At 55.4% G+C, this 52,051-nt stretch carries 61 protein-coding genes and 2 pseudogenes; 53 read left to right on the forward strand and 10 right to left on the reverse strand.

The features are described from left to right. From RTU96_RS12625 to ribF, 7 genes and pseudogenes are all read left to right on the forward strand, one after another. Positions 1 to 247, forward strand: a pseudogene (locus RTU96_RS12625) (hypothetical protein); the annotation flags it as partial. A 178-nt stretch (positions 248 to 425) separates the two neighbouring features. Continuing rightward, positions 426 to 2,876 (forward strand): translation initiation factor IF-2, encoded by a 2,451-nt coding sequence (infB, locus tag RTU96_RS12630; protein WP_312636975.1) that lies wholly within the window; start codon positions 426 to 428, stop codon positions 2,874 to 2,876. A 94-nt stretch (positions 2,877 to 2,970) separates the two neighbouring features. Further along, positions 2,971 to 3,351: a 30S ribosome-binding factor RbfA gene (rbfA, locus tag RTU96_RS12635; RefSeq protein ID WP_293009448.1), complete on the forward strand. Its 381-nt coding sequence runs from the start codon at positions 2,971 to 2,973 to the stop codon at positions 3,349 to 3,351. Continuing rightward, the gene (locus tag RTU96_RS12640) at positions 3,348 to 4,310 is read left to right on the forward strand and encodes a DHH family phosphoesterase (RefSeq protein ID WP_312636976.1); all 963 of its coding nucleotides are present in this window, start codon (positions 3,348 to 3,350) and stop codon (positions 4,308 to 4,310) included. Before rbfA ends, RTU96_RS12640 begins: the two co-directional genes overlap by 4 nt. 16 nt (positions 4,311 to 4,326) lie before the next feature. After that, on the forward strand, positions 4,327 to 4,692 hold the full coding sequence (locus RTU96_RS12645; protein WP_312636977.1) for a DUF4180 domain-containing protein: 366 nt from the start codon (positions 4,327 to 4,329) through the stop codon (positions 4,690 to 4,692). 33 nt (positions 4,693 to 4,725) lie between these two features. After that, the gene (gene truB / locus RTU96_RS12650; RefSeq protein WP_312636978.1) at positions 4,726 to 5,592 is read left to right on the forward strand and encodes a tRNA pseudouridine(55) synthase TruB; all 867 of its coding nucleotides are present in this window, start codon (positions 4,726 to 4,728) and stop codon (positions 5,590 to 5,592) included. A 3-nt stretch (positions 5,593 to 5,595) separates the two neighbouring features. Continuing rightward, positions 5,596 to 6,489 carry a riboflavin biosynthesis protein RibF gene (gene ribF / locus RTU96_RS12655; RefSeq protein ID WP_312636979.1) on the forward strand — a complete coding sequence of 298 codons (894 nt, stop codon included), beginning with the start codon at positions 5,596 to 5,598 and terminating at the stop codon, positions 6,487 to 6,489. A 140-nt stretch (positions 6,490 to 6,629) separates the two neighbouring features. Here ribF and RTU96_RS12660 read toward each other — a convergent pair whose 3' ends face one another. From RTU96_RS12660 to RTU96_RS12670, 3 genes are all read right to left on the reverse strand, one after another. Beyond that, positions 6,630 to 7,736: an amidohydrolase gene (locus tag RTU96_RS12660; protein WP_312636980.1), complete on the reverse strand. Its 1,107-nt coding sequence runs from the start codon at positions 7,734 to 7,736 to the stop codon at positions 6,630 to 6,632. A gap of 192 nt (positions 7,737 to 7,928) precedes the next feature. After that, positions 7,929 to 9,614 (reverse strand): peptide ABC transporter substrate-binding protein, encoded by a 1,686-nt coding sequence (locus RTU96_RS12665; RefSeq protein ID WP_312636982.1) that lies wholly within the window; start codon positions 9,612 to 9,614, stop codon positions 7,929 to 7,931. A 301-nt stretch (positions 9,615 to 9,915) separates the two neighbouring features. Continuing rightward, positions 9,916 to 10,572 carry an HAD hydrolase-like protein gene (locus RTU96_RS12670; RefSeq protein ID WP_312636984.1) on the reverse strand — a complete coding sequence of 219 codons (657 nt, stop codon included), beginning with the start codon at positions 10,570 to 10,572 and terminating at the stop codon, positions 9,916 to 9,918. Positions 10,573 to 10,764: 192 nt separating this feature from the next. Here RTU96_RS12670 and RTU96_RS12675 point away from each other — a divergent pair, with 192 nt between their 5' ends. From RTU96_RS12675 to rbr, 3 genes are read left to right on the forward strand one after another with little or no spacing between them, the layout of a single operon-like run. Further along, a complete protein-coding gene (locus tag RTU96_RS12675) occupies positions 10,765 to 11,232 on the forward strand; it encodes a metallophosphoesterase (protein ID WP_312636986.1) in 468 nt (155 codons plus the stop codon). Beyond that, the gene (gene gluQRS / locus RTU96_RS12680; protein WP_312636987.1) at positions 11,229 to 12,182 is read left to right on the forward strand and encodes a tRNA glutamyl-Q(34) synthetase GluQRS; all 954 of its coding nucleotides are present in this window, start codon (positions 11,229 to 11,231) and stop codon (positions 12,180 to 12,182) included. The genes RTU96_RS12675 and gluQRS overlap by 4 nt, the downstream gene beginning before the upstream one ends. Positions 12,183 to 12,239: 57 nt before the next feature. Next, positions 12,240 to 12,833: a rubrerythrin gene (gene rbr, locus RTU96_RS12685; RefSeq protein ID WP_312636988.1), complete on the forward strand. Its 594-nt coding sequence runs from the start codon at positions 12,240 to 12,242 to the stop codon at positions 12,831 to 12,833. 82 nt (positions 12,834 to 12,915) lie between these two features. On the opposite strand, the gene RTU96_RS12690 is transcribed toward rbr, so the two are convergent. The 5 genes from RTU96_RS12690 to RTU96_RS12710 form a co-directional block, all read right to left on the reverse strand. Further along, positions 12,916 to 14,169, reverse strand: coding sequence for a radical SAM protein (locus tag RTU96_RS12690; protein WP_312636990.1), 1,254 nt, complete (start codon positions 14,167 to 14,169; stop codon positions 12,916 to 12,918). Between the two features lie 67 nt (positions 14,170 to 14,236). Continuing rightward, entirely contained in the window at positions 14,237 to 15,022 is a 786-nt protein-coding gene (locus RTU96_RS12695) for a LexA family transcriptional regulator (RefSeq protein WP_312636991.1), read from the reverse strand. Between the two features lie 452 nt (positions 15,023 to 15,474). Next, positions 15,475 to 16,614: a tyrosine-type recombinase/integrase gene (locus RTU96_RS12700; RefSeq protein WP_312636992.1), complete on the reverse strand. Its 1,140-nt coding sequence runs from the start codon at positions 16,612 to 16,614 to the stop codon at positions 15,475 to 15,477. 108 nt (positions 16,615 to 16,722) lie between these two features. Beyond that, positions 16,723 to 17,154 carry a PH domain-containing protein gene (locus RTU96_RS12705; RefSeq protein WP_312636993.1) on the reverse strand — a complete coding sequence of 144 codons (432 nt, stop codon included), beginning with the start codon at positions 17,152 to 17,154 and terminating at the stop codon, positions 16,723 to 16,725. A 521-nt stretch (positions 17,155 to 17,675) separates the two neighbouring features. Further along, a complete protein-coding gene (locus RTU96_RS12710; protein ID WP_312636995.1) occupies positions 17,676 to 18,047 on the reverse strand; it encodes a helix-turn-helix transcriptional regulator in 372 nt (123 codons plus the stop codon). Positions 18,048 to 18,239: 192 nt separating this feature from the next. On the opposite strand from RTU96_RS12710, the gene RTU96_RS12715 reads away from it, so the two are divergent. Next, a complete protein-coding gene (locus RTU96_RS12715; protein ID WP_312636996.1) occupies positions 18,240 to 18,452 on the forward strand; it encodes an XRE family transcriptional regulator in 213 nt (70 codons plus the stop codon). 9 nt (positions 18,453 to 18,461) lie between these two features. On the opposite strand, the gene RTU96_RS12720 is transcribed toward RTU96_RS12715, so the two are convergent. Continuing rightward, positions 18,462 to 18,908, reverse strand: coding sequence for a hypothetical protein (locus tag RTU96_RS12720; protein ID WP_312636997.1), 447 nt, complete (start codon positions 18,906 to 18,908; stop codon positions 18,462 to 18,464). 70 nt (positions 18,909 to 18,978) lie between these two features. Here RTU96_RS12720 and RTU96_RS12725 point away from each other — a divergent pair, with 70 nt between their 5' ends. From RTU96_RS12725 to RTU96_RS12775, 11 genes are all read left to right on the forward strand, one after another. Continuing rightward, on the forward strand, positions 18,979 to 19,167 hold the full coding sequence (locus RTU96_RS12725) for a helix-turn-helix domain-containing protein (RefSeq protein WP_312281769.1): 189 nt from the start codon (positions 18,979 to 18,981) through the stop codon (positions 19,165 to 19,167). Between the two features lie 96 nt (positions 19,168 to 19,263). Next, complete coding sequence (locus tag RTU96_RS12730; protein ID WP_312636999.1) at positions 19,264 to 19,539, forward strand: AbrB/MazE/SpoVT family DNA-binding domain-containing protein; 276 nt, start codon at positions 19,264 to 19,266, stop codon at positions 19,537 to 19,539. Between the two features lie 81 nt (positions 19,540 to 19,620). Next, the gene (locus RTU96_RS12735; protein ID WP_312637000.1) at positions 19,621 to 20,292 is read left to right on the forward strand and encodes a 3D domain-containing protein; all 672 of its coding nucleotides are present in this window, start codon (positions 19,621 to 19,623) and stop codon (positions 20,290 to 20,292) included. Beyond that, the gene (locus RTU96_RS12740; RefSeq protein WP_312637001.1) at positions 20,289 to 20,990 is read left to right on the forward strand and encodes a DNA methyltransferase; all 702 of its coding nucleotides are present in this window, start codon (positions 20,289 to 20,291) and stop codon (positions 20,988 to 20,990) included. The genes RTU96_RS12735 and RTU96_RS12740 overlap by 4 nt, the downstream gene beginning before the upstream one ends. After that, positions 20,987 to 21,142, forward strand: a complete 156-nt coding sequence (locus RTU96_RS12745) for a hypothetical protein (RefSeq protein ID WP_312637002.1) — start codon at positions 20,987 to 20,989, stop codon at positions 21,140 to 21,142. Before RTU96_RS12740 ends, RTU96_RS12745 begins: the two co-directional genes overlap by 4 nt. Positions 21,143 to 21,175: 33 nt before the next feature. After that, complete coding sequence (locus RTU96_RS12750) at positions 21,176 to 21,544, forward strand: DNA-binding protein (RefSeq protein WP_312637003.1); 369 nt, start codon at positions 21,176 to 21,178, stop codon at positions 21,542 to 21,544. After that, the gene (locus tag RTU96_RS12755; protein ID WP_312637004.1) at positions 21,537 to 22,097 is read left to right on the forward strand and encodes a hypothetical protein; all 561 of its coding nucleotides are present in this window, start codon (positions 21,537 to 21,539) and stop codon (positions 22,095 to 22,097) included. The genes RTU96_RS12750 and RTU96_RS12755 overlap by 8 nt, the downstream gene beginning before the upstream one ends. After that, positions 22,097 to 23,281, forward strand: coding sequence for a DUF2800 domain-containing protein (locus RTU96_RS12760; protein ID WP_312637005.1), 1,185 nt, complete (start codon positions 22,097 to 22,099; stop codon positions 23,279 to 23,281). The genes RTU96_RS12755 and RTU96_RS12760 overlap by 1 nt, the downstream gene beginning before the upstream one ends. Before the next feature lie 14 nt (positions 23,282 to 23,295). Next, complete coding sequence (locus RTU96_RS12765) at positions 23,296 to 24,078, forward strand: DUF2815 family protein (protein WP_312637006.1); 783 nt, start codon at positions 23,296 to 23,298, stop codon at positions 24,076 to 24,078. A 35-nt stretch (positions 24,079 to 24,113) separates the two neighbouring features. Beyond that, positions 24,114 to 24,326: a hypothetical protein gene (locus RTU96_RS12770; protein WP_312637007.1), complete on the forward strand. Its 213-nt coding sequence runs from the start codon at positions 24,114 to 24,116 to the stop codon at positions 24,324 to 24,326. A 238-nt stretch (positions 24,327 to 24,564) separates the two neighbouring features. Further along, positions 24,565 to 26,583: a DNA polymerase gene (locus RTU96_RS12775; protein ID WP_312637009.1), complete on the forward strand. Its 2,019-nt coding sequence runs from the start codon at positions 24,565 to 24,567 to the stop codon at positions 26,581 to 26,583. A 15-nt stretch (positions 26,584 to 26,598) separates the two neighbouring features. Here RTU96_RS12775 and RTU96_RS12780 read toward each other — a convergent pair whose 3' ends face one another. After that, entirely contained in the window at positions 26,599 to 27,429 is an 831-nt protein-coding gene (locus RTU96_RS12780) for a DUF4393 domain-containing protein (protein WP_312637010.1), read from the reverse strand. 207 nt (positions 27,430 to 27,636) lie between these two features. Between RTU96_RS12780 and RTU96_RS12785 the strand changes: the two genes are divergently transcribed. The 31 genes and pseudogenes from RTU96_RS12785 to RTU96_RS12935 all read left to right on the forward strand — a co-directional run. Continuing rightward, complete coding sequence (locus tag RTU96_RS12785; protein ID WP_312637011.1) at positions 27,637 to 29,982, forward strand: VapE domain-containing protein; 2,346 nt, start codon at positions 27,637 to 27,639, stop codon at positions 29,980 to 29,982. A 259-nt stretch (positions 29,983 to 30,241) separates the two neighbouring features. Continuing rightward, positions 30,242 to 30,523: a VRR-NUC domain-containing protein gene (locus RTU96_RS12790; protein WP_312282043.1), complete on the forward strand. Its 282-nt coding sequence runs from the start codon at positions 30,242 to 30,244 to the stop codon at positions 30,521 to 30,523. Further along, a complete protein-coding gene (locus RTU96_RS12795) occupies positions 30,520 to 31,899 on the forward strand; it encodes a DEAD/DEAH box helicase (protein ID WP_312637012.1) in 1,380 nt (459 codons plus the stop codon). The genes RTU96_RS12790 and RTU96_RS12795 overlap by 4 nt, the downstream gene beginning before the upstream one ends. Continuing rightward, positions 31,896 to 32,300, forward strand: a complete 405-nt coding sequence (locus RTU96_RS12800) for a hypothetical protein (protein WP_312637013.1) — start codon at positions 31,896 to 31,898, stop codon at positions 32,298 to 32,300. The genes RTU96_RS12795 and RTU96_RS12800 overlap by 4 nt, the downstream gene beginning before the upstream one ends. A gap of 115 nt (positions 32,301 to 32,415) precedes the next feature. Further along, positions 32,416 to 32,670 (forward strand): GlsB/YeaQ/YmgE family stress response membrane protein, encoded by a 255-nt coding sequence (locus RTU96_RS12805; protein WP_312637015.1) that lies wholly within the window; start codon positions 32,416 to 32,418, stop codon positions 32,668 to 32,670. 104 nt (positions 32,671 to 32,774) lie between these two features. After that, the gene (locus tag RTU96_RS12810) at positions 32,775 to 33,176 is read left to right on the forward strand and encodes a hypothetical protein (protein ID WP_312637016.1); all 402 of its coding nucleotides are present in this window, start codon (positions 32,775 to 32,777) and stop codon (positions 33,174 to 33,176) included. Next, on the forward strand, positions 33,145 to 34,380 hold the full coding sequence (locus RTU96_RS12815) for a PBSX family phage terminase large subunit (protein ID WP_312637017.1): 1,236 nt from the start codon (positions 33,145 to 33,147) through the stop codon (positions 34,378 to 34,380). The genes RTU96_RS12810 and RTU96_RS12815 overlap by 32 nt, the downstream gene beginning before the upstream one ends. A 117-nt stretch (positions 34,381 to 34,497) precedes the next feature. Then, positions 34,498 to 36,231: a DUF1073 domain-containing protein gene (locus RTU96_RS12820; RefSeq protein WP_312637018.1), complete on the forward strand. Its 1,734-nt coding sequence runs from the start codon at positions 34,498 to 34,500 to the stop codon at positions 36,229 to 36,231. A 3-nt stretch (positions 36,232 to 36,234) separates the two neighbouring features. Continuing rightward, positions 36,235 to 36,432 (forward strand): CPCC family cysteine-rich protein, encoded by a 198-nt coding sequence (locus tag RTU96_RS12825; RefSeq protein ID WP_312637019.1) that lies wholly within the window; start codon positions 36,235 to 36,237, stop codon positions 36,430 to 36,432. Between the two features lie 70 nt (positions 36,433 to 36,502). Continuing rightward, positions 36,503 to 37,627: a phage minor capsid protein gene (locus RTU96_RS12830; RefSeq protein WP_312637020.1), complete on the forward strand. Its 1,125-nt coding sequence runs from the start codon at positions 36,503 to 36,505 to the stop codon at positions 37,625 to 37,627. Between the two features lie 40 nt (positions 37,628 to 37,667). Then, positions 37,668 to 38,885 carry a DUF2213 domain-containing protein gene (locus RTU96_RS12835; protein WP_312637021.1) on the forward strand — a complete coding sequence of 406 codons (1,218 nt, stop codon included), beginning with the start codon at positions 37,668 to 37,670 and terminating at the stop codon, positions 38,883 to 38,885. 1 nt (position 38,886) lies between these two features. After that, positions 38,887 to 39,393 (forward strand): hypothetical protein, encoded by a 507-nt coding sequence (locus RTU96_RS12840; protein WP_312637022.1) that lies wholly within the window; start codon positions 38,887 to 38,889, stop codon positions 39,391 to 39,393. A 15-nt stretch (positions 39,394 to 39,408) separates the two neighbouring features. Then, complete coding sequence (locus RTU96_RS12845; RefSeq protein WP_312637023.1) at positions 39,409 to 40,398, forward strand: DUF2184 domain-containing protein; 990 nt, start codon at positions 39,409 to 39,411, stop codon at positions 40,396 to 40,398. Between the two features lie 11 nt (positions 40,399 to 40,409). Beyond that, entirely contained in the window at positions 40,410 to 40,667 is a 258-nt protein-coding gene (locus RTU96_RS12850; RefSeq protein WP_312637025.1) for a hypothetical protein, read from the forward strand. A 15-nt stretch (positions 40,668 to 40,682) separates the two neighbouring features. Beyond that, a complete protein-coding gene (locus RTU96_RS12855; RefSeq protein WP_312637026.1) occupies positions 40,683 to 41,162 on the forward strand; it encodes a DUF4054 domain-containing protein in 480 nt (159 codons plus the stop codon). Continuing rightward, positions 41,159 to 41,524, forward strand: a complete 366-nt coding sequence (locus RTU96_RS12860; RefSeq protein WP_312637027.1) for a hypothetical protein — start codon at positions 41,159 to 41,161, stop codon at positions 41,522 to 41,524. The genes RTU96_RS12855 and RTU96_RS12860 overlap by 4 nt, the downstream gene beginning before the upstream one ends. After that, positions 41,521 to 42,039, forward strand: coding sequence for an HK97 gp10 family phage protein (locus tag RTU96_RS12865; RefSeq protein WP_312637028.1), 519 nt, complete (start codon positions 41,521 to 41,523; stop codon positions 42,037 to 42,039). Before RTU96_RS12860 ends, RTU96_RS12865 begins: the two co-directional genes overlap by 4 nt. Next, on the forward strand, positions 42,036 to 42,473 hold the full coding sequence (locus RTU96_RS12870) for a DUF6838 family protein (RefSeq protein WP_312637029.1): 438 nt from the start codon (positions 42,036 to 42,038) through the stop codon (positions 42,471 to 42,473). The genes RTU96_RS12865 and RTU96_RS12870 overlap by 4 nt, the downstream gene beginning before the upstream one ends. After that, on the forward strand, positions 42,470 to 42,631 hold the full coding sequence (locus tag RTU96_RS12875; protein WP_312637030.1) for a hypothetical protein: 162 nt from the start codon (positions 42,470 to 42,472) through the stop codon (positions 42,629 to 42,631). The genes RTU96_RS12870 and RTU96_RS12875 overlap by 4 nt, the downstream gene beginning before the upstream one ends. Further along, positions 42,631 to 43,989 carry a phage tail sheath family protein gene (locus tag RTU96_RS12880; protein ID WP_312637031.1) on the forward strand — a complete coding sequence of 453 codons (1,359 nt, stop codon included), beginning with the start codon at positions 42,631 to 42,633 and terminating at the stop codon, positions 43,987 to 43,989. Before RTU96_RS12875 ends, RTU96_RS12880 begins: the two co-directional genes overlap by 1 nt. A 14-nt stretch (positions 43,990 to 44,003) precedes the next feature. Then, entirely contained in the window at positions 44,004 to 44,474 is a 471-nt protein-coding gene (locus RTU96_RS12885; RefSeq protein WP_312637032.1) for a phage tail tube protein, read from the forward strand. Positions 44,475 to 44,488: 14 nt separating this feature from the next. Further along, positions 44,489 to 44,896 carry a phage tail assembly chaperone gene (locus RTU96_RS12890; RefSeq protein WP_312637033.1) on the forward strand — a complete coding sequence of 136 codons (408 nt, stop codon included), beginning with the start codon at positions 44,489 to 44,491 and terminating at the stop codon, positions 44,894 to 44,896. An 11-nt stretch (positions 44,897 to 44,907) separates the two neighbouring features. After that, on the forward strand, positions 44,908 to 45,051 hold the full coding sequence (locus RTU96_RS12895; protein WP_312281679.1) for a hypothetical protein: 144 nt from the start codon (positions 44,908 to 44,910) through the stop codon (positions 45,049 to 45,051). A 4-nt stretch (positions 45,052 to 45,055) separates the two neighbouring features. Further along, entirely contained in the window at positions 45,056 to 46,936 is a 1,881-nt protein-coding gene (locus RTU96_RS12900) for a hypothetical protein (protein ID WP_312637034.1), read from the forward strand. Positions 46,937 to 46,948: 12 nt separating this feature from the next. Next, positions 46,949 to 47,674 carry a hypothetical protein gene (locus RTU96_RS12905; protein WP_312637035.1) on the forward strand — a complete coding sequence of 242 codons (726 nt, stop codon included), beginning with the start codon at positions 46,949 to 46,951 and terminating at the stop codon, positions 47,672 to 47,674. Beyond that, positions 47,671 to 48,651: a hypothetical protein gene (locus RTU96_RS12910; RefSeq protein ID WP_312637037.1), complete on the forward strand. Its 981-nt coding sequence runs from the start codon at positions 47,671 to 47,673 to the stop codon at positions 48,649 to 48,651. The genes RTU96_RS12905 and RTU96_RS12910 overlap by 4 nt, the downstream gene beginning before the upstream one ends. A 4-nt stretch (positions 48,652 to 48,655) precedes the next feature. Beyond that, the gene (locus RTU96_RS12915; RefSeq protein ID WP_312637038.1) at positions 48,656 to 49,078 is read left to right on the forward strand and encodes a DUF2577 family protein; all 423 of its coding nucleotides are present in this window, start codon (positions 48,656 to 48,658) and stop codon (positions 49,076 to 49,078) included. A gap of 2 nt (positions 49,079 to 49,080) precedes the next feature. Further along, the gene (locus tag RTU96_RS12920; RefSeq protein ID WP_312637039.1) at positions 49,081 to 49,479 is read left to right on the forward strand and encodes a DUF2634 domain-containing protein; all 399 of its coding nucleotides are present in this window, start codon (positions 49,081 to 49,083) and stop codon (positions 49,477 to 49,479) included. Continuing rightward, entirely contained in the window at positions 49,476 to 50,576 is a 1,101-nt protein-coding gene (locus tag RTU96_RS12925) for a baseplate J/gp47 family protein (RefSeq protein WP_312637040.1), read from the forward strand. The genes RTU96_RS12920 and RTU96_RS12925 overlap by 4 nt, the downstream gene beginning before the upstream one ends. Beyond that, positions 50,576 to 51,460, forward strand: a complete 885-nt coding sequence (locus tag RTU96_RS12930) for a putative phage tail protein (RefSeq protein ID WP_312637042.1) — start codon at positions 50,576 to 50,578, stop codon at positions 51,458 to 51,460. Before RTU96_RS12925 ends, RTU96_RS12930 begins: the two co-directional genes overlap by 1 nt. After that, positions 51,460 to 52,051 (forward strand): annotated as a pseudogene (locus RTU96_RS12935) (hypothetical protein); the annotation flags it as partial. The gene RTU96_RS12930 and the pseudogene RTU96_RS12935, both read left to right, overlap by 1 nt.

Below are 52,051 nucleotides of genomic sequence, written 5' to 3' on the forward strand. Positions count from 1 at the left end.
ACCGGGCGCACCCAGCGGAGACCGGAAGCCCTACGGCAAACCGGGCGCACCCAGCGGGGACCGGAAGCCCTACGGCAAGCCGGGCGCACCCAGCGGAGACCGGAAGCCCTATGGCAAACCGGGCGCACCCAGCGGGGACCGGAAGCCCTACGGCAAGCCCGCATTCAGCGGGAAGGGACCCAAGCCCTTTGCCCACAGCTATCCCGTAAAGCGCGGGAAGGGCACCTTCCCTAAAAAGGACAACTGAGAATACTCCCCCTTCCGGGGGGTGGCAGAGGGCGGCGCTCCCTTTGCTTCGCCGCGCGGCGGCGATAGATATATTGCGTTTCCGGCGGCGATTCTCCGGAGGCGCGCCCTGACCCACCCGCCAAGGAAGGCGGCGCGGGCCGCAGAGAGGAGACGGCGTCCCCCCTCGCAAGCGAACGATGGAGGTGGCTTTATTGAGTACGAGTGCAGCGAATAAATACAGAGTCCGGGAGCTGGCCAAGGATTTAGGCCTGAGTAACAAGGACATTATGGAGATTTTGGGGAAGTATGGCGAGGCCCCTAAGAGCAATATGCAGGCATTGACCGACAAGGAGCTGTCGCTGGTGTTTGAGGCGTTGACCCAGGCCCATCCGGCGTCCGGCATTCAGGAGATTTTTGCCGATACCTACCGGGAGTCGGCAAAGCAGGAGCAAAGCGTCCCCGCGCCTGCACCCGCTCAGCCCGCCGTGGAAAAGCCTGCCCAGCAGCCCGCCGCTCCGGCGGCACCGACGGCCCCCATGGCTCAGGTGCAGAAGGCGACGGCGGCTCCCGCGCCTCATGCCGCGCCCCGGCCTGTTAATCCCCAGCCTGCCGCTGGGCAGGCGAAGCCTGTGCTTTCCCAGCCCGCGACCCGGGTCCCCCAGAAAAAGGTGGTGGATACCCGCAAGGGCGGCGACGTGAATCTGGCGAAGTATGACGAGCGGCTGGAGCAGATGGCGCCTGATAAGGCTCGGCGGATGCAGCCCGCCGCCCCGGGAAAGCAGAAGTTTCGCCCCAATAACAACCGCCGTCCCGGTCCCGGCATGACCTTTTCCAACAAGCGGCGGCAGGATGAGCAGGAGAAAATGCGCCGCCTTCAGTTGGAGATTGCCAAGAAGGCGCCCCTGAAGGTTTCCATCCCCGATGAGATCAGCGTGGGCGAGTTGGCCTCCCGCATGAAGAAGACCGGTGCGGAAGTGGTCAAGGTGCTGATGAAAAGCGGCATCATGGCCTCCTTGTCCCAGATGATTGATTATGACACCGCCACTTTGGTGGCGCTGGAGTTTAACTGCAAGGTGGAGCACGAAGTCACCGTCACCATCGAGGAGCAGTTGATCGACACCCACGAGGACAAGGAAGAGGAGCTGATTTCCCGTGCTCCCGTGGTGGTGGTCATGGGCCACGTTGACCACGGCAAGACCTCTTTGCTTGACGCCATCCGCGATACCTCTGTCGCCGAGGGCGAGGCGGGCGGCATCACCCAGCACATCGGCGCTTATCAGGTGCAGTTGGAGGGAAAGCCCATCACCTTCCTGGATACGCCGGGCCACGAGGCGTTTACCTCTATGCGTGCCCGCGGTGCGATGATTACGGACATTGCCATTCTGGTGGTGGCGGCGGACGACGGCATTATGCCCCAGACCGTAGAGTCCATCAACCATGCAAAGGCCGCTGGAATCCCCATTGTGGTGGCTATCAACAAAATCGACAAGCCTGCTGCCAACCCCGAAAAAATTAAGCAGCAGTTGACGGAATACGGCCTTGTCACCGAGGACTGGGGCGGCGAAACCATCTGCTGTCCCATCTCCGCCAAAAAGCGTACCGGCATCGACAAGCTGCTGGAAATGGTGCTGCTCACCGCCGAAATGGCGGAGCTGAAGGCCAACCCCAACCGCGCCGCCTCCGGCACGGTGATTGAGGCCCGGCTGGACAAGGGCCGCGGCCCTGTGGCGACGCTTTTGGTCCAAAATGGAACCCTGCGTCAGGGCGATACCATTATCGCCGGAACCGGCGTGGGCCGCGTGCGGACCATGACCAACTCCAAGGGCAAGCGCATCGAAGAGGCTGGCCCCTCCGTTCCTGTGGAGATTGCGGGCCTGTCCGAGGCTCCTGCCGCCGGCTGCACCTTTAACGTGGTGGCCGATGAGCGCATGGCACGAGAGTTGGTTGAGCAGCGCAAGGAAGAGGAAAAGTTCAAGTTCGCCGCGCCGGTGCAGAAGGTGTCTCTGGAGAATTTGTTCGACCAGATTCAGGCGGGTGAGCGCAAGGAGCTGGCCCTCATCGTCAAGGCCGACGTGCAGGGCAGTGTGGAAGCCGTCCGCGTGTCTCTTGAAAAGCTCAGCAATGCCGAGGTGGCTGTTCGGGTCATTCACGGCGGCGTGGGCGCAATCAACGAGTCCGACGTGATGCTGGCTGCCTCCACAGGCGCCATCATCGTGGGCTTCAACGTCCGTCCGGACGCCGCTGCCAGAGACGGCGCGGTCCGGCAAAACGTGGATATGCGGATGTACCGCGTGATTTACGACTGCATCGACGAGATCGAGTCCGCCATGAAGGGCATGCTGGCCCCCAAGTTCAAGGAAGTGGTTCTGGGCCACGCCGAGATCCGTCAGACCTACAAGGTGTCTTCCATCGGCACCGTGGCGGGCGCGTATGTGCAGGACGGCAAGCTGGTCCGGGATTGCAGCGTGCGCGTGGTGCGGGACGGCATCGTGATTCACGAGGGGAAGCTCGGTTCTCTCCAGCGGTTTAAGGACACGGTCAAGGAAGTCACCACCAACTACGAGTGTGGCCTGATAGTGGACCGGTTCCACGACATCAGAGAAGGCGACATTATCGAGGGCTTCACCATGGAGGAGATTCCCCGGTAACCGGATATAATAAGGGCGGCGGCGTGGCCGCCGCCCTCTGCTTTTGACACAAAGGATGGCGTCCTAACGAGACGCCCACGGAAAGGAGCATTTTATGGCCAGTAATCGCATCGGCCGTATCAACGAGGAAATCCAGCGGGAGCTGGCGGCCCAGCTTCGCGGACTGAAGGACCCCCGGGTCAGCGGTGTGGGCATGGTAAGTATCACCCGCGTGAACACCACGCCGGACTTGCGTTATGCCCAGGTATTTGTCAGCGTGCTGGATAAGGAGCAGGAAAAGGATGTGCTCAAGGGCCTGAAATCCGCTGCGGGCTTTCTGCGGCGGGAGCTTGGCGGGGCGCTGCGCCTGCGCTATACGCCGGAGCTGCAATTTGTGGCGGACGATTCCATTGCCCACGGGGCCCACATTTTAGAGCTTCTTCGCAGTGTGGAGCGCAGGGACGCGGAACAAGCCGGGCAGGAGGACAAGGAATGACGGACTTGACGGCGGCTCAGGCGGCCGCGCTGCTGCGGGAGTTTGACAATGTTCTGATTCTCACCCATGTGCGCCCCGACGGGGACACGGTGGGTTGCGCGGCAGGCTTGTGCGCCGGACTGCGGAATCTTGGCAAGCGAGCCTATCTGCTGGAAAACGACGGCAAAACCCGCACCACCGCGCCCTATATGGCGCCCTATGAAGCGCCGGAGGGCTTTGTTCCCGCCTATGTGGTGTCTACCGATATTGCGGTGACGGACCTGTTTCCCAAAAACGCGGAGCAATATAGAGATAGGGTGGATTTGGCGATTGACCATCACCCCTCCTTTGCGCGCTTTGGCAAGGCGAACATGGTTCGTACGGAGGCCGGGGCCTGCGGTGAGATTATTTACGACATTCTAAAGGAGCTTGGCCCCGTCACGGCTGAAATGGCGCTGCCTTTGTATGTGGCCATTTCCACCGACACGGGCTGTTTTCAATACAGCAACACCACCGCCAATACCCATCGGGTGGCGGCGGAGCTGTTGGACACTGGCATCGACTACCGAACCGTGAATCAGGTGTTCTTCCGCACCAAAAGCCGCAAGCGGCTGGAGCTGGAGGGCGACATGCTGGCGGGTATGGAGTTTTACGACGGCGGCCGGATCGTGGTGATGAAGGTCCCCATTTCCCTGATGGAGCGGGTTGGCGCAGATGAGACGGACGCAGAGGATTTAAGCTCCCTCGGCGGGCAGATTGAAGGCACCGACTGCGGCATTACTATGCGGGAGCTGCGGCCCGACGTGTGGAAGTTCTCTGTGCGCACCGGACCCCGGATCAACGCCAGCGTCGTCTGTGCGGAACTTGGCGGGGGCGGACATGCGGCCGCCGCGGGTTGCACCGTGGAGGCCCCCATGGCTGAGGCCAGACAGAAAATGCTGGCGGCGGTGGAAAAGACGACCGGAAGATTTGCCGACTGACAGGGAGTAGTAAGCTATGAAGATCGAAAGCATCCAGCGAAACGGCGTAAAAATTGCCGTGATTACGGGCGGCGAAAAGATGCTGACGGATGTTCAGTCCGCCCTGGATTTGCTGGCCACAGTGAATTATGAAGCCGGTGCGGACAGGATTGCGATTGACAAGGATGCCGTGGCGGACGACTTTTTTGTTCTGAGTACAGGGCTTGCGGGCGGCGTACTTCAAAAATTTGTGACGTACCACACGAAGCTTGCCATCTACGGTGACTATACCGGCTACACCAGCAAGCCGCTGAGGGACTTTATTTATGAGTCCAACAAGGGGAACCATATCTTTTTCGTATCGACGAAGGAAGAGGCCCTAGAAAGACTTGCGTGCGTCTGACAGGACGCCAAATTTCAATGGGGAGGGCACGTTATGCCCAGCGGAATCATCATCATCGACAAGCCCATGGACTGGACCAGCATGGACGTATGCGCCAAGCTGCGGGGCATCCTGAAGGAGAAGCGGGTGGGCCACGGCGGGACGCTGGACCCCATGGCCACCGGCGTGCTGCCCGTTTTTGTGGGGCAGGCCACCCGGGCGGTGGAGTTTGCGGAAAAGGGGAAAAAGGAATATGTGGCAGGATTGCGTCTGGGCCTTGTCACCGACACGCAGGATGTGACGGGGACGGCGCTGGAACACTGTGAGCCAGCGGTTTCCCGGGAAATGCTGGAGGGGGTGCTGCCCCGGTTTACGGGGGAGATTTTGCAGATACCGCCCATGTACTCCGCCATTAAAATCGGGGGAAAGAAGCTGTACGAAATCGCCCGTAAGGGCGGCGAGGTGGAGCGTGCGCCCCGGCCGATCACCATTTACGAGCTGGAGCTTTTGGAGCAGACCGGGCCTACCGAGTTTACTCTGCGGTGTCTGTGCTCCAAGGGGACCTACATCCGCACCCTCTGCCACGATATCGGACAGGCCCTTGGCTGCGGCGGATGTATGTCCTCTCTGCGGCGGACCATGGCGGCGGGTTTTACCCTCAGTCAGGCGGTGAGCCTTGCCGACGTGCAGGAGCGCGGCGCGGCGCTGCTGCTGTCCACGGACTCGTATTTTGCGGAGTACCCCGCTTTCCACCTCTCGACAGAGCGGCAGGAGCGCCGCTGCCGGAACGGAAATCCGGTGGATGCACCCGCATGTCCCGACGGGACAGTCCGGGTATACGGGCGGGAGGGTGACTTTCTCTGTCTCTCTCAAGCCTGCGACGGCGTGCTGACGTCGGTTAAAAACTTTTTTGGAGCGTAAGATATGAAAGAACGCGTGATTGCTCTGGGCTTTTTCGACGGGGTTCACCTGGGCCACGCCGCCCTGCTTCGCCGTGCGGTGGAGGAGGCGGCTCACCGGGGCTGTGTTCCCGCCGTATTTACCTTCAGCCGCCCGCCTAAAGAGGTGGTCACGGGGATTCCCTGCCCCCTCATCAATTCCCCGGAGGATCGGCAGGGTTTGCTTCGGCGGCTGTTTGGCATTCAGGATGTTTTGATGGTCCCCTTTGATCAGGAAATGATGACCACTCCATGGGACGCATTTGTAACGGAAATTATGGTGAAGCGGTACCACGCCGTCCATTTGGTGGCGGGGCATGACCACCATTTCGGACATAAAAATCAGGGTTCGCCCGAGCTTTTGCAGGAAAAATGCGCGCAGCTTGGGATTGGCTGCGACATCATTCCCAAAGTGGAGCGGGGTGGCATCGAGGTCAGCTCCACTTACATCCGAAGGCTGGTGGAGCTGGGTCAGATGGAGCGGGCGGCGGAATTTCTGGGGCATCCTCACGTATTGTCTCAGGAGGTGAAGCATGGGCGGCGCATCGGCCGGACCATCGGGATTCCCACCATCAATCTCACCGTGCCGCCCCATGTGCTGGTGCCTGGGCACGGTGTTTACGCCGCCAAGGCCTGCCTGCCGGACGGCAGGGAGCTGGCGGGCGTGACCAATGTGGGAACCCGACCCACCGTCCGCAACGGGACAGACGTGACCGTGGAAACCTTTTTGCTGGACTTTGACGGAGACTTGTACGGGCAGACTGTCCGACTGGAGTTTTATAAGAGACTGCGGGACGAAATCTGCTTTGATTCGTTGGATGGACTGAAGGCCCAGATTGCCCGGGACGCGGAGACGGTGCGGGCTTTACTTGCGAAATAGCGCAGGGCTTCTGCCCGAAAGGCGAAACGGCTAATTTGGATATGGAAAGCGGGGCGTCTCGTAGAGACGCCCCGCTTCAGTTTGCGTTCCGGCGGCAAAGAAAGATAAATCCGTTTTTTCCGACCGCGAAAGGGTTCCCCTCACCAAAGATATAGCAGCTTCTTTAAAAATTCCACGCCCTTGGGCAAAATCCGCTCGTCGTCAAAGGAAAAGGTGCTTGCGTGAAGCTGAGGTACGTCTCCCGCGCCCAAGAAGAAAAAGACACCGGGGATTTGCTGCTGGTAGAAAGAAAAATCCTCCGCCGCCAATGCGGGCTGAGCGAGCAAGGAAACTTCGCCCGCTCTCAGTCCGGCCTGGACCGTTTCAAACAGGCCCTCATGGTTCCAAACAGGAGGATAGCCCTCGTTGAGGTGAAGCGTCACGTCGCAGCCGGTGGAGCGCTCCACCCGGCGGCAGGTATCCGCCAGTTCCCTGCGCAGCAAGGCAAAGGATGCGTCGGAAAAGGTACGCAGACAGCCCAAAAGCTCCGAGTGGCCGCTGACCACGTTGCGGGCGTCCCCGGAGTGCAGCGTGCCGAATCGCAAAACGCGGGGGTCCTCCGGGGGCAGGGCGTTCCGCTCCGTCTCCGTCACTTGGCGCACCAGCTCCACGGCAGCCAGCAGTGCGTCCCGGCCCTGATCGACCCGGGAAATGTGAACGCTTTCTCCGGTGATGTTCACGGTAATCTGACTGGCCCGGGCCATCTGCGGGCCGGGCTTCGCCCACACCGTTCCCTCCGGAAGACCGGGCCACAGGTGCAGTCCGAAAATCCGGCGGACCTCCAGCCGCTCCAAAAGCCCTGTTTCACAGATCAGCCGCGCGCCTCCGGTGGTTTCCTCCGCAGGCTGAAAAATAATAAGTATGTTTCTGGGCAGATTGTCCAGATGACTGTCGACGTATTCCGCCAGCGCCAAAGCCATGGCGGTGTGCCCGTCGTGGCCGCAGGCGTGCATTTGGCCCGGATGCTTCGAGGCAAAGGAAAGGCCCGTCTCCTCCGTCTCCGGCAGGGCGTCCATATCCGCCCGAAAAGCCACCGTCTCTGCCCTTCCCACATCGAAAAACGCGCAGATGCTGCCCTTAATAGGCCATGAAAGCTGGCAGCGCAGCTTCTCCAGCCGACCTTGCACAAAGGCAAGGGTTTTTGGAAGTTCATTGTCTAGCTCCGGGATGCGGTGCAACGTTCGGCGATACGTGATGACGGAGTCCATGCCGCCACCTCCCTTTTTTTCGCTCAGTATAGCACCGCCAAAAGCAAAAAGACAGAGGGCAAAACGGAATTGTCAAAACCTCACAAGAACAGAGAGAAGAACTCCTGAAAATCAGGAAAAGATGACAAACAGCGTTCGCCGCCAATTGGCAGCGAACGCTGTTAATGGTTCATACCGGAATACCCGGCCCTGTCAGGAGACAGCCGCCACGCCCGAAAAGCTGAACCAGCCTCTCGGGTCCCGGCACAGGCCGGACCAGCCCTCTCGCAGCTTCCACAGTGTTCCCGTGGTGTAGAGCGGAGAAACCGCCGCATCCTCCAGCAGAAGAACCTCTGCGTCGTGGAGACAGGCAATTCGCGCCGCCGGGTCCGAGGCGCTGTCAATAATTTTCAGAAGGGTGTCATAGGCACCGCTGGAATAGCGGGCCGTGTTGAGGGAGGACTTGCTGGAAAAAGGCGCGAGAAACGTTTCCGCGTCGTTGACGGATGCGGACATGTCCACGTCCGCCAGCGCGTATTCCCCGGTGCGCAGGGCATCGGACAGCTCCGCCCGAGTCACGGCTCGGGGCTGAATGCGCAACCCCAGCACGGAGCGCCACTGCTCTGCCAGCGCGGTGGCAATCGCCGCCGCTGGTCCTTCGTCCACATAGAGATATTCCAGAGCGCTGTTTCTCACATAGCTGCTGGCGCCGCTGTCATAGCCGCTGCCGGACAAAAGCTGTTTTGCCTTTTCGCAGTTGCCTGCATAGTCCTCCGCCGAGGAGTTTAAAAGGTCGCCGCCCTCGGTGCGGAAGTCTTCCTCTGCGCTGCCGGGCACACCGTAAGGCACCAGCCCCGTCGCCGCGCTGGCAAAGTTGCCTGCCAAGGCGGCCACCGCCTGCCGGTCCACCGCAAGGGTCAGCGCCTTGCGGAATGAGGGGTCATCCAGAGGGTACTGAGCTCCGTTAAACAGCACCGTGTGGGTGGTGAGAACAGGCGTAAGAGACTGGCCGTGAGAAAGCTGTGCGTCCACCTGCTCCTGAGGCAGGGCGTATGCCAAATCCACCGTCTCTCCGTCATACAGCGCCCACGCCGATTCCGGACTGTCGGCAAAGAATACGCGCACGCCGTCGTTTCTTACCCGGCCGTAATAGTGCTCGCTGCGGGTCAGCTCCAGCGTTTTTCCCGATTGATAGGCGGAAGCATAATAGGCCCCGTTGGTGACAAGCAGGGTGGGGTCATACCACCACTTCAGGGGCGCGGCGTCTTCTCCGGCGGTTTTGGAAGCGGACTGTGCCTTCTCCTTCAGTGACTGTACCACGTCCTGCCGCAGGGGAACAGTGGCGGGGGGGGAGCACACGCCGGTCAAAAACCAGTCGTATTTCCCAGACAGAACGACCTCCAGCGTGGTGTCGTTTTTCGCGGTGACGGCCAGCTCCTCCGGGGCTCCCCCGTTTCGGACGGCATCGTAGCCCTGTACCACGGACAGAAGCGCTGCATTGGGAGACAGGGTCAGAGGATTTGCAAGGCGCTGCCAGGCGTATACAAAGTCCTGTGCCTTCACCTCTGTCCCGTCGGACCAGCGGGCGCTGCGCAGGCGGAAGGTATAGACCACGGTGCCGTCAAAATTCTCCGTTACATCCACGGACTTTGCCATGCCCTCGGTCGCTGTGGTGTTGCCGTCGCCGTCGCAGGTCATGCGCATCAGCGGTTCGTAAAGGCTGAGGGCCATCGTGTTGTCCGCGTCGGTGGTAACATAGGCCGGGTCAAAGGTGGTCACTCCGTTTCCCACGGACACCGGAAAAATGGACGGGGCTTCTTCCTTGCCGCAGCCGCTCAGGATCCCGGCGCACAGCGCGGCGGACAGCGCCAGAGCCGCCCATCGCTTCATTCGTCTCATGTGTGATTCTCCTTATAGAACACGGCCCGCCCAGCGGCGTCCTCCGCTTTATATGATTTATATATGCAATCAGGGCATTTCCGCCGAAACGCGGGAAATACCAAATAGCATTATACGCGAGTTTGCAGGCGATTGTAAAGCAAAAGAGAAAATTTAGTAACAAATATTTACAAAATTAAGAGAATTTTAATAAATACAAGCTTTGTAGACGGAAAGAAGACTCCAGCCCGCAAAAGACCCGCTGAAATAGCATTTGCTTTTTCAGCGGGTCAAAATTGAAAAGAAACGGGCGCAAGCCCAGTCAATGCGCCAAAATGAACTGTTCCAGCTCTGCCGCGGAACGCACCACCGCCACGGCCCCGGCCTCTTCCAGCTCGCCGGGGGTGGCATAGCCAAAAAACTCCACGCCCAAGCAGTCCACGCCGCACTCCTTCGCGCCCAACACGTCGTATTTCCGGTCGCCCACCATCAGAATGTGGGGCCGGTCCGCCTCACTCAGATTCAGACGGTGGAAGGTGTCCCGAATTACGTCGGCCTTCGTGTGGTCCCCATGGAGCGGACTGCCCGCGATGACGCTGAGAGACGGCGTGTAGCCAAACCGCTGGCAGATATCCACGCACAGCTTTTCCGGCTTGGAGGAAGACAGAGCCAGCACGTACCCCGCTTCCTTCAAACGTCCGCACAGCTCCGGCATTCCCGGAGTTGCCGCATTTTCAAATTTTCCTATGGGCTCATACCGTTCGCGGAACATCTCCACCGCCGCAAATGCCTGCTCTGCCGTAAAGCCGCACAGCTCCATAAAGGTTTCCTGCAAAGGCGGGCCGATAAACTTGATCAGCGTGTCCTCGCCGGGTGCGGCTTTGCCAAGCTTTTCAAACGCGTAGCGCAAGGAATTCAGAATGCCTTCCTTGGAATCCGTCAGTGTTCCGTCTAAATCTAAAAAAATATAACGATACAAAAATTTCTCGCCTCCGTTCCCTAAAATTCTATCATGTTTTGCCGCTTCATGCAAGACGGTCGCAAGGTTTGCGCCCGCCGCCCGGCGCGAAGGGAAGAAGGCCCTTTGTTTCGCGGAAGAAAAGCGAATTTGGTTGCCAAATTGCCTTGTAGGGGGTATACTGTCGGCAACAAAACCGAAGGACGGAACTTTATGAAGATACTGGTATTCTCCGATTCCCACGGCAACGTGGAGCATATGGTGACCGCTTTGGAGCGGGAGAGGCCGCAGCGCATCTTCCATCTGGGAGACGGCTGGCGGGATGCGGAGCACCTCCAGGATATGTTCCCGGATATTCCGCTGGAGCAGGTCCCCGGCAACTGCGACTTCCGCCCGGAGGAGCCGCCCATGAGGCTTTTAGAGCTGGAGGGCAAGCGGATTCTTCTTTGCCACGGGCACACCTGCCGGGTGAAGGAGGGGCTGATGGACGTGGGCTATGCAGCCCGGGAGCACAAGGCGGATCTGCTGTGCTTTGGGCACACCCATGTTCCCACACAGGAATGGGTGGGGGAGTCCCTTTTGTTAAATCCCGGCAGCATTGGCTATTGGGGACGACCCACCTATGCCGTGGTCAGGATTGAACGTGGCCGTCTCACGGCGGACCTGCGCAGGCTTATATGACAAACGGGGCCGAACGGGGCCGATTTGCGCCCTCTCCCAGCGGGCGGATGCATTTGGGGAATCTGTTTACAAGCCTTTTGGCGTGGCTCTCCGCCAAATCCGCCGGGGGACAGGTTGTTTTGCGAATTGAGGATTTGGACGCGGGGCGCTGCACATGGGCCTGTGCGGACCAATTGGAGGCGGACTACCGCACGCTGAGCCTTTTCTGGGACGAGGGGGGCAGCGTGGGCGGGATAAACGAACCCTATTACCAGAGCGGGAGGGGAGCGCGCTATGCCGCCGCGCTGGGATTACTGCGGGAAAAGGGATTGGTATATCCCTGCTTTTGCACCCGCGCCCAGCTTCATGCCGCCTCCGCTCCCCACAGGGAGGACGGGCAGACAATTTACCCCGGCACCTGCCGGGGCTTAATGCCCGATCAGGCGGTGGAGCAGGCCAAAACTCGTTCTCCCGCTGATCGACTGCGGGTTCCGGATCGGGAAATCGCGTTTGAAGACGGGCATCTTGGCCCATACGCGGAAAATCTCGCACGGGACTGCGGAGACTTTCTTCTCCGCCGGTCCGACGGACTTTGGGCCTATCAGCTTGCGGTGGTGGTGGACGACGCGGCCATGCACGTTACGCAGGTGGTGCGGGGGAGCGACTTACTGGCCTCCACACCCCGGCAGTTGTATCTTTACGAGCTGCTGGGATTGACGCCGCCGAAATTTTACCATGCGCCATTGCTGCTGTCGCCCGACGGGCGGCGGCTGAGCAAGCGGGACGGGGATTTGAGTTTGGATGCGCTGCTTTCCCGAAGTACGCCGGAGGAGCTTGTGGGAAAGCTTGGGCATCTTGCGGGGCTGAATCCCTCCGCCAAGCCCCGGACCCCGGAAAGTCTGCTGGCGGAATTTGATTGGCAGCGGATTCCGAAGGAGGATATCTTCGTACCGACCGGTCTGTTTTTCTGAAATCCGAATAAAACCGCCCCCTTTGCGCAAGCTGGCACAAAGGGGGCGGCTTATTTTATGGATTTGAAAAACAGTGAAACAAAAATCAGCCTGATGCGGGCCTTCGCGGGAGAAAGTCAGGCCCGCAACCGCTATACGTTTGCAGCGTCTCAGGCGAAGAAGCAGGGCCTGCATGTGATTGAGGCGGCGTTTCTGTTCACCGCGAATCAGGAGAAGGAGCACGGGGAGGTGTTCTACAAGCATCTGGGGGAGCTTTCCGGCGAGACGGTGCAAATTGACGGCGGCTATCCCGTGGACGCGGCGCAGGATATGGCGGCGCTTTTGCGGATGGCGCGGCACAACGAGCTGGAGGAATTTGGCGACGCCTATCCCGCCTTTGCGGAAATTGCGAAGAAGGAGGGCTTTTCCCGCATTGCCGACTCCTTCTCCCGCATCGCGGCCATTGAGAAAACCCACGCCGACCGGTTTGAGCTGCTGGCGGACCTGCTGGAACGGGAGCGTTTGTTCGTGGCCGACGTAGAGTGCGGCTGGATGTGCCTGAACTGCGGCTATGTCTTCACAGGGAAGGCCACCCCGGAAAAATGCCCCGCCTGTGACCACGACCGGGGCTATTTTATCCGTTTGACCATGGCTCCGTACACAGAGCCGTAACCGGAGAAAACGTCAGCTTGAAAAGTCCCAGCGACACAAAAGGCCCGGACGCGTGATAGCGTCCGGGCCTTTTTATATCCAATTACAAAACGATTTCCTTGGGAAACGCTTCCCTGCGGAGAATGCCCCACATTTTATCGATGTAGGCCAGCGTGTAGTAATTTTCGTAGTAATGATAGTAAAACGCGCCCTTGAGCGTCATGCGAAAAATTCCGTGCTCCTCCGTGGCAAAGCCCAGCTTTTTCGCAAGCCAGAATTCAAAGCCGTAGACCTTGTTCAGCGGCACGCCAAAAAATTCTTCAAATCCCTTGGGGTCCACCTCCGTGCCGTAGGCAGTCCAAAACAGGTAATAAAGCATTCGCTGGCGGGTTGTAAAACGCAGGGTCAGCGAGGTGGGGAGCGTGTCGCTCTCAATTCTTCTGCGGTATTCTGCCACGGAAAAGGTGTTAACCTTGAACTGATTTTTTAGCAGCGTGGTGGCGGAGCAGCCGAAGCCTAAGAAATTTTCCCGGGTCATGGAGGAATAGCTCGCCCCCGGCGTGCCGGAGAAGGTCCAGATGGACTCTCGCCGGTATCCCATGGCCTCGCAATACCGGGTGATGTCATCCAGCAGGCGGCGTTTTTCCTGCTTGCCCATGGACTTGACGGTGGAGCCGGTGAAGGCAAAGTCAATAAAGGGATAGATTGCCACATGGTTTGCCCCGATGGAAAAGGCTGTGGCAATATCCGCTTTTAAATCCTCCGCCGTCTGTTCCGGCAGGGCGAAAATAAAATCCATGGACACGGTTTCAAAAGGAACGGCCCCCAACGCGGCGGCAAGACGTTCCGGGTCAAAGCTCTTGCGCCCCAGAATCCCCAGAAATTTATCCCCGAAGGACTGAATCCCGATGCTGATTTTGGTAACGCCTGCTTCCCGCAGGGCCGAAAGCGTCTCCACGTTCACATTGTCCGGGTGAAGTTCCAGACCGATGCCCTCCGTAATGATGAAATACTCTTGCAGAGCAGACACAATTTCTCCGATTCGCCGGACAGCAAGCGCGGGCGTTCCGCCCCCGAAATACAGGCTGGTGGCCTGCTTTTTCTCCTGCGTGTGCCCGCCCACCAAATGAATTTCCCGAAGAAGGCAGTCAATATACTCGTCGCACAGCGCCTCGTTGTACAGTTCCTTGCAATAGGGGCAGAAGGAGCAAAGCTGCCTGCAAAAGGGAATGTGGACATACAGGCCCAGCCTTCGGCTTTCGGCAAAGGGAAGCGCTTCGTCATATTCGTTTAGAAACCTGAACGGGCGAAAGGACCGCGTAAGAAACGCCCGGGTCAGTGTCGTCAAACAGCTCATCATTCACCTCCATGCACGCGCGCTGCGTTTCGGCGGCACAACAAGCAGCCGGGTAACATGCCGCGGGTTATCCGCCCCGCTTCGGCAAGGGCAGCTTATGCATCATCACGCGGCCAAAGGACACCAGCGTCTGCCCGCTGTCGGCGGTGAGCACCACGTCTGCGTCCGAGCGCGCCCGGTTGAGGGAGAACAGGTACACCGTCCCCATAGGGTCCCGGTAATACTGCTTGCACACCATTTCCCCGTCCACGCAGAAAATACCGATGTCCCCCGCTTGCAGCGGGTCCCGGTTCACGTAGGCCACCGCCCCGTCGGCAATCCAGGGTGACATGGAGTCGCCCCGAATGTGCACGGCAAACTCCGCCGCGGGCGGTACGTCCCCGCCCACGGAAACATAATCGAAATCCTCGCCGAATACCGGCGCCGCAAAGCCTGCCGCCGCCGGGCTGCAATACAGGGGAATGCGCCGCTCCGCAAGCTGAGGCCGGGCAAGTTCCAGCTCGTCCTGATACTGGCACAGCGCCCCCAACACGGAGCGCACCGTGTCCCGCCCCACGGCGGAAAGACTTCGGTATTGGTCTAAAACCTCCCGCTCGTCGTGGCTCAAAACGCTTTTTCCGCCCCGGAAGTGGTCCCGGTACAGCGTGTTTGGGTCTACCCGCAGGCTGTCAAACAGGCGCAGGAGCACCTCTTCCTTGGGAAAGCTGATTCCCGTTTCGTAATTGCCAATGGCGGAAACCGTCACGCCTAGCGCCTCCGCCAGTTCCCGGCGGGACATATTCAACTGCTCTCTCCGCTCCCGCAGCCGTTCTCCAAACCCCATGTGGCGCGCCTCCCCGCAGTTCTTCGACATAATCTGACTTTTCTTTATCCTATCTTTTTTCTTTGGCTTTGTCAATTATAAAAACAGGAAACTTGTAAAATGCATCTTGACAAAACATTATACTTGTGATAACTTGAGATTGTTCACAGAGTTCTTGTGAATGGCGGGGAATAACGAGCGGAGAAAAGCGGTGGGACAAGCTATAAGAAAGCGGTCCGCCGGGATGTGGAAACCGGCGCAAGAGAGCTTTTGAAAGCAAACCGGCTGCGTGAAGAACGAATTTCTCCGGATGCGCGAGGGCTTTTCGAAAATAAAAGCGCTCACATGTTCCGAAAAACATGTGAGCGCAATGGTGGGGGAAGATGGATTCGAACCATCGAAGTCGTAGACAACAGATTTACAGTCTAAGCCTCACCCCAGCAATTGCAATGTTTATCGGGGTTTTATGAGCGTTTGACGGCAAGTTGACGGTACTCTTGAAACTAGAACTTTAATTTGCTGACATCGACCTTACGCGACTTTATATCGCTGTGTGTATAAATTTCCGTAGTAGTAACTCGACTATGCCCCAATTGGTCTTGTACTGTGCGGAGGTTATGGCATCCCTCTAGCAAGTAGCTCCCATAAGTATGCCGACATTTATGGGGGGATAATTTGCGGACGTAGGGTGGATCTTCATCCTCCTTGTGGTCGCCTTGCTGCACCCATTCAGCGGCAAGGCTTGCATTGAGCCGATCAATAAAACGATAATACCGGCGACGGTATAGGTCAGGGCTCATAAAATTGCTTCCGTCACCCGCAAATATCCACTTCGAGGTACGGGGCAGTCTTTCGAAGAGCGCGACCCCTGCGGGATCTAAGACGACTTCGCGGGGCTTTTTGCCTTTTGGACACTCTTTAATAAAATACTTCATCCCTTTTTCGTCTGTTCTGGCGGCATTGCGGTGCACTAACAAGGTGGAGCCGTCGTAGTCGTCCCACGTCAGCGCACAAGCCTCTCCTATTCGCAGTCCGGTATAAAGCAGACCTTCAGCCAAACATCCATCTTTGTCACGCGGGATGTAGTCAAGCAGATTTTCCATTTCCTCACGACTGAAATATTCTGGGCGCTTGCTTGCGTGCCAAACCGGGGCGGTATCTTCCGTTGGGTCCTCTGTGCAGAGGTGATTTTTCAACCCTGATTTAAAAATCCCACGGAGGCAGAGCTTGATATAATTGAGAGCACTGTTAGATAGTGCGGCCTCGGCTCTGTAGATCTGTTCGATGTGGGCCTGCCGCACATCTCCCATCATTAAATTACCAATGTGTGGGACAATATGATTTTCCACATATACGCAGTAGTTTTTATAGTTTCCGCCAGAGGTTCCGCGCCCTTGCTTATAGGTGGTTAGCCACTGCTCGGCCCATGATGCGACAGTTTGGTTCACTTCTATTTTTTGCTGATCCCGTTCGCGCTGCCAGTCAATAAATTGTTTTTTGGCAGAGCGACCCGTTTTATCGCGGCTGTAAAAGGATTTATAATCTGGGTCCCCGCTGGATTTTGTGCCAATGCGTACGCGGTACTCCCAGCGCCCGTCTTTCCGCTGATATAAAGAGCCGTCGCCATAGGTTGCTTGTTTCATCTTGCATTTTCCTCCAAATCTGATATGATAGGAGGGCAGACGGCCTACAAAGCATCTGCCCTCGAAACCGCTTCGGTGTTAGCGCACCGGGGCGGTTTTTTTATTTTATTAAGACTTCATCGCGGCTGCCATTTCGGTGGCTTGCTTTTTAATGCGCTTTTCGTCAAAGCGGTCAATTTCTTCCAACAGGGCAGCCTTGAACGCTTCGGGCGATTTAATAGATTTAAACTCATAACTTCCGGAAGACGACGTGATGTGGATGGTCCCATACCCCAAAATCTTTCCGAGCAATCCGCTTTCAATGGAAACGGTGTTGACCTTGTTAAGCGGAGTATCAAGCGTCTTTGTGTTGATCAATCCAACTTTGCCGTATAGCCGCTTGCTGGTTATGTACATGTCGGTGGTAAACATTCTGATGAGCGCAGGAATAATAGTAAGAATGCCGATGAAGGCAGGAAATAAAATTAGGTGCGGAATTAGGCATGCCCAGTGCACCTTCGCCTGCGTTACAACCTCTTCGTCTCTCCCAAGATCAATCATTTTCTTTTTCCTCCTACAATCTATTTTTACCGTCCTCCGGCGGTTGGTTACATAAGCTACAATACCCGAAATATAATTCACTGTCCCATTTCTTCCCATAGTGTTTGCGCGGTTGGGTATAGCGGAACCATTTTTATTGTTTCCGTGCGTGTTCCTGCTTCCATTGCCTGGCGAATCTGCGCGAGTAACTATTAAGGCTCTCAAGGCTATGGAAAAGCGCTATTTTATCTGGAGGATGGCAAAATAATACGTCAGGGATACGCCGCTGCCGTTTACGCGGGGTGCATCTGACACTGCAGGCCTCATGCTCGATCTGCACAATTGTAAGGTCGTCCCGGAAAAAATGCTCCTCTTTTAAATGCTCTACCTCGTGCCTCAAACTTTCGCGCTGTTTTGCCTCACAGAACAGCGTATTAATGTAGATGCTGAATGTGCCATCTCCATTTGAGACGGCAAGAGACGGACTGGCGGTATTCGGGAACTCCACATACCTGACCCAGTAGTCGATGTTCTCATAATATTTACCTATCTCCCTGCATCTCCTCTACCATTTTCACGATGGCCTCAATTTGCGCCTTCGTGGCGTTCTTTGTGGTTGAAAAAAGCATTCGCATTTCGGGGCGGTTGCGCAGCTCGTCCAAATAATCTCTCAGGTCTTCATCGACAACATCGATGGGGGCCTGATTTTTTTGCTCTCCGGTGAGGAGATAGTCAACGGAGACATTGAAATAATTTGCTATTTTAGAGAGTTTCTCTGCGGAGAGAGATTTCTTTTTCCCAGAGTGTAAATCGGACATCATGCTTTTGCTCATCCCCAATTCAAGGCACATGGCACTTACTGTTATTCCGTTCTTTTCGCACTCGGATTTAATTATTTCGTATAAATCGTACATTTCAATGTTCTCCTTTTGGACACAACGACAAAAGGACGAAATAAAGAACTCGAGTATTGACAAGTACGAAACATAGGACTATAATTGCCAATAAAGAGTACGAAATATCGTTCTATTTGTTTGGTGGTACATTCATATTAGTACAATATTGCGTACTTGTCAAGCCCATGATATAGGAGGTGAACAATCTGGATGGCACAACTTACAGCGTATGGGAAAGACGTAAAGAAAAGGCTAATTGATATTGGGCAGTCCCAAGAATGGCTTGCTGGTCAGGTTCGGGAAAAAACGGGTCTTTTCTGCGATACTGCGTATCTCTATAAAATTTTGATCGGAGAGCGCAACCCTCCATCTATCGTCAGCGCGATCAATGAAATTCTGGAACTGGGAAAGGAGACTGAATGATGCAATTTTTCAGTGAGAACTGGAAAACCATCCTTGTATCAATGGCAACAACCATTTTATTCCGCTTATTGCTAGATTGGTAACCACCGTTACGAGGATCGGAATCCACGCATTTTTTAACCAGAGTTCCTTGCGGCGTAATAATGCCTCAAATTCGTAATCTTGAAGTGCTTTTTCTCCGAATTCAGAGAGCCTATATAGACCGAGCGGCTTCGTGTGGGTAATTCCAGTTGCTTCATCTTTGACGTTTTCGTAATCTTCTTCAATGTACGAAGTATTGTCAATGGGAATGCTGAAGTTCTGAAAATACTTGCGGTCGTGAGTAGCCAGTTCTTCTACCCGGTATTGAATAGATGAGACTTTCGACATGGCGTGCTCAATGTCTTTAATGCTCGTGGGCTGATGCCGTTTTATGAATTTTAATATTTTTACGTCGTTATCTGTAAGCGCAACCATATTTCTACCTCCTTTCGCCCATATTTTACCATTTTAACGGCGAAAGGACAAGCCACAGAAAGGAGGACAAATGAACCAGATAAAAGAAGTCATTACCCCGCGAGAGGCGTCGCAAATTTTAGGAAGAGCAACCAGGACGATTGAGCATGGGCTTAGAACCGGCGAATTGCCTTTTGGTATTGCGTACCGGCAGAAGTCTGGGCGGTACGTGTATATCATTCCTCGACAAGCATTTGAGAAATTTTTGCAAGGCCAGTGACGACAGTAATCACCATTTTAACTGCTTATATGGCAAAATATGTATATCGGACATCGCCAGATACACAGCCAAATAAATAGTAAAGGATTGGTGATTTTGAAAAAGAAAATGATCGGCGCAGTTAGGGGCCTTGATCCGCAAGGGCGGGTAGTAATTCCTAAAGGGCTCCGAGAGGCAATTGAAGTTCAAAAAGGAGATTTCCTGGAGGTATTTACAGATGGACGGCGGATTGTCTGCCGGAAACATCAGCCTGGGTGTGTGTTTTGCGGCAGCATCAGCGGCGTTAAAGATATGCACGGTGTGCAAGTTTGCCGTAAGTGTGCCAAAGAAATGTCGAGGCTTGGAGCTTTGAAGGTTTCTGAAGCAACATAATCACTAAAGGCTGAAAGGTTTGGCGGTGTTCGCCCTCCCGGATGGTTAATCCATCCGGGAGGAAATCAGAAAGGAATAAAAATGAGCCAGAAATCAGAGAAATACGCCCGCGGCCTTACTGCACGCATGGACAAGGTGGAACAGGACTGCCGCTTTGTTGCGGCTCTGCACAGCATCAGCGATGATACTGCTACGGAGCTGCGTCGCAGGACGCGTGAAAAGGCCCGTCTCGCCAGACAATGGCGGCAGCGGTGTATGTGGCTGGCTGTTGTTGCGGTTACGCTGGCCGTGGCCTTGTGCCTGACAATTAAGGTTAGGGCGGATGCCGCACCGGTGGGGGAGTCGCCTGTTGAATCCATTCCCATTGTGGCGGTGGCGCAGGAGGACTACGAGAATGAGAAAATCGAAGCGGCTCTACTCCAGAATGCCAACAAGATCGAAGATTGCACGGTGACGTGGTACACGGCGGACACCTGCGGCAAGCAGATGGGAGACCCAGCTTATGGAATTACATATTCCGGCCTGCCTGTGATGGAGGGCCTGACCTGCGCCGTGGATACTTCGGTGATCCCGTTGTACTCCGACGTTTTTGTAGAGTACGCCGGCGGCACGATTGAGCAGCTTTGGGCGACGGATACCGGCGTTAAGGGCAATGCGGTGGATATCTACACGCCGGACTACAATTACGCCATCCAGTGCGGGCGGCAGAGTTTGACGGTGTGGTGGGTGGGGCCGGAGGAGGTGGCGAATTGAATGTAGCTTACAGCATGGATTGCATGAAGGCCATGCGGCAGATGCCAGATAATGCCTTTGACCTCGCCGTCGTAGACCCTATTTATGGAGACGTAACCAAAGGTGGCTACATAACCGGAAAATCTCAGGGTGGTGTCGGGCCGCACCCAAAACATGATCCTGAAATGTGGACTCAGCCGAAGACCGGGCAGGAATACTTTGACGAATTGTTTCGCGTCTCAAAGAACCAGATTGTTTTCGGTGGGAATTACTTCGTGCGAGAAATCGCAAGAGATAGCCAATGCTGGATAGTGTGGGACAAGTGCCACCCTGAAGGTATTAAATTCGCAGACGCGGAACTTGCATGGACTTCTTTCAACAGGGCAACACGTATTTTCCGCTTCATGTGGAATGGGATGTGTCAGGGTACGCCCGGAAATGGTACAAAAATGCAGGGCAATAAGGCCCTGAACGAAGTCAGAATACATACAGCTCAGAAGCCAGTGCCACTGTATCGCTGGATTTTTCAAAAATTCGCACAGTCCGGAGATAGAATTCTAGATACTCACCTTGGCAGCGGAAGTAGCCGGATTGCCGCCTATGAAGCTGGGTTGAACTTTGTAGGATACGAGATCGTTCCAAAGATTTTTGAAAAGCAGGAGCAACGGTTTGAGGCCCATGTGGCACAGATGAATTTATTTACGGAGGTATCCCCATGAACCCTCACTACCTCATATGCACCCGCTGCTACAAGCGCTGGAACGTATCCCGGATGAGAGATAACCGGCCTTATTATGGCCCCGTATGCGCAAAAAAGCGCCGCCTGCGGGATGGCAGTCCCACAAGCGGCAAGATGAGTAAGAAATTCTAAGGCCAATATAGGACATCAGAAAGGAAATGTCAAGTGAAGACGGAAAAATGCTGCGATGCGCCCGATTCGCTCACCAGAGAAGAAGCCGCTGCCGCGCTGGGTGTATCAACGTACTGGATAGACCGGCTGGCGCGGGAAAACAAGCTGACCAAAAACCTTCAGAAGCGGATCACCCAAAGCAGCTTGCAGCGATTTCAGATCGGCAATGCCAAAAAGATTGACGCTGCAAAGGCCGAGGTGCTGCACGCCTATGATATCGGCCTTTCCATGAATCTTATAGAGATTGTGGCGGACAACGCCATCCGCGATCATAGTATCCTGCTGCCCGGTAAACCGACCGCGCGGCAGTTCACATACCAGACTATCTACAATTACGTAATGAAGGAGAAAAAACATGGCTAAAACCGAATTGACCCTCGGTCTGTCGCTGAGCAATGAAAACATTGAGGTGCTGACGCGCTTCTGTGATTCTGTGGACTTCCTCAAAGAGGCATCGCAGTCCGGCGCGGAAGTCAAGCTGCAATGGCCTGAGACTGCCGCTATGCCTGCCACGGTTCCCGTACAGGCGACTACTCCCGCGCCGGTTACGCCCCCTATGCAGCAGCCCGCAGCTATGGCAAACCCTACCCCTGCGGCTTCACCTTCTGTCCCCAGCCCCGCCTACATGACTGGTGCCCAGCCGCAGACCGCTGTACCTACCGTCCCTAGCTTTGTCCCGGCAATTCCGGCCATGGCCCCGCCGGTCCCTGTTGCGGCCCCTGTGGCACCGACTGCGGCGCCTACATACACGTTTGACCAGATCACGAAGGCAGGCGCTGATTTGGCAGCCGCAGGGAGAACCCCTCAGCTCCTCGGCCTGTTGCAACAGTTTGGAATTCAGGCGGTCAATATGCTTCCATTGGAGCAGTACGGCGCGTTTGCCATGGCCCTGCGCGGATTGGGGGCGCAGCTCTGATGCCAACGCCTGAATACCACGCCCGAAAGTCCCCGTCCTCCGCGCACCGCTGGATTCACTGCCCCGCCTCCATCAAGTTGAGCGAGGGCATCCCAACGACCACCAGCCCCTACGCGGAGGCGGGCAGACTGGCCCACTCTATCGCGGAGTTAAAAGCCCGTAAGCGGTTTTCTGTGCTGACCAAGCGCGCGTTCAACGCGCAGTTGAAAAAGTTGCAAGAGGACGAGCACTATGCCGCCGAGATGGATGGCTACACCGATCTGTATGTTGAAACGCTGGAACAGCACGCTATGGCTTTTCATTCCGCGCCGTTTATTGCATTGGAAACCTCTGTCCCGGTGGGTATCTTCACGCAAGAGGTCAAAGAGAACGGCTCCGCCGCCACAGGAACCGCCGACTGTATCCAGATTGCCGAAGGGGTGTTATGGATCACGGACTATAAGAACGGTGCCGGTGTGCCAGTGGATGCTGACCACAATCCCCAGATGATGCTGTACGCGCTGGGCGCTCTGGCTATGTATGCGCTGGTCTACGGCGATTCCATCCAGGCCATCAAAACAACCATCGTGCAGCCCGCGCTGCACAGCGTGTCCGATTGGGAGATCAGCCGTGCGGAGTTGGAGGCATGGGGAAGGGAAGTCTTGACCCCTGCTGCCATGCTGGCAGACAGCGAAGACCCCGGAGAGCCTTGCCCCGGTGACTGGTGCCGGTTCTGTCCCTTAAAGAACCAATGCCGCGAACGGGCGAATAAGGTTCTGGCTGTGGAGGCGTTCGGAAAGAAGCTGCCGCCGCTGCTCTCCGATGCCGAAGTTGGACAGGCCCTCCAGCGGGCGGAGGGGCTTGTAGCTTGGTACAAAGACCTGCAAGACTATGCGCTGCAATCGTGTTTGGAGGGAAAGCAGATCACTGGTTTCAAGGCGGTGGAGGGCCGCAGCAGCCGCGCTTGGGACGATCTGGACGCCGCCTTTGCAGATATCCAGCAGCACGGCGTGGCGGAAGCCATTCTGTGGGAGCGCAAGCCCGTGACCGTAGCTGCCTTGGAAAAGGCGCTGGGAAAGAAGACCTTTATCGAAGCCGCTGGCGGGCACGTAACCGTAAGCCCCGGCAAGCCCACGCTGGTTTCTGAATCCGATAAACGCCCTGGTTTCAACGCTGCCGCGCAGGCATTTAACCCGATTAACTGAAAGGAAGTACATTTATGAACGCAAACACTTTGACCATCGGCGAGGTTCGCCTGTCCTACTGCAACCTGTTCCAGCCCAAGCCCCCCTTCAACAACCCGCAGGGGGACCCGAAGTATTCCACCACCGTTCTGCTGCCCAAGACCAACATTGCCGCCAAGGCCGCGATTGACAACGCCATCAATGCCGCCATCAGTACCGGTATCAGTAACAAGTGGGAAGGCAAGAAACCGGCCATGCTGGCAATCTGCGTCCATGACGGCGACGGCCCCCGCCCCAGCGACGGGGAGCAGTTCGGGCCTGAGTGCAAAGGCTGCTGGGTATTCACTGCGTCCTGCAAGCCCGACCGGGCCCCGTTCGTTGTGGACTCCAACGTACAGCCCGTCCTCCAGCAAAGCGAGATTTACTCCGGCGTGTTCGGCAATGTCAATATCAGCTTTTTCCCCTACAACAACGGCGGCAAGAAGGGAATCGGCTGCGGCCTGAACGGGTTCCAGAAGACACGCGATGGGGAGCCTCTGGGTAGCTCTGTTTCTGCTGCCGAGGCGTTCGGCGCATCTGCCGCAATGCCCGCAACGCCGGGATACGCTGTTCCCGGATATGCCCCAGCGCCGGTACCCGTACCCGCCTATGCCCCTCCTGTTGCCGCGCCTGCGTATCCTCCCCAGGCAGCACCGACTTATCCCCAGCAGGCGGCACCCATGTATCCGCAGCAAGCTCCGGCGTATCCCCAGCAGTGGCCGGTTGATCCCATCACTGGGCAGCCTGTTCCCAGCGGTATGCCGGTTATGGGAATGTAATGGGACAAAACACAGGCCTCACACTGGGGCAGCGTTTGGAAGCTATTGATGCCGGTTCCTTAAATAAAACGGATCGTTTGGCGCTGGCTTACACCCGCTTGAAATGTGTGCTGTGGGACGAAATCTTAGGCCCCAAGCCAGAGGGATTTGATGATCTCCCGAAGTTTTCAAAAGAAGTTAAGAAATCATTTCGCCCGCGTCAGCACATGCGGTCAAAACATGACTATACCGAGCCTGCGCTCGTTTAAGCCTGCTGCGTCAACCTCATCCAGAGAACAAGCTATGTAATTACCATCTTTCAGCGCCATGAGGTCTCTGTATTCAAAGACCGGACAATTTTCTCAATATGGCGGTAATACATCCATTCACCGTTTTCGTTCATCCATTTCAGCAGTTTTACGGAGTTCTTACTCAGCACAAAACCACCTCCTTTCGCCATGATTTTACCACGGGCGAAAGGAGGCGGCAACCCAAGGGAGGTAACTCATGCAGCACCACTTGAACATTGACTTAGAAACATACAGTTCCGTGCCGATTACGAAGGCCGGACTTTATAAATATGCGCAAAGCCCGGACTTTCAGATTCTGCTGTTCGGATACAGCCTCGATGGTGCGCCGGTGCAGGTACTGGACCTGACGCAGCCGAGGGCTTTTATCCCGCAGAATGTCGCGGGCTGGCTGTTTGACCCGCAGTGCATCAAGCACGCGTTCAACGCCGCGTTTGAGTGGTACTGCCTCTCCCGGTACTTTGGACTGGAGCAGCGCCGGGATTGGACGCCGGAAGTCTGGCTGCCCCAGTGGCGGGATACGCAGCTTCACGCACTTTACTGCGGGTATCCTGCCGCACTGAAAAATGTCGGCGCAGCCATGGGCTTACCGGAGGATAAACAGAAGCTCCGCACCGGCGGCGCACTGATTCGCTATTTCTGCATCCCGTGCAAGCCCTCCAAGTCCAACGGGGGCCGTACCCGCAACCTGCCGCAGCACGACCCCGCAAAGTGGGACCTTTTTAAAACCTACAACGCCGGGGATGTTGTGGCAGAGCAGGAAATAGAGCGCCGTCTTTCCGTCGTGCCCGTACCGGACGAGATACAGCAGCAGTGGGTCCGTGATCAGATCATCAATCTGCACGGCGTGTCAGTGGATCTGCCGCTGGTGGACGGAGCCATTGAAATCGGCGCCGCTGTCCACGAAACCCAGTTGCAGGAGGCCAAAGACCTGACCGGCCTTGCCAACCCCAACAGCCGGGACCAGCTTCTGAAATGGCTGAATGAAGAGCTGGAAGACGATCTGCCGGACGTGCGAAAAAACACAGTCACAGACCTGCTGGCGCAAGGCGTGCCCAGCGACAAGGCTTCCCGAATGCTGGAGCTGCGGCAGGAGCTTTCCAAGACCTCTACCAAGAAATACAACGCAATCGAAACCTGCGTGTGTGCCGACGGGCGTATCCGAGGCCTGCTGCAATTCTACGGGGCCAATCGGACGGGCCGGGAGGCGGGGCGGCTGGTACAGGTCCAGAACCTGCCCCACGACACCGTACCGGCGGAAGCTGCGGCGCGGGAACTGGTGAAGTCCCGCAATCTGGACGGCCTGAAAGCGGTTTATGGCAACGTTCCGCAGGCGCTCTCCGCGCTGATACGCACATCGTTGATCGCGGCCCCCGGCATGACCTTCGTGGACGCTGACTTTTCCGCCATTGAGGCTCGCGTGATTGCGTGGCTGTCCGGTGAAGAATGGGTGCTGGATGTGTTCCGCACCCATGGCAAAATCTACGAGACCACCGCCGCGCAGATGTTTGGTGTTCCTTTCGACGCCATCAAAAAGGGCAACCCGGAGTATGCGTACCGCAAGAAGGGCAAGGTTGCCACACTGGCGCTGGGGTATCAGGGCGGCAAGGGCGCACTCATCAATATGCGTAAGACGCTGGGCATGACCGAGGACGATTTGCCTGAAGCCGATATGCCCGATATCGTCCGGCGCTGGCGCAGTGCCAACCCACACACCGTGCAGTTTTGGTATGACGTCAACGACGCGGCGTTTCGTGCGGTCACGTCCGGGCAGGCCACACGGGTGGGCCGCGTGATTATCGCCCGGGAGATGTACCGGGATGCGGGGCCGGACTTCCTGACCATCGCGCTACCTTGCGGACGCAAGCTCTACTACCCCGGCCCGCACATCGGCAAGAACCACTTCGGCGAGGACAGCATCATGTACTGGGGGCAGGACGGGGCCAACTGGAAACCTGTTGAAACTTACGGCGGCAAGCTGGTGGAGAACATCACGCAGGCCGTGGCGCGTGACTGCCTGTTCTATGCCATGGAGCAGTTGAACGCCGCCGGGTATCGCATCGTGTTTGATATCCACGATGAAGTGGTGCTGGAAGTGTCGGAGGGGATGGCCGATCTGGACAAGGTTGTGGAGATCATGTCCCGGCCTGTCCCGTGGGCCCCCGGTCTACCGCTCAATGCGGATGGCTGGGTGGGGAATTACTTTAAGAAGGACTAAAAGCAGTCTAAAGTCTTACAAGCAAGCTTTAATAAAAGTCTTGCCAAGAGGCGTCGTAAATACAACACCCGGAGTGATTTTTACGCTCGAAATAAGCCTATCATCACGCGGACGCACAAATCCGCCCTCTGGTGGAGACTGGACCTTTTTTGAAAGTCGTCTGTATAGATCAGTTTCTTCAAATCTGTTGTATCGTGCCCCATCCGGTGTCCCATCTTTTGACGCCACATACTGAGTAAAATTAATTGAAATAAGCCCAAGTCTTGATAGAGAACTTAAAGAGGCTGCCTGTTGATCAATATCTTGGACATGTACATTCTCCAAAAACACGTTTGTTTGTATAACATTGTAATTTGTCCCGACGTGTATCAGTCGATATTCGGCGACAGGTAACGTTTCGCCTCCTTTAAAAATCTGGAGATTATCGGCGTCTAAAGGACTCATTTGGCGAATAATTTCCACGAATCCAGGATGTATGAGATCCCGGTAGTCCGTGTTCATAGCTTTTGCCAATAACTTTGCATACATTGCTCTTAACTCATCACTATCCATGCTATAAGCAATGGACTGCAAAGCCGGTACGGCAACATATGCTTCTGGCGAAACTATTTTACTGGGGTCAACATTTTCCAGCTCGGCCTCGATAAGCTTTTTCGTCTTTTCTAAATTGTATTCGCGTTTTGTAATCCAAAGATCCAGCGGAGCCAATGCCGCATTAATCGCACGAGGAATTCGGCCTAAGAACTTCCCAGTTTCACAAGCCGCGGGTTTTGCCAAATCACTATAAACTTCTGGCACAGTGTTTAATACCGTCGCAGCACCATCAACAATTGCGCTACCGTTCATCGCAACATCCCCTCTCATTTTCTCTTATATTACAAAATATCCCCAATTAATTCAAGAGGTGGTTACATGAAATACCAGCTAAAAATGCGTTTGTTTCTTTGTAAAGTCGGACTTTTTTTTCTTCGATTTATTAAATGCCTACTCTTAAAAGTGAAAAATTTGGCCAAAGAAAAGTGAAACGTGGATTGCACAAAGGAGTACCCCTCCATGATAAATGACCGAAAAATAATCATATCCGCTGGTGCAAGCAGACTGGCAAAAGTCTGGACGCGCCAGACACTGCTGCTCTCGGAGCTCTATAACCGGCTGGCCACGCCCGCCAGAGGCACGGAGACGCTTGAAACCTACCTGTCTCTGCCAAAGAACCAGCAGGACACGCTAAAGGATGTGGGCGGCTTCGTGGGCGGGGCGCTCAACGGGCCTCGCCGCAAGGCGGGCGCAGTGGCGGGCAGAGACGTTCTGACTCTTGACCTTGACCACGTACCCGCAGGCGGCACGGCGGATGTGCTGCGGCGGGTGGAGGCCCTTGGCTGCGGGTACTGCGTCTACTCCACCCGCAAGCACTCCCCAGTAGCTCCTCGGCTGCGGGTGATCCTGCCGCTGGACCGCACGGCCACGGCGGACGAATACGAAGCCTGCGCCCGGAAGCTGGCGGACATGATCGGCATTGACATGGCCGACCCGTCCACTTTTGAGCCGTCACGGCTCATGTACTGGCCCTCCTGCTGCGCAGACAGCGAATATATCTATCAGGCGGGGGACAAGCCCCTACTGTCTACCAACGGCGTGCTGGGGCTGTATGACGATTGGCGCAATGTCGCCACATGGCCGCAGGTTCCGGGCGCTGATAAAGCCCCCAAACGCCTTGCTGCACGGCAGGGCGACCCGGAGGAAAAGCAGGGCGCCATTGGAGCATTCTGCCGTACATATGACATTCCTGCGGCCATAGACAAGTTTATCCCCGGCGTCTATGAGACCGTACCGGGGTTTGATGACCGATACACCTACACCGGCGGCAGCACCACCGGCGGCGCGATTATCTATGACGGCGGCAAGTTTCTGTTCTCGCACCATGCGACCGACCCTTGCGGCGGTCGGCTGGTCAACTCCTTTGATCTGGTGCGCCTGCATAAATTCGGCGATCAGGACGACGACGCGGCGCCGGGTACGTTCACGAACCAACTGCCGTCCTATAAGACCATGCTGGACCTGTGCAAGCGCGATGCTTCCGTCTCCGATCTGTTGAACAAAGAAAACGGAGAGAAGATTCTGGAAGCGTTCCAAAAAACCGAAACGGGGAATCTCGCTGCGGGAAATGACGCCGAACTCGCTATGTTTCTCGGTGGGCTGAAAGGCGAAGTTCTGACTACGGATGTTGTTCGCCATCTGATGGGGCTACTTGGTATCCAGATCAAACTGAACGAGGTCACGTGGCACGTGGAACTGTCCGGGTATCCTAAGACCTGGTCGCGCGCCAACGCGGAAAATTTACTGCCTGTGCGGCTGCTGGATCACTTGCGTCTTGCTGGTGTAAAAGGTGCGGCAAAGAACACGGTCGCAGACTGTTTGGACGTAATCGCTGAAGAAAACCGCTTTAACCCGGTCACGGATATGTTCCGAAGTACACATTGGGATGGCGTAGACCGCGTGCAGGAGCTTTATGACATCTGGGGTATTAGTAGCGCTCTCTCTCGGACGCTAATTCGCAAGTGGCTGCTGCAATGCGTGGCCATGGCCTGCAACGATGAATATGCCCCTCAGGGGGCGGACGGTATTCTTGTTCTTCAGGGAGATCAGGGCGTCGGTAAGACTAGCGCCCTGCGCCAGCTGGTGCCGCTGCCGCGCATGTTCAAGGAGGGGGCCAAGCTGGACCTGCGGGTAAAGGATACCTATATGCAGGCGCTAAATGCGTGGATCTGCGAGTTGGGAGAGCTGGATCGCACGACGGCCCGTGACAGCGCCGGACTGAAGGCCTTTCTGACACAAGATATGGACGAATACCGAACGCCGTATGCAAAGAAGGCCGTGCAGCGGCCCCGCAGGACGTCTTTCTGCGGCACGGTGAATCCCGGCGAATACCTGATTGACGACACCGGCAACCGGCGTTTTTGGACTGTTCCTGTGGGCCGCATAGACCTCAGTAGGCTCTTTGCAATCACGAACGACTGGAAAACCCAGCTATGGGCGCAGATGGCGTCAGAGTATCAGGCGTTGCCGGGGAGCTTCCGTTTGTCCAGCGACGATAGGAAATTGCTGGAGAGCATCAACGTGGAGCACACGCGCTCGCTGGACTTTGAGGACGAGTTAAGGGACCTTCTAAATTTTGATCTGGACCCTGCGTTGTGGGGAGAGTTTACATCGGCGCAAATCGCGACCAAATTAGAAGCAAAGCCGCCGGCGAATCGACTGGGTCGCGTGCTGGCGAAGCTGGCAGCAGAAGACCGCAAAATTAGTATGCGAATCAGCCGGGGGCAAAAATACTACAGGCTTCCGTTAGTAAGTAACTGTGCAATTTCGGCGTTTCCGGTAGAGAAAAACTGTGGTGAGGCATAGTGGTGGAGCACCGAAAATCGTGGTGAAGCACGATGGTGGAGTGGTGAAGCAGTGGTGAAGCACTTTTTGGCGATGCTTCACCACGGTCGAACCCTTGCGGCGCAACGGACGCAAGGCTGCGTGGTGAAGATGGTGAAGCACTTTTACTATTCTTAATTATAACGATGTATATATAGTAACGTACCCACGTATACAGCGTGCGCACGCACATATAGGAAAATGCCTCACTGCTCCACCACCCCAAAAAGGAGAAAAAACCGTGAAAGAAAGTGCAATTGAGGCCAAGCTGGTGCGGATGGTGCGTGATCGGGGCGGTCTGTGTTATAAATTTGTTTCACCGGGGAACCCCGGTGTGCCGGATCGAATTGTGATTACGCCGGACGGGAAGACCATCTACGCGGAATTAAAAACAGAAGTTGGGCGGCTGGCGGCAATTCAGAAATGGCAGATATCCGAGATGCAAAAGCGCGGCATGGACGTGCGGGTGCTGAAAGGGCTGCCGGACGTCAAAGCTTTTGTGGAAGAGGTGATGCCGCAATGAAGTTTGTACCCCATCCGTATCAGCGGTATGCCGTAGAACGGATTATACAGGACCCTGCGCTGGGATTGTTCCAAGACATGGGATTAGGCAAAACTGTGGAGACGCTGACCGCTATTAACGATCTGCGGTATAACCGCTGGCAGGTTTCCCGGGTGCTGGTAGTGGCACCGAAAAAGGTAGCCGAAGCAACATGGCAAAACGAAGCGCGGCGCTGGGACCATTTACAGCACTTGCGCATTGTCTCCGTGCTGGGGACCGCGAATCAGCGTATCAAAGCGTTGTACACCCCTGCTGACATTTGGGTAATCAACCGGGAGAATATCCCGTGGCTGGTGGACTACTATCAGCAGGACTGGCCCTTTGACATGGTTATCTTGGACGAGTCATCCAGCTTCAAAAATGCACAGTCCAAGAGATTCAAAAAATTAAAGCTGGTGCGCAGCCGGATTTCACGTATCGTGGAGTTGACCGGCACGCCCGCGCCGAACGGCCTAGAAGACCTTTTCGCGCAGGTCTACTTGCTGGATGGCGGCGAAAGGCTGGGCCGGACCATGACCAGCTACCGGGAGCAGTTTTTCACACAGGACTACGCGCACCCGGGGCAGCAATATCGGACCTATTCGCCACAGAATCACGCGGATAGCCGCATTCAGGATGCAATCTCAGATATCTGCATCAGCATGAAAGCAGAGGACTATCTGACGCTTCCGGAGTTCATCGAAGATGATATTCCAGTTGTGCTGGACCCGGCGGCGAAAAAGGCTTACGAGAAGCTGGAACGGGAAACGCTGCTGGAGGTGGACGAAGACACCATCACGGCGGGCAGCGCGGCTGTACTGAATGGGAAGCTGCTGCAACTGTGCGGCGGGGCCGTCTATGGCAATGACGGCGCTGTGGTCAACATCCACGATTGCAAAATGGAAGCGTTTATGGAGATCATCGAGCAGCTTCACAGGGAACATGCGCTGGTGTTTTACTGGTTCAAGCACGAGCGGGACAGGCTGCTGGCGGAATTGAAAAAGACGGGTCTGCGCGTGAGATCATACCAGGGACCGGAGGATGAAGACGCGTGGAACGCCGGGGAAGTGGACGTGCTGCTGGCGCACCCCATGAGCTGCGGCTATGGACTGAATTTGCAACAGGGTGGACATCATGCGATCTGGTACACGCTGCCCAACTGGGCGCTGGAGATTTACCAGCAGGCCAACAAACGGCTTCATCGGCAGGGACAGCAATACCCGGTCATCGCCCATATCCTGCTGGTGCAGGGCGGCGTAGACGAGGATGTGCTTGCGTCCCTGAATGCCAAAGGCGATACGCAGGAGACATTAATGCAGGCGCTGAAAGCGAGAATTGAGAAAGCGAGGAGTAAATGAGTAAACCAAGATATGACTGGTGGCCTTACGTAAAAGGCATGATATGTCGGTATCCGGTGCTTAGAGAGCAGTATGAGGATTTACATAGCCAGTCCGTCACAGCGTCGTACAGTGGAATGCCACACGGTGGTGGCGTAGGCAGACCCATAGAGGCGCTTGCGATACGGGAACTGCCAACGAATAGCCAGCGGGAGTATGAGGCTGTGAAGCAGGCTATATCCAGCACAGAGCGGTATGCGAACGGGCGGCAGAGACTGGCGATTATGAAAATGGTTTTGTGGGACAGGCGGTATACGCTGGAAGGGGCGGCTTTGCAAGTGCCGTGTTCTTGGAGGACGGCAGCACAATGGCACGGCGAGTTTATAAAGCTGGTTGCGAAAAATTATGGGCTTCTTGATTAAGTTTGCATACAAGAGCCAAAAATCTGTGATATTTTGGTAGCATGAATTTCCACAGGCTAAGGAATGATAGAGTAAATTCTCCACATACTAAAGTAAAACGAAGGGAGGATATACTTTGGGCATTTTAGGATGGATTGTCATAGGCGCTCTCGCCGGTTGGATCGCAAGTATGATCACCAATAATGACGAGAAGATGGGAGCGGGCGCCAATATTGCCGTGGGCATTGTTGGCGGCTTTCTAGGCGGACTGGTCATGAACCTATTGGGTGGTAGTGGAATTACCGGATTTAATCTCTGGAGTTTGCTGGTTGCCGTAATCGGAGCCGTCATCTTACTGTGGATTGTAAGTGCAGTCAAAAGAAGGACTTAACTGAAACAAGAAACCGACTGCCTTATGGTGGCCGGTTTCTTTTTGGGCACGAGCGGACGGATAGTCTGCCATTGAATTATTTTTTAAGCAAGAGAGGTGGTGACATGCCGAATGAGGAAAATATTGTACCGTATCAGTTTCAAAGCGGGAATGAAGCGCGGGAAGCGGGCGCAGTTGGCGGAAAGGCTTCCGGTGCGGCACGTCGCCGCAAGCGAAGCCTGAAAGATGCCGCCGATTTATACCTGTCTCTTCCTGTATCTGACCGTCGCAGGTGGAACAAAATTGCACGCCGCGGCATCGACCCGGAGGATGTGGACAACCAGATGGCTATGATTATCGGGCTGACCGAGGCTGCCACGCAAGGAGATGCTAAGGCGGCAAAGGTCATCGTTGATCTCCTGGGCGACACTGCAAATAATTCGGGCGGAGCGATTGAAGACGACCCCATCACCAAATCCCTGAAGGAGACAATCGATGCTGTCACCGAAACAGATCAAAATACTTAAGTGGCCATACACGGGGCATACGGCGCTAATCTGTGATGGTGCGGTACGTTCCGGAAAGACCTCCATCATGTCATTGTCGTTCATCCTGTGGGCCATGGGAAATTTCAACCACTGTAACTTTGCCCTAAGTGGTAAGACCGTAGGCTCGGCAGAGCGCAATATTATTCAGCCACTTTTAAGCATTACTTATCTGCGGGATAATTTCAATATGGTTTATTCAAGATCGACGCATCAGCTGATCATCAGCCGCGGAAAGAATCAAAATCGATTCTATGTATTCGGTGGCAAAGACGAGTCCTCCTACATGCTGATTCAAGGCATCACGTTGGCAGGAATCCTGCTGGACGAGGTGGCCTTGATGCCGCGGTCGTTTGTAGAGCAGGCACTTGCCCGGTGCTCTGTCAGTAATGCAAAGTTCTGGTTTAACTGCAACCCGGATGTGCCGGAGCATTGGTTTAACAAAGAGTGGGTAAAAAATGCCGCTGCAAAGGATGCGACGCACCTGCACTTTACCATGGATGATAACCCGTCACTGTCGGAGGAAACCATAGCGAGATACAAGAGCCTGTACAGCGGCGTTTTTTATCAGCGGTATATTCTGGGCCTATGGGTGGCCGGTGACGGCGTTATCTACGATATGTTCGATCGAGACGTCAATGTCTACACTGACGAGCAGGAGCCGCCCGGCATTTACTACCGGGGTACACGGTATATCAGCATCGACTACGGCACAGCCAACGATACGGTTTATCTGGATTGCGTGGACGATGGCGAAACAATCTGGATACACGATGAATACCGGTGGGCCAGCCGGGAGCAGCGGCGTCAGAAAACGGATGCAGAATATGCGGATGACTTCATAGCGTTCATGGGTGATGATCAGCAATTTTTCTGCCCTGCGATTGTAGATCCTGCTGCCGCAAGCTTCAAAGTGGAACTCTCCCGGCGTGGGGTGTATGTCATGGATGCGGATAACGACGTGTTAAACGGCATTCGCCGAGTATCCACGCTACTTTCTAACCGCAAGTTGATGATTTCGGCCCGGTGTGCAGGCTTGATCGGGGAGCTGGGTTCTTACGTCTGGGATGAGAAAGCAGCAAAGATGGGCGTTGAAAAGCCAGTGAAGACAAACGACCACGGAGCCGATGCACTCCGGTATTACGTGAATACAGTCATTCCAAAATGGCGGTATGGAGAGGAATAACGCGATTTGAGCAGAAGAAACAAACAAAATCAAATAGCAACGGCTGACGCATTCTCCAATTCGCTGTTCCGCCTTGGGGCCGGGTCGCAGTCTCCGCTGGAGGCAACCACATACCCTATGACGCGCATGACGCAGAACTACGCGCTGCTGAACAGCTTGTACCGCAACAGCTGGATTACCCAGAATATCATCACTACAATTCCGGACGACATGCTGCGGGAATGGGTGACGCTCAACGGCATTACACAGCAGGCGCAGGACCAAATGAACAGGCTGATGCGCCGCACGGCCCTCCGGGATAGGCTGGCGAAAGGGTTTTACTGGGGAAGGCTGTACGGCGGCGCTGTGGGAATTATGATGATTCGTGGGCATGATGACCTGTCACAGCCGCTGGACCTTAACGCAGTGCTTCCGGGGACGTTTCTGGGACTGTATGTGGTTGACCGGTGGAGCGGTGTTTTTCCGCAGACGGAGCTTGTAACCGATATGTCCGACCAGGACTTTGGACTTCCTGCCTATTATTCTGTGCAAGGCGCAGACGGTGCAGTTGTCCAAAGAGTACACCACTCCAGAGTGATCCGCTTCGTTGGTCGGGAGCTTCCCTACGTCGAGAAGATCGCGGAGATGTACTGGGGAGAATCGGAAATTGAGGCCGTCTATGATGAAATTGTAAAACGGGATAACGTCTCCCACAATATGGCGGCCCTGACATTCCGAGCCTGCCGCGATTACATGGAAGTGGACAACCTCGACCAGCTTCTTTCCACCACGTCTCCTGCACAGCAGAAACGGCTTTACGGGCTATTGCAAGCGCAGTCTGTGATTGATAGCAACTTCGGCACAAAGGTTGTCAACAAAGGAGATGCAGTCCACAACACGCAGTATACGTTTGCCGGTCTGGCCGACGTATACGACAGCGTGATGATGGATGTGTCGGGCGCGTCCCGTATCCCGGTGACAAAGCTGTTTGGCCGCTCCGCCGCTGGGATGAATGCCACGGGCGAGGGCGATTTGCAAAACTACTATGACTACATAGACACGCGCCGCGAAAGCGATTTGCGCCCTATTATGGAACGGTTGCTGCCGGTAATGGCGCTTTCCTGCTGGGGAGAGGTCCCGGACGGGCTTGATCTTGCATTTCCGCCTTTGTGGACGCCCAAAGCCTCCGAGGTGGCCGATATTGCAGATAAAAAGGCCGGTGTTGTTGTGGTTGGGTATCAGTCGGGGCTTTTGGACAAGGGAACCGCACAGGGCGAACTAAAGAAATTGTCCGGAGAAACTGGCATGTTTGACAGCATCCCCGATGAGCAGATACAGCAGAACATGGGTGTTTCTTATCAGGATCAGCAGGCGATGCACGATCCGTTAGCGGGCCTGACTATTGACACGGTTCCTACGGCTGACGGAGGGGCCGGCAGCGGAAATTTTAATCACGCCGGACGCCCTGGGCAGGTGGGCGGGTCCGGCGATGGCGGAGACTTGACAAACAGTTCTCATGGTGGTATCCTACAACCTTCTCAAAAAGTGAGCCCCACCGGCGAAAACAAATTCCTGAGTGGATTCAGCGATAAAAACCTTGATAGTCACTGGGGCGGAATGCATGATCACAGCCATCAGTACCCCGGCATGACAAAAGAACAGTATGCCCAAAGAGCCCTTGATCTCGTTCAGAGCGCGGCTGATGGAAAAGATATTCTTGGTTATCAGAATGCCCGAGGCCAAATTGTGAGGTATGATTTCAAGAACAATGATTTTGTTAAAGGAAACCCGACGCAAGGAATCGCAACTATGTTCAGGCCGGACGGCGGAGCGTCTTATTTTAATAAATGGAAGATCAAAGAGGGGATATAAAAAATGTCAAAAGATCGTTTGATTTGTCCCATATGCAGAAAGCACCATTTCAAGGAGGAAGACTTCTTTGAGGTTTGTCCAATCTGCGGCTGGGAAGACGACGGATTACAGCGTGATGAACCTGACCTTGAGGGCGGGGCCAATGATATGAGCCTAAATCAAGCACGTGCTGCGTGGGCAGATGGAAAGCAGATACAGTAAATAATTATTATCCCTAAAGCGTCAGGCAGTTGCCCGGCGCTTTTTTGATACCCACAGGAGGTGAAGGCCAATGCCATCGAACCCCGACAGGATACTGGAGCAGTTACGGAGGGTATACCTTCAGGCGGAACAGAGCTTGCTTGATGCGCTGACCTATAAGCATTCAAGAGGCCTCATTGATTATGCAGAGCAGGCGGCGCTGGACCGGGTACAGAAAACGCTTGCAAATATGCAGGACGCTTGCTGGCGCTATGTTCCGATTCTGGTAGAGTCAAGCTTTTACGTGCAGTATCCCGAAAAGGCGAGGCTGGCAGAACCAACTGTAAAACATCTTTACGGATATGCAAATGCCGAAGTGCTGACGATTGAGCAGACGGCCATTGCGGAAACCCTGACGGCTAACCTCATGAGCAGCGTTATAGAAGCGTCACGGCAGGCAGAGTTGAGCGTGCGCTCCGCAATCGGGCGGCTTCACGAAGACCAATTCCGAAAGACCGGGATTGCCAGTGTGGCACAGATGGAGGCCGCCGGGGGCGGTGCCTGGAAAACGGCGGCCCAGATGATGACGCAGCTCCGCGCTGATGGTGTGACGGCCTATGTGGATAAAGCGGGCAGGCAGTGGGGTCTGTATGCGTACTGCAACATGGTAACCCGCACAACCTCCCGACAGGCGGTCAATGTAGCAATTCTGACGAAAGACACAGAGCAGGATTTATTCAAGATGTCCAGGCATGGAACCACCTGCCCTGCGTGTGCCCCATATGAAGGCCGCGTTTATTCCAAGAGCGGGAATAACCCGGACTACCCGCCGTTGTCTGCTGTTTTCGGCAAAGTCGACCGTGCGGGACCTGAAATGCTGACAAATAGCTACCTCAATATCCATCCAAGTTGCCTGCACACTCTGACGCCGTATTCCACAATCGGCATGACGCAGGGAGAGATTGAGCGGGATCAGGTAATATCCTCTTTCCGCAGCAATCCCCCGACATTTGACCCCCGCAGCGATCAGGCAATCAAGGCATACCGGGAGCAGCAGGCCGGGCGACAGAAGTATCTGCGGATGCTGCATGAGTACCAGAGATATCGCATGGCATTGGGGGAGAAGATGCCCAAGACGGCGCAGACATTTATAAAGCACAAAATGGACAATGACCAGCAATATAAGCAATGGAAAGAATTGTACAGTCGCCTGTAAGGGCGGTTTTATTATGCCTTTTTTGAGGAGGTGACGCAAATTGCTATGTTATTTCGGGGAGCAGATCAGCCCGCACATGATTGATACGCCGGAGGGATTTTTGATCTGCAAGGATGTCCCCATTTCCCGCACGGGAGAGATGCAGTATGCGGCCCGGGAGCTACAGCTTGACGGAGACCCGGAACGGCTGGTGACCGTTGTCCGTGACGAGGCCGACGTATTTTCTCCGGCGGCGATGGCGTCCTTTGAGGGAAAGCCCATCACCGACGGCCACCCGCCTGATAACCTGACCCCTGAGAGCGTGGCGGGATACGCCAAAGGGCATGTCCAGAATGTGCGGCGCTCCGGCAGCCAGACCATAGCGGATCTGCATGTCACAGATCCCAATTTGATCAGCGACGTCAAGAACGGCCTGAAGCGCGAAATCTCTTGCGGATATACCGCGCGGTATGAGCTGGCTGGAGACGGACGATATAAGCAGACCAATATCCAAGGCAATCACGTGGCGGTTGTGCCGCAGGGCAGAGCGGGCCATGAGGTGGCAATAAAAGATGCCGCGCCTGCGGCGAAAGTTGAAAGGAGACCCATTATGAGAGACAAGAAGCAGGGTCTGTTCGCCATGTTCGGGCGGGCGGCCAAAGACGCATCCCAAGAAGAACTGGACCAGATGGTACAGGATGCCGCCTCGATGCTGGAGAGTGAACCCGCAAAAGCGCAGGAGCCCGCACCCGTCGAGCCGAAGCCTGCCACAGATGCGACGCCCGCTGGCGGCGGGTCGGATGACAAGCTGGACAAGCTGATCGAACTGGTGACCGCGCTGTGTGCCCAGAAGTCCGCGCCTACCGACGACAGCCCAGAAGCCCAGATCGACAAGACGATTTCAGGGCTTGAAAAGAAGCCCGCTCCCGAAGACGTCAAGGACGAGCCTGCCGCTCCCGAGGACGAACCCGGAGCAAAGGTCATCAGCGCAGATGCGGACGAACAGGGAACGCTGATGGGAGACGCCGCCGTGCAGATCCTCAAAAACGCGCGGCCCGCCATTGCGGCCATGAAAGACCCTGATGAGAAGAAGGCCGTCACTGATGCGTTGCTGAAAAGCATTCGTGCCAGCGTAGAGACTCCCGGAGCCGATCTGCTTAAAGCAACCGCCGATGCGGCAAAGCAGCATTTGCAGGAAACAGACCCCGAGGCACGCAGCAAGGCGCAGCAGGCGGCCTATAACGCCCGCAATCCCCACAGACAAAAGGAGGACAAATAATATGCCTGGACAGAATATCGGGCTTACGATGCCCAATGGTTTCCCCGGAAGCTATACCCGGCAGCCGGACATGATCGTGGATACCCACCCCCTCGGCGGCTCTGCCAATGTGGAATTCGGCACTCCGCTGGTTTACTCCGGCAACACAGTGGTTCCGTTCGGCGCAGATGATACGGCGGCAAAGTTTGTCGGTATCGCGGCCCGTGAGATCAAGAGCGCTCTCGGCTATCTCGACCAGAATAAGGGCGAGTTCGCGCCCGACGAAGCGGTTCCCACATTTAAGCGCGGATGCATTAACGTCCTGTGCAATGTCGGAACACCCACGCTCAACGGAGATGTGTACATCCGTATTGCGGCCAATGCCAGCATCCCCACCGGCGTAATCGGTGGCTTTGAAGCGGCTGCCGACGGCACGAACACTGTTAAGCTGACCAACTGCAAATGGCACGGTGCGGCGGATGCTAACCGCGTCGCTGAAATCCGCATCCTGACCTGCAACAACGCCTGATAGGAGGAAATAAATATGCCTGATTTTAGAACCCCTTCGGCTCCTGTGACGATGCAGGACGCCGCGAGCGCTTCCGGCGGCGCGTTCCTGGTTTCGGAGCTGGAGAAGCGCGACACCAAAATCCGCGAGCCTCTGACCTCTTTGACCTATGCCCGCGATATTCCCATTACCGTGGGCGGCGGCTGGGTGGAGAACGTCTCTGCAATGAACATCACCTACGCTATGGCAGGGTCTTCCGTGTCCGGCCCTGTGATGGCCCCCGGCGCAAACGGCGTTCCCATCGTACAGGCCAATCTTGGCAAGGATGTATTTAAAACCCATATGTTCGGCGTGGGTCTGCGCGTGTCCTTCGCGGACATGATGCGCTCCAACTTCATCGGACGCTCTCTGGACGACATGCTGACCAAGGGTATCCGCATGACCTATGACAAGCACCTTGACGTCAGCACATACAAGGGGCTGGCCGACTTCGGAACTACCGGCCTGCTGAACGATCCTAACGCCGTTGCTTCCAATGTGGCTGCGACTGGCAGCGGTTCTTCTGCGGCGTGGAGTGCCAAGACGCCCCAGCGGATTCTGGATGATGTGAATAAGGCGCTGACTGATGCATGGGAAGCCGCCGAGTATGACACCTCTGCCGTCCCCAATCATATCATCATGCCGTATGAGCAGTACAATTACATCCTGACCACGAAGGTCACGGAGCTTGCCACGGAAACCATTCTGGATTTCCTGATGAAGAACAACGTCGCATCCAAAAACGGCGGCAGCCTGACCATTGCGCCCACCAGATGGTGCAAGGGCGCCGGTGTTGGTGGCACGGATCGCATGACCGTGTACATCAACGATGAGCGGTTCCTCAAGATGGAGGAGCTTGTTTCTCTGACCCGCGCCATGACGCAGCCCAACGCGGCGAATCTGTGCTACGACACCGGGTATGTGGCGAATCTGTCTCAGGTGGAAGTGTTCTACCCGCAGACCATCCGCTACTACGACGGCATTTAAGGGGGACAACGATGTTTATTCATTGCAAGCGAAATCTGCACATCCAGGAAGGTTCTGAATCGCTGAACCTGAAAAACGGGTTTGTCGGGGAGATTGACGACCGTTGGGCAAAGCACTGGTACATCAATGCGGCGATCAGCGACAGGACGATCGTTACCACCGACACCACGGAGAAGCCCGCCAAGAAGGGCAAGAAATCCGCAGAGCCGGAGGAGCCCAGCGAAGATTCTACCAATATCACCGATACCACGGAGAAGCCCGCAGAATGAGAGGAGGCCAGAAACATGGATAACGCACAGTTTTACGGAGTAAGAGCCGCCGCCGCGAATCTTTCGGCAAGCACGGCGCCCTATACAAAAGACATGTTTCTGGCCGACTTCCCGCAATTTACTTCAGATGGGACGAAATCAATTGCCCCGGATGCAATGCTTGATATGTTTGTGAGGCTTGCCTGCTCCGCGATCAGCCCTGAGAAGTGGCCTGACAACTGGCGGTATGCCTGCGGGCTGTACACGGCGCACAATCTGACGCTGTACTTGCGCACCTATGCCGCTCAGTCCGCGTCCCCGGCGCAGGCGGCAGCATCCGGAGCAACGGTGGGCGTGCTGAAATCTGCTACTCTGGGGGACTCTTCCGTCACCTATGACACGGAGGCGCTCACCAAAGCCACGGAAAAATGGGGCGGCCTAAATGCCACGCAGTATGGACAGACATTAGCTACCATGGCGCGTCTGGTTGGAATGGGGGGCATGACGGTCATATGAACTTTGCAGACTGGTATACAGACCGTACCGAGGTTTACCGCGTCTCTGACGTCAAAGTTGGAAGCATTACCAAGCGTGAACGTGCGCTGGTTGCGTCAGGTATTCCGTGTCGGGTCTACCAATCCTCTAAACCGTCTATGACCATGGCGGACACCGCTGCGCACGTGGATGGTTCCGACAAGCTGATGTGCGGCATGGACGTGGACATTCGCAAGGGAGACGAGCTGCTGATAACCCGGAGCGGCGGAGAGCCTACGCGTTATTTTGCGGGAAAGCCGCAGGAGTACGCGGAGCCATTCGGAGCGGTGCTTCCCGGCCTTGCTCATAAGGAACTTTCCGTTATGCAGGAGGAGCGAACATGAGTTTTGGGGACGCCATGCAGCGCCGCGCGGATATCCTTCGAAAGCGCGGCGCCGACATGGACAAGACCTTTATAGAAATTTCCAAGGGCGCCACGGTTAAATATGTAGACGCTGCCACAGAGAAAACACCGCCAAACACGGGCGATGTTGGCGGAACCAATACGCAGAGCGGCGAGCTGAAATCTCACTGGGCCGCTGATAGCGTCATGGTTCCGCAGATTTACCGGCACACCTCCGCCGGAAACGAATATGAGACGCTGGGGCAAAACAACGTGCAGTACGCCTCCTACGTCGATCAGGGGCATCGGATGGATAAACACTTCGTCCCCGGTTTGATTGTCAATCCAGTTACGAACAGACTTGAAAAAGTCAGCCCTGACGTTGGCGGCATTATAGTGGGAACCAAAACGCAATATGTTTCCGGTGTGTTTATGTCCGAGGCGGGACGTGATGCTTACGAGGAGTTTGCGCTCAAGGAAATGAATCTGCTGCTGCGGGAGGTGTTCAAACCGTGAATTATACGTTGGCTGACGTAAATCAAGCGATTGCAGACGCCGTTGCTTCGGTCATTCCGGGCGTTACGATCTACGACAACCCAAATCAGCAGGACACTGCGCTTCCGGCGGTGTTTATCAATTATCGGGGTGAACAGCCTACCAGGCAGGGAATTGATAATCGATGGACCCAGACGCTCAAATTCGATCTGTGCTATCTGGTGGAGTATAACCTCCCGAACATGAATGACCTGTACCGCGCGGCGGCCGATTCTCTGGCGTATGCGCTGACGGAATTGCAGTATGCGGGCGGCGTTAAACTCTCAACGCGAAATCACTCCTGGCATGTGGAATTGGATGCGCTGCACTATCAGTTTGATGTGCCTGTGCGCTTGATGAAGCCATACGCGCCCAACTATATGCAGACTATGACATTGGAGGAAAAGAGCAAATGAAAAGCGAGATGAAGTATCCCACTGAATCCTTGCTGCAAAGCAAAGCTCTGTCCGGCTATCAACAGGATTTTGCAAGAGTGGTTTTGAAAGAGCCGGAATATACGATGAAAGAAGCAAAAGCTGCGCTTGATGGCTTCTTTGGAAAGGACGTGAAGTAATGGCCGGTGGAACATGGACCAGACAGAATAAAACGCTGCCCGGTTTTTACCTGAATATCAAAAGTGCCGTAGTCAGTTCATCCAATTATGGAGAGAGCGGCATTGTGGCGATCTGTGAGTCTTTGAACTGGGGCCCGGTGGCGCAGATTACAAAGATTGATTTCGACACCGACGTATTCAATACGATGGGATACGATTTGGATACTGCGCCCGAGATGCTTTTCCTGCGGGAAATTTTTCGAGGCTCCGTCAATGCCGACGGCTCCGCCCGGTCTGCGGGTGCGTCTGCGGTGCTGCTGTACCGCCCTGCGGCAACTGGCGCGGCGCAGGCTGCCGCAACACTGGGAAACTTGACTGTGACAGCAAACTATCCCGGCATTCGAGGAAACAGCATTTCCGTGTCCGTGGCGGCTGATCCAGACAACGAAGGAAGCTTTATTGTCAGCACCTTTGTTGACGGAGTTATGCAGGATTCTCAGTCCGTGACGGGAATTGCAAACCTCGTCCCCAACGGTTGGGTGAAATTCTCCGGGAGCGGGGTTCTGGCCGCGAGCGCGGTCACCGTGCTGTCCGGAGGGAATAACGGAACCGTTGACGCGACCGCATACGCATCATTCCTAACTGCGCTGGAGCCGGAGAAGTTCGACGTGGTGATCTATGACGGAACTGAAGGAACCGTTTCCGCATCGATGGCGGCATTTGTAAAGCGTCTCTGCGACAAAGAAGGAAAAAAAGTGCGCCTTGTGCTCCCCGGATATCCGCAGGCCGACAACGAATCTGTGACCTCCCCGGTAAACGGCATTGCGCTGAACGACGGAACTACGTTGACAGCGGCGCAGTCCTGCTGGTGGGTGGGCGGCTGCTCTGCCGGGGCTAAGTACAATCAGGACCTTACTTACGCGGTGCACCCCAACGCGTCTGGGGTCCATCCGAAATACACTACGTCTCAGGCAACCGATCTGATTGCGGCGGGCAACATGGTGTTCTTCGAGGACGAGGGCTCCGTGCGGATTTACTACGACATCAACACACTGACTACACACACCAGCAATAAGCAGAAGGTGTTTTCAAAGAACCGCCCCATTCGAACGCTGTATTACATCGCCAACTACCTATATCGCACCTTTGCGGATAACCACATCGGCAAAACAGACAACACTTCCGACGGTCGCAGCCTTGTGAAAAAGGAAGCTGTCAGTCTGCTCATGACCATGCAGGCCAACGGCGGAGTGAAGAACTTCGTGGCGGATGATGTGACTGTGGAATCAGGAGAAGATGGGGATGCCATTGTGGTGACGCTGGGGGCTCAGCCGGTGGACGCAATCGCAAAAATCTACATGAAGTTTATCGTGAGATAAAGGGGGGAGAAGAGATGTCGTTTTTACTTGCCCGTGACGCCCTAAACGGAAAAGAGGGCAAAGCGTTTGCCACCATTGACGGACGAAACGTGGAGCTGTTCGGTCTCAAGAAATTTGAAGCCAATGCAGAATTCGAGGACGCCAAGTTTACGGTGGTGGGCTCCCGGACTACACAGCATAAGCCAAAGGAAATGAATATCTCGGGTTCCTTCACCATTTATTACGGGACCCCCGATTTTATCGCGATCGCACACCAGTATCAGGCAACCGGGAAGCTGCCGGAGCTGACGCTTCAGGTGACCAACGAGGATGCGTCAACGTCGGTCGGAACGCAGACGGTGGCCTACTATGGCGTGGTGCTGAGCAAAATTCCGCTCTCCCTGCTGGATGAATCGGCAGACTTTCTGGAAGAGGAAATCAGCTTCACGGCATCCAGCTTCGAGCCGCTGAGTAATTTTAATGCCCCCGTCAATTTGGGCGGCTGATAGGAGGATGGCACGTGAGTAATTTGGAAGCATTCCTGCATCCTGTACAGGCGCAGGAGACGAAAAAAATCATCATTTCCAATCGGTTTCAGCAGGATGGGCAGCCCGTCCCGTTTGTGATCCGGGCTTTGTCCGAAGAGGAGAGCCGGAAAATCCGCGAAAGCTGCACACGCAAAACCAGAAACCGCGCCGGCGGCGTCTCTTCCGAGTTCAACGCAGATGCTTTTTCCGTAAAAATGCTGATTGCGGGCACTGTGACGCCGGATTTTAATTCGGCAGAACTGTGCAGCGCTTACGGAACTATGGACCCGATGGAAGTACCCGGAAGAATGCTTCTGGCAGGAGAATACGGCAGGCTTTCCGACGCAATTGCCGAACTGTCCGGGTTTGACGACAATATCGAGGGACAGGCAAAAAACTAATTGAGGGTGGGATGGACCGTGACACCGCGGTGGCGTATTACCTGTGCGTGCGTCACGGCGTCCTGCCCCATACAGTATTGGATATCCCGGAGAGAGAAAAGACATTGATCCTTGCCATGGCGCAAAAAGAGGCCAGAGACGCGAAAAAGGGGTGAGTAAATGGCAGAAATCAGAGATCAATTAACACTGGTAGACCGATTTTCCAATACGCTGAATCGGTATGCAACCAAAATGAGTGCGTCCGCCAAGATGTCCAGAACGGCGGAGCGGCAGGTAACCGCGGCGAATACCAACATGGCAGGAACCACCAGCGCAGCAATGGTGTCCGCGGCAGAAAGCACGGTTAATTCCACGGTTGAAATCTCCGGTGCGACGCAGAACCTGATTGACCGCCTCGCCTCTGCGCAGGACGCATTGGCGCAGTCGTTTACCTCCGCACAGGCAGAACAGAACCTTGCGTCACTGGAGCGGCAGATGAAGCGTGTGGGGCTTGCTTGGACATCCACGGCGGCAGAGGAAGAATCCGCAATACTGCTGACCAGGGATAGCCTGAGTGATTTGGCACAGCAGGGGTTGATTACAGCAAACACCATTGCTCAGGGTGCGTATCAGGAAATGCAGGCGAGGCAGCAAGCGGCGGCTGCTGCGGCGGCAGAAAAAGCGGCTGCACGTCAGGCAGCGGAGGATAAAAAGGCCTTTGCCGAGGCGGAAAAGCTGACGGCTTGGCTGGTAAAAGAAACCGCTGCTGCACAGCGAGAAGAGGCTGCCGCGACGCGCGCTGCTTCTGCGGCGCACCAAGGCATTATAAGCCGATTGGCGCAGCATACCCAAGGTCTGATTAAAAACGCCATTGCCTCTGCCAAAGCGAGACAGGCTCACGACGCATTGGGGAATAAGCTGATGCGAATGGGAGCGCTCCTGTTCACCGCTCGCAGAATCATGCGGTTCCTCGCGGACACCATAGAACGTGCGCCGAACGGCATTCAGAAGTCGTGGAGCACAATGACCAACGGTCTTCGGGACACGCTGGCGAGGGGCTTTGTTTCCATGCTGAAAGCAATGCAGCCCGCGATGGATCGGTTTAACAAGTTCATGTCAAGCCCCGCGGGACAGCGCATGGCACGAGGGCTCCAAACGGCCATGAGTCTACTGGGTCAGGTTGTGGGGGTGGTTCTGGATAAGATCACCGCGCTGGGACAGTGGATCGGAAATAACTTTACGATGGTGATGGCGGTGGCGGGAGCGGCGGCACTGGCATATGCGGGCAGCATGACAGCCGCGGCGATAGCTACGATGGCTACACATTGGCCGCTGCTTCTCTTGATCGGGCTAGTCGTGGGCGCGATTGCAGGACTGCAAAAGGCCGGATTTACTGCGCAGGACATTTTTACCGGGATTGGGCAGGGTTTTGGGTGGCTTTACGCTTTTGTTTACAATCTGTTCGTAGACAGCTACAACCAAGTTGCAATCTTTGCAGAGTTTTTTGCAAACGTATTTAACGACCCGTTGGCCGCTGTCGGGCATTTGTTTTTTGATACCTTCGATAACGTCCTCGGGATCATTGAGACCGCGGCAAAGGCAATTGATAAATTGACTGGATCGAGTCTGGCTGCGGCTGTTACTGGGTTTAGGACCAATTTGCAGAAATGGACAGATGATACGTTCGGAAAGAACACCGTCACCATTGATCGCAAAGAGAAAATTAGCTACACGGACACCATGGCATCGTGGGGCGATAAATTTGGTTCCTTTGCGGACAAGTTCACCAACTTCTCCCTGGACCACACCACGGCGGCAGCACTCAAGAACATCGACAAGAATACTTCCGCAATCAGCAAAAACCTTTCTGACGAGGATTTGAAGTACCTCGAAGATGTGGCAATCCGGAAGTACGAGCGCAATTCCAGCGTCACCCTTGCACCGCAGATCAAAGTAATGATGCAGGGCAACGCGGATAAGTCTGCCGGATACGACGTCGCGAACGCCATTGCGGACATTCTGGCGCGGCAGGCGGCGTCCCATACCAGCTTGACAACGTAGGGGGTGTAAACCATGCCGAACCAGTACGGAATCTATCTGACGGCGGAGAACGTGACAATACGTTTTCCCATCAACCCGCAGGAGCTTTCGATTTCATACCCCCAGAACAACGAGACGTACAATGTGCTGGAGCTGGGCGAGATTGTTCAGCCAAGGAAACCCGGCCTTGCTAAAATCTCGTGGGATGATGGGTTACTTCCTGGAAGCCATAATTCCCCGTATGTTCTGACATCGGGAGATTTTAAAGCCCCGGAATTCTACATCAAATTTGTGAACCGCTGCAAGTTGCTTGGGACGGTCTGCACGCTGACGATTGATCGACGATACGAGGACGGCACGCCGTTTCACTCTGATTCCTTTTCGGTGGTGGTGGGCGATTTTACGCCCACGGAAAAGGGCGCGGAGACGGGGGATTTCTATTACTCCATCGCGTTTACGGAGTACCGGGACTATATCCCCGGCTCCGTGACGTTGGAGCAAAAGACCGCTTCCTCGGCAGTTGCGGTTACACAGACCCCGCGCGCAGTACCCACAGGTAAGTTGATTGTCGATGCAAAGGTCACGGTGACAGGAGCCTACTACTTCACCAGCGCCGGGGCCAACCCGCATGGGAACGGAAGCGGACGCACTGCGGTTGTGTCTCGGATATTGACCTCCGGGACCTATCCGGTTTTGCTTCGCACAACTGCCGGCGGCTTGCTTGGCTGGTGCAAAAAGGATGCGGTGAAGGTGCAATGACGTATTCCTTGCTTATTGAAAACCGCAACAGCGGGAGAATCTACGAGTGCGCCACGCTGACAAAAACCGTAACGCTTTCCACGAAGCGGACAGGCTCCCCGGCGTCCTTGACGTTTGACCTTCTGAAAGGCGGGGACTTGGCGTTCTTTGAAGGGGACCCGGTGCGTTTTTCTGTGGATGAGCAACTACTGTTCTACGGCTATGTGTTTATCAAGGAAAAAGACCGCTGGGGGAATATCTCTGTCACAGCATACGACCAAACGCGCTATTTACTGGCAAAGCAGTCATACCGTTTTTCGGGTGTGATGGCAGAAGGGATTATCCGACGTATCGCAAATGATTTCCAGCTTAGTGTAGGCTCGTTGGCAAGCACCGGATACACCATTCCATATCTGGATTTCGGGAGCGGCAAGAGCTGTCTGGATATCATTCAGAGCGCCTTGCAGCAGGTCACGGTGAACACTGGAAAAGTGTTTGTATTCTACGATGACGGTGGAGCATTGACACTGAAAGAATCTGCACAGTGGCGTTCCAGTGTGACCATCGGGGATGGTTCTCTTGCAACGGGCTACACCTACAAAACCGACATCGACAGTGATACATACAACGCGGTCAAGCTGGTGCGGCCTAACGAAAAGACCGGGCATGGTGATGCGTTCGAGGTTCGGGACAGTTCCACTATTCAGAAATGGGGCTTTTTACAGTATTACGATCAGGTGAACGAAGACCTCACCGACGCGCAAATCAAGTCCATGGCGCAGACCATGCTTGCCTATTACAACCGGGTGTTGCGGACGCTCTCTGTTGAATCGCTGGGCATCCCCGGCCTTCGGGCGGGGCAGATGATTTTTATTAAGATCAAGGACATGGGTGATATCTCGCTTTCCAAATATGTGATGCTGGAATCCGTGGAGCATACGTTCGAGGAAGGCAAGCACACGATGAAATTAGAAACCAGAGCGCTGAACGGAGATTGATATTTTGGATCTGATAGAAGTAATCCAGTCTATTACGCAAGGGGTCATGAAAGCCTCTGATCTTACCGATCTGTCAATCGGGACAGTTTCGAAGGTGTCTCCGCTGCAAATCACAGAAGAAAATGTAAGCGACCCGATTCCAGCGCAGGCGCTGCTTCTAACAGCTTCGGTCGTTGAAAAAAAGATTGCCGCACCGCGGCACACACATTCTATTGCAAAGTCATATCCCGGATGGGATACGCTTGAAGCTGCAATCGAGGATGCACTTGTAGATACGCAGTGCTACGAAGCTGGAAAGGCGCTCACGAATGAACCTGGATACATCACGCTAAACCAGGGGCTTGCGGTTGGAGATCGGGTCCTGATGCTCCGCGTATCCGGTGGGCAGCGGTATATTATCTTATCCAGAATTTTTGAGGGGGGCTGACCATGGCAATGCTTCCAACGGGGGCCACATTGGGGATGGAAGTCATCTTTGAAAGCTATCCGACAAGAACCTGGCACGTTGACCAGAACACATGGCGGGTCTCTGGATTTACGGATGAACTAAAGGCCATGGCGCAGGCAGTTCAGATTGCGCTGAATATCCGTCGGTTCCGGTGGCAGATATATACGCCCGATTCCGGGCACGAGATAGATGCCGAGGGATACGGCTTTGAGACGGCGCGGGTCCGGCTGACCAACCAAATCCGGGACGCTCTCTTGCAGGATGACCGAATTACGGACGTGGCCGACTTCACATTTACAGTGCCGGAGCCGGGAAGCATGGTTGCGGCCTTTACCGTGAAAACTATTTTCGGAGACCTTAGAACGGAGGCGACTGCGTGATTGATTTTTCTGACAAAAGCTTTTCGAATCTGCTCAAAACGATGCTGGGGAATGTCCCCGGCGACGTGGACAAGCGGGAGGAATCGCTAATCAATACGGCGCTTGGCCCTGCCGGATACGCGCTGGAGGATGCATACATAAATTTGGAGCAGATGCAGGCGGGAGCACATGTCCAGACGGCGGTCGGTTCCGATCTGGATGCCTGTGCCGCAGACATGGGGCTTTCCCGCAAAAGCGCGACGGCGGCGGTGAGACTGGGCGTATTCAACGTATCTGTTCCACTGGGGGCAAGATTTTCAACAAACGAAGCCAGCGCCGTCAGCTTGGTTGTAGCGGCTGTCTCTCCGGAATATCAGCTCACCTGCGAGACACCCGGTACGGTCGGAAATAACTACACCGGCGACCTCGCAGCAATTACCTATGTGGACGGGCTGACCGTGGCGCAGGTGACGGATATCCTAATCCCCGGAGAGGATGAAGAAAGAGACGATTCTCTCCGTTCTCGCTGCATTGACCACTTGAACAGCAATCCGTTCGGCGGAAATATTGCAAGTTACCGGGAATCAGTGGGGGCGATTGACGGCGTTGGCGGCGTACAGATTTATTCAACATGGGATGGCGGAGGAACGGTAAAGCTTTCTATTGCCGGTTCGGATGGTATGCCTGCCAGTGGTGAGCTAATAGATACTGTGCAAACCGCCGTCGACCCGACGCAGAATTCGGGGCAGGGCTACGGCCTCGCGCCAATCGGTGCGCAGGTGACCGTTACCGCGCCGACGGCGGTATCCGTAAATGCCTCCGCAACGGTCACCGTGGCAAACGGCTATACGCTGGCACAGCTGACGGAGTCTATCCAGACCGCAATTGGCCTGTACATCAAGACGGTGCGCGATTCGTGGGCCATGCCCATTACCGCCGGGGGAACGGACTATGCCTCTGTAATCTACCGAGCTAGAGTCATGACGGCGATTCTTTCTGTTACAGGCGTGGTCAATGTGACGGGCTTGCTTCTCAACGCTCTGGATGCCGACTTACAGCTTGTGGAAACCGGAGCGGAACAGCAGCTCCCGGTACTGGGGACGGTGACGCTGAATTGATGGACGCGAATTTGATTCAATATTTGCCGGACTGGTTCCGGCAGATCAAAGATTACCAGTATTTAATGCAAACGGAGACAGGCCAGTTCGAGATACTTGCTGCGTTGATTGATGCGGTGCACCAGAATTTCTATGTTTCCACAGCGGACGAGGGAACTATTTCTGACTGGGAAAATCTGCTCCACATCATTCCGAATACGCAAATAGAAACGCAGGACTTCCGGCGGGCAAGGATTATCAACCGGCTGTCCTATAACCCGCCGTTCACTCTGCCGTATCTCTATAACCGTCTTGATCTTCTGATCGGTAAGGGAAAGTGGGCTGTCACGGTCGACTACGGAAACTACACGCTCTATGTGGAAGCGGCGGCAGAAAATCAGGCGTGGGCGGGAGAAGTGCTGGCTACGATCAACACGATTAAGCCCTGTCACATTGTCTACACGTCCCGCCCGCTGCTCTCGGCTGCGCTGCGCATCAGCGAAACGGTTAGCTTAAGTAAGGCGGTTTACAACTATCGGCTTGCATATTGGGGGCTTGGGCAGCTCCCGTTTACCAGTCAGGAGAATTTGGGGGTGATTGTCACGGCAGACCAGAACACCATACAATCCGCGCTGCTGAATGGCGTCGCTTTGTTTACGGCGTCCGATGTGGCAAAGGCGCGAGTTAACGGCAGTGTTGAAATTACTGATTTTCTAGCAAAAGATGCATCCGGGGACACGGCGACCATTTCTTATGCGGTGGCGTCGGATCAGGCGGCTATCATCACGCAAATAGAACTGCTAAATGCCGCGGGGGATGTTTTGGAAAAGGCGCCTGTTTATATCCCGGTCAGCGAACCGGTTAATATCACCCACAGAATCCCGGTAAAGGAGGGGACAGCTTAATGGTAGACAAACCGATTGCATCTAATCTCCCGGCAGACTTACCTACCAACTGGCAGACAAATCAAATTGTCAGCCCCAACGGTACGGAGGTCGGCCTTGATACACAGCACGGATTCAATTATCTTGCAAAGCAGGTCAATGATGCGCAGGCGGGCGTGAACACGATCAACAATGCCTTTCCGGGACTTGCAGCAGCAAACCACACCCACACTCCGGCGCAGATCGGTGCGGACCCGTCCGGCAGCGCGGCGGCGGTGCAAGCAAACCTGAATGCCCACGCGGGCAATAAAAGCAATCCCCACGGGGTAACGCGCGGACAGATCGGCGCGGCGGCGGCGACTACCCTGACGGCCACTGTGCCGGTGGCATGGGGGGTATCCGGCGATTACTTTTATCAAAACGTCTCCGTGCCGGGGATGCTGGCCACGGATAATCCAATTGCGGATATCCTGCCGGGCGGCGACAACGCCGCCAACAAGCTGTACGCCGAGGCGTGGGGCAAGGTGCTGCGGGCGACGACCTATGACGGCGGCGTACAAATCTGGTGCACGGAAGCGCCCACCGTGGCATTCCCGGTGCAGTTTAAGGTGG

The organism is Oscillibacter sp. (assembly GCF_032018205.1).
GTDB lineage: Bacteria > Bacillota > Clostridia > Oscillospirales > Oscillospiraceae > Oscillibacter.

Excerpts from the sequence above, each read along its gene's own strand:
- RTU96_RS12900 (WP_312637034.1), top strand. The coding sequence starts at position 45,056 with ATGGCAGAAATCAGAGATCAATTAACACTGGTAGACCGATTTTCCAAT.
- RTU96_RS12705 (WP_312636993.1), bottom strand. The coding sequence starts at position 17,154 with ATGATTGATCTTGGGAGAGACGAAGAGGTTGTAACGCAGGCGAAGGTG.
- rbfA (WP_293009448.1), top strand. The coding sequence starts at position 2,971 with ATGGCCAGTAATCGCATCGGCCGTATCAACGAGGAAATCCAGCGGGAG.
- ribF (WP_312636979.1), top strand. The coding sequence starts at position 5,596 with ATGAAAGAACGCGTGATTGCTCTGGGCTTTTTCGACGGGGTTCACCTG.
- RTU96_RS12665 (WP_312636982.1), bottom strand. The coding sequence starts at position 9,614 with ATGAGACGAATGAAGCGATGGGCGGCTCTGGCGCTGTCCGCCGCGCTG.
- RTU96_RS12715 (WP_312636996.1), top strand. The coding sequence starts at position 18,240 with ATGGCACAACTTACAGCGTATGGGAAAGACGTAAAGAAAAGGCTAATT.
- truB (WP_312636978.1), top strand. The coding sequence starts at position 4,726 with ATGCCCAGCGGAATCATCATCATCGACAAGCCCATGGACTGGACCAGC.
- RTU96_RS12645 (WP_312636977.1), top strand. The coding sequence starts at position 4,327 with ATGAAGATCGAAAGCATCCAGCGAAACGGCGTAAAAATTGCCGTGATT.
- RTU96_RS12640 (WP_312636976.1), top strand. The coding sequence starts at position 3,348 with ATGACGGACTTGACGGCGGCTCAGGCGGCCGCGCTGCTGCGGGAGTTT.
- RTU96_RS12895 (WP_312281679.1), top strand. The coding sequence starts at position 44,908 with ATGGACCGTGACACCGCGGTGGCGTATTACCTGTGCGTGCGTCACGGC.
- RTU96_RS12865 (WP_312637028.1), top strand. The coding sequence starts at position 41,521 with ATGAGTTTTGGGGACGCCATGCAGCGCCGCGCGGATATCCTTCGAAAG.
- infB (WP_312636975.1), top strand. The coding sequence starts at position 426 with ATGGAGGTGGCTTTATTGAGTACGAGTGCAGCGAATAAATACAGAGTC.
- RTU96_RS12830 (WP_312637020.1), top strand. The coding sequence starts at position 36,503 with ATGCCATCGAACCCCGACAGGATACTGGAGCAGTTACGGAGGGTATAC.
- RTU96_RS12930 (WP_312637042.1), top strand. The coding sequence starts at position 50,576 with ATGGACGCGAATTTGATTCAATATTTGCCGGACTGGTTCCGGCAGATC.
- RTU96_RS12825 (WP_312637019.1), top strand. The coding sequence starts at position 36,235 with ATGTCAAAAGATCGTTTGATTTGTCCCATATGCAGAAAGCACCATTTC.
- RTU96_RS12755 (WP_312637004.1), top strand. The coding sequence starts at position 21,537 with ATGGCTAAAACCGAATTGACCCTCGGTCTGTCGCTGAGCAATGAAAAC.
- RTU96_RS12780 (WP_312637010.1), bottom strand. The coding sequence starts at position 27,429 with ATGAACGGTAGCGCAATTGTTGATGGTGCTGCGACGGTATTAAACACT.
- RTU96_RS12905 (WP_312637035.1), top strand. The coding sequence starts at position 46,949 with ATGCCGAACCAGTACGGAATCTATCTGACGGCGGAGAACGTGACAATA.
- RTU96_RS12845 (WP_312637023.1), top strand. The coding sequence starts at position 39,409 with ATGCCTGATTTTAGAACCCCTTCGGCTCCTGTGACGATGCAGGACGCC.
- RTU96_RS12690 (WP_312636990.1), bottom strand. The coding sequence starts at position 14,169 with ATGAGCTGTTTGACGACACTGACCCGGGCGTTTCTTACGCGGTCCTTT.
- RTU96_RS12735 (WP_312637000.1), top strand. The coding sequence starts at position 19,621 with ATGAGCCAGAAATCAGAGAAATACGCCCGCGGCCTTACTGCACGCATG.
- gluQRS (WP_312636987.1), top strand. The coding sequence starts at position 11,229 with ATGACAAACGGGGCCGAACGGGGCCGATTTGCGCCCTCTCCCAGCGGG.
- RTU96_RS12855 (WP_312637026.1), top strand. The coding sequence starts at position 40,683 with ATGGATAACGCACAGTTTTACGGAGTAAGAGCCGCCGCCGCGAATCTT.
- RTU96_RS12675 (WP_312636986.1), top strand. The coding sequence starts at position 10,765 with ATGAAGATACTGGTATTCTCCGATTCCCACGGCAACGTGGAGCATATG.
- RTU96_RS12725 (WP_312281769.1), top strand. The coding sequence starts at position 18,979 with ATGAACCAGATAAAAGAAGTCATTACCCCGCGAGAGGCGTCGCAAATT.
- RTU96_RS12820 (WP_312637018.1), top strand. The coding sequence starts at position 34,498 with ATGACGCGCATGACGCAGAACTACGCGCTGCTGAACAGCTTGTACCGC.
- RTU96_RS12745 (WP_312637002.1), top strand. The coding sequence starts at position 20,987 with ATGAACCCTCACTACCTCATATGCACCCGCTGCTACAAGCGCTGGAAC.
- rbr (WP_312636988.1), top strand. The coding sequence starts at position 12,240 with ATGGATTTGAAAAACAGTGAAACAAAAATCAGCCTGATGCGGGCCTTC.
- RTU96_RS12815 (WP_312637017.1), top strand. The coding sequence starts at position 33,145 with ATGCTGTCACCGAAACAGATCAAAATACTTAAGTGGCCATACACGGGG.
- RTU96_RS12840 (WP_312637022.1), top strand. The coding sequence starts at position 38,887 with ATGCCTGGACAGAATATCGGGCTTACGATGCCCAATGGTTTCCCCGGA.
- RTU96_RS12710 (WP_312636995.1), bottom strand. The coding sequence starts at position 18,047 with ATGTACGATTTATACGAAATAATTAAATCCGAGTGCGAAAAGAACGGA.
- RTU96_RS12875 (WP_312637030.1), top strand. The coding sequence starts at position 42,470 with ATGAAAAGCGAGATGAAGTATCCCACTGAATCCTTGCTGCAAAGCAAA.
- RTU96_RS12765 (WP_312637006.1), top strand. The coding sequence starts at position 23,296 with ATGAACGCAAACACTTTGACCATCGGCGAGGTTCGCCTGTCCTACTGC.
- RTU96_RS12760 (WP_312637005.1), top strand. The coding sequence starts at position 22,097 with ATGCCAACGCCTGAATACCACGCCCGAAAGTCCCCGTCCTCCGCGCAC.
- RTU96_RS12850 (WP_312637025.1), top strand. The coding sequence starts at position 40,410 with ATGTTTATTCATTGCAAGCGAAATCTGCACATCCAGGAAGGTTCTGAA.
- RTU96_RS12775 (WP_312637009.1), top strand. The coding sequence starts at position 24,565 with ATGCAGCACCACTTGAACATTGACTTAGAAACATACAGTTCCGTGCCG.
- RTU96_RS12910 (WP_312637037.1), top strand. The coding sequence starts at position 47,671 with ATGACGTATTCCTTGCTTATTGAAAACCGCAACAGCGGGAGAATCTAC.
- RTU96_RS12800 (WP_312637013.1), top strand. The coding sequence starts at position 31,896 with ATGAGTAAACCAAGATATGACTGGTGGCCTTACGTAAAAGGCATGATA.
- RTU96_RS12700 (WP_312636992.1), bottom strand. The coding sequence starts at position 16,614 with ATGAAACAAGCAACCTATGGCGACGGCTCTTTATATCAGCGGAAAGAC.
- RTU96_RS12885 (WP_312637032.1), top strand. The coding sequence starts at position 44,004 with ATGTCGTTTTTACTTGCCCGTGACGCCCTAAACGGAAAAGAGGGCAAA.
- RTU96_RS12860 (WP_312637027.1), top strand. The coding sequence starts at position 41,159 with ATGAACTTTGCAGACTGGTATACAGACCGTACCGAGGTTTACCGCGTC.
- RTU96_RS12920 (WP_312637039.1), top strand. The coding sequence starts at position 49,081 with ATGGCAATGCTTCCAACGGGGGCCACATTGGGGATGGAAGTCATCTTT.
- RTU96_RS12795 (WP_312637012.1), top strand. The coding sequence starts at position 30,520 with ATGAAGTTTGTACCCCATCCGTATCAGCGGTATGCCGTAGAACGGATT.
- RTU96_RS12810 (WP_312637016.1), top strand. The coding sequence starts at position 32,775 with ATGCCGAATGAGGAAAATATTGTACCGTATCAGTTTCAAAGCGGGAAT.
- RTU96_RS12785 (WP_312637011.1), top strand. The coding sequence starts at position 27,637 with ATGATAAATGACCGAAAAATAATCATATCCGCTGGTGCAAGCAGACTG.
- RTU96_RS12880 (WP_312637031.1), top strand. The coding sequence starts at position 42,631 with ATGGCCGGTGGAACATGGACCAGACAGAATAAAACGCTGCCCGGTTTT.
- RTU96_RS12695 (WP_312636991.1), bottom strand. The coding sequence starts at position 15,022 with ATGTCGAAGAACTGCGGGGAGGCGCGCCACATGGGGTTTGGAGAACGG.
- RTU96_RS12720 (WP_312636997.1), bottom strand. The coding sequence starts at position 18,908 with ATGGTTGCGCTTACAGATAACGACGTAAAAATATTAAAATTCATAAAA.
- RTU96_RS12660 (WP_312636980.1), bottom strand. The coding sequence starts at position 7,736 with ATGGACTCCGTCATCACGTATCGCCGAACGTTGCACCGCATCCCGGAG.